The 56311-nt window shown below is 40.8% G+C and carries 51 protein-coding genes; 28 read left to right on the top strand and 23 right to left on the bottom strand.

Translation table 11 applies throughout. From position 1 onward, the window contains the following. Positions 1-339 precede the first annotated feature (339 nt). Complete coding sequence (locus BCU84_RS03245) at positions 340-1059, bottom strand: SDR family oxidoreductase (protein ID WP_102526661.1); 720 nt, start codon at positions 1057-1059, stop codon at positions 340-342. Positions 1060-1169: 110 nt separating this feature from the next. On the opposite strand from BCU84_RS03245, the gene BCU84_RS03240 reads away from it, so the two are divergent. Both BCU84_RS03240 and BCU84_RS03235 read left to right on the top strand, forming a co-directional pair. Further along, the gene (locus tag BCU84_RS03240; RefSeq protein WP_102526660.1) at positions 1170-2078 is read left to right on the top strand and encodes a LysR family transcriptional regulator; all 909 of its coding nucleotides are present in this window, start codon (positions 1170-1172) and stop codon (positions 2076-2078) included. 119 nt (positions 2079-2197) lie between these two features. Beyond that, complete coding sequence (locus BCU84_RS03235) at positions 2198-3424, top strand: conjugal transfer protein TraF (protein ID WP_102526659.1); 1227 nt, start codon at positions 2198-2200, stop codon at positions 3422-3424. A gap of 101 nt (positions 3425-3525) precedes the next feature. Here the strand turns inward: BCU84_RS03235 and BCU84_RS03230 are convergent, their stop codons facing one another. After that, a complete protein-coding gene (locus BCU84_RS03230) occupies positions 3526-4266 on the bottom strand; it encodes a sulfite exporter TauE/SafE family protein (protein WP_102526658.1) in 741 nt (246 codons plus the stop codon). A 152-nt stretch (positions 4267-4418) separates the two neighbouring features. Continuing rightward, the gene (gene metJ, locus BCU84_RS03225; RefSeq protein ID WP_102526657.1) at positions 4419-4736 is read right to left on the bottom strand and encodes a met regulon transcriptional regulator MetJ; all 318 of its coding nucleotides are present in this window, start codon (positions 4734-4736) and stop codon (positions 4419-4421) included. A gap of 223 nt (positions 4737-4959) precedes the next feature. Between metJ and metB the strand changes: the two genes are divergently transcribed. The 8 genes from metB to BCU84_RS03185 all read left to right on the top strand — a co-directional run bounded on the left by metB (position 4960) and on the right by BCU84_RS03185 (position 14693). After that, entirely contained in the window at positions 4960-6120 is a 1161-nt protein-coding gene (gene metB, locus BCU84_RS03220; RefSeq protein ID WP_102526656.1) for a cystathionine gamma-synthase, read from the top strand. Between the two features lie 98 nt (positions 6121-6218). After that, positions 6219-8612 carry a bifunctional aspartate kinase/homoserine dehydrogenase II gene (locus tag BCU84_RS03215; RefSeq protein WP_102526655.1) on the top strand — a complete coding sequence of 798 codons (2394 nt, stop codon included), beginning with the start codon at positions 6219-6221 and terminating at the stop codon, positions 8610-8612. 283 nt (positions 8613-8895) lie between these two features. Continuing rightward, positions 8896-9489, top strand: a complete 594-nt coding sequence (locus BCU84_RS03210; protein ID WP_102526671.1) for a c-type cytochrome — start codon at positions 8896-8898, stop codon at positions 9487-9489. A gap of 9 nt (positions 9490-9498) precedes the next feature. Continuing rightward, positions 9499-10554, top strand: a complete 1056-nt coding sequence (locus BCU84_RS03205; RefSeq protein ID WP_102526654.1) for a c-type cytochrome — start codon at positions 9499-9501, stop codon at positions 10552-10554. Positions 10555-10778: 224 nt separating this feature from the next. Then, positions 10779-11027, top strand: a complete 249-nt coding sequence (locus tag BCU84_RS03200) for a cysteine-rich CWC family protein (RefSeq protein ID WP_102526653.1) — start codon at positions 10779-10781, stop codon at positions 11025-11027. Positions 11028-11183: 156 nt separating this feature from the next. Next, complete coding sequence (locus BCU84_RS03195; protein ID WP_102526652.1) at positions 11184-11717, top strand: SRPBCC family protein; 534 nt, start codon at positions 11184-11186, stop codon at positions 11715-11717. Between the two features lie 1148 nt (positions 11718-12865). Next, complete coding sequence (locus BCU84_RS03190) at positions 12866-14230, top strand: sodium:alanine symporter family protein (RefSeq protein ID WP_102526651.1); 1365 nt, start codon at positions 12866-12868, stop codon at positions 14228-14230. A 70-nt stretch (positions 14231-14300) separates the two neighbouring features. Then, positions 14301-14693, top strand: a complete 393-nt coding sequence (locus tag BCU84_RS03185; RefSeq protein ID WP_102526650.1) for a hypothetical protein — start codon at positions 14301-14303, stop codon at positions 14691-14693. Between the two features lie 64 nt (positions 14694-14757). On the opposite strand, the gene BCU84_RS20790 is transcribed toward BCU84_RS03185, so the two are convergent. The 5 genes from BCU84_RS20790 to BCU84_RS03165 all read right to left on the bottom strand — a co-directional run bounded on the left by BCU84_RS20790 (position 14758) and on the right by BCU84_RS03165 (position 17982). Next, on the bottom strand, positions 14758-14931 hold the full coding sequence (locus BCU84_RS20790; RefSeq protein WP_198589520.1) for a hypothetical protein: 174 nt from the start codon (positions 14929-14931) through the stop codon (positions 14758-14760). Positions 14932-15264: 333 nt separating this feature from the next. Continuing rightward, positions 15265-15957, bottom strand: coding sequence for a TorF family putative porin (locus tag BCU84_RS03180; RefSeq protein ID WP_102526649.1), 693 nt, complete (start codon positions 15955-15957; stop codon positions 15265-15267). A gap of 304 nt (positions 15958-16261) precedes the next feature. Further along, a complete protein-coding gene (locus BCU84_RS03175) occupies positions 16262-16534 on the bottom strand; it encodes an HU family DNA-binding protein (RefSeq protein WP_102526648.1) in 273 nt (90 codons plus the stop codon). Between the two features lie 208 nt (positions 16535-16742). Further along, complete coding sequence (locus tag BCU84_RS03170) at positions 16743-17540, bottom strand: response regulator (protein ID WP_102526647.1); 798 nt, start codon at positions 17538-17540, stop codon at positions 16743-16745. Between the two features lie 88 nt (positions 17541-17628). Beyond that, positions 17629-17982 carry a hypothetical protein gene (locus BCU84_RS03165; RefSeq protein ID WP_241906346.1) on the bottom strand — a complete coding sequence of 118 codons (354 nt, stop codon included), beginning with the start codon at positions 17980-17982 and terminating at the stop codon, positions 17629-17631. Positions 17983-18141: 159 nt separating this feature from the next. Between BCU84_RS03165 and BCU84_RS03160 the strand changes: the two genes are divergently transcribed. After that, positions 18142-18651 (top strand): DUF4240 domain-containing protein, encoded by a 510-nt coding sequence (locus tag BCU84_RS03160; RefSeq protein ID WP_102526645.1) that lies wholly within the window; start codon positions 18142-18144, stop codon positions 18649-18651. 106 nt (positions 18652-18757) lie between these two features. Here BCU84_RS03160 and BCU84_RS03155 read toward each other — a convergent pair whose 3' ends face one another. Beyond that, entirely contained in the window at positions 18758-19084 is a 327-nt protein-coding gene (locus BCU84_RS03155; protein ID WP_102526644.1) for a hypothetical protein, read from the bottom strand. 324 nt (positions 19085-19408) lie between these two features. Between BCU84_RS03155 and BCU84_RS03150 the strand changes: the two genes are divergently transcribed. Next, the gene (locus BCU84_RS03150) at positions 19409-19939 is read left to right on the top strand and encodes a DUF3016 domain-containing protein (RefSeq protein ID WP_102526643.1); all 531 of its coding nucleotides are present in this window, start codon (positions 19409-19411) and stop codon (positions 19937-19939) included. A gap of 57 nt (positions 19940-19996) precedes the next feature. Here the strand turns inward: BCU84_RS03150 and BCU84_RS03145 are convergent, their stop codons facing one another. Together BCU84_RS03145 and BCU84_RS03140 are read right to left on the bottom strand one after the other, a co-directional pair. Then, on the bottom strand, positions 19997-21739 hold the full coding sequence (locus BCU84_RS03145) for a GGDEF domain-containing protein (RefSeq protein ID WP_102526642.1): 1743 nt from the start codon (positions 21737-21739) through the stop codon (positions 19997-19999). A gap of 210 nt (positions 21740-21949) precedes the next feature. Then, positions 21950-22261, bottom strand: a complete 312-nt coding sequence (locus BCU84_RS03140; protein ID WP_102526641.1) for a prephenate dehydrogenase — start codon at positions 22259-22261, stop codon at positions 21950-21952. Positions 22262-22311: 50 nt separating this feature from the next. Here BCU84_RS03140 and BCU84_RS03135 point away from each other — a divergent pair, with 50 nt between their 5' ends. Together BCU84_RS03135 and BCU84_RS03130 are read left to right on the top strand one after the other, a co-directional pair. Continuing rightward, a complete protein-coding gene (locus BCU84_RS03135) occupies positions 22312-23241 on the top strand; it encodes a TraB/GumN family protein (RefSeq protein ID WP_102526640.1) in 930 nt (309 codons plus the stop codon). Positions 23242-23404: 163 nt separating this feature from the next. After that, on the top strand, positions 23405-24277 hold the full coding sequence (locus tag BCU84_RS03130; RefSeq protein WP_241906345.1) for a MaoC/PaaZ C-terminal domain-containing protein: 873 nt from the start codon (positions 23405-23407) through the stop codon (positions 24275-24277). 103 nt (positions 24278-24380) lie between these two features. On the opposite strand, the gene BCU84_RS03125 is transcribed toward BCU84_RS03130, so the two are convergent. Then, on the bottom strand, positions 24381-26006 hold the full coding sequence (locus BCU84_RS03125) for a mechanosensitive ion channel family protein (RefSeq protein ID WP_102526638.1): 1626 nt from the start codon (positions 26004-26006) through the stop codon (positions 24381-24383). Positions 26007-26111: 105 nt separating this feature from the next. Between BCU84_RS03125 and BCU84_RS03120 the strand changes: the two genes are divergently transcribed. Then, entirely contained in the window at positions 26112-26444 is a 333-nt protein-coding gene (locus tag BCU84_RS03120; RefSeq protein ID WP_102526637.1) for a hypothetical protein, read from the top strand. Here the strand turns inward: BCU84_RS03120 and BCU84_RS21090 are convergent, their stop codons facing one another. Continuing rightward, a complete protein-coding gene (locus BCU84_RS21090) occupies positions 26445-26570 on the bottom strand; it encodes a hypothetical protein (RefSeq protein ID WP_277868754.1) in 126 nt (41 codons plus the stop codon). A 219-nt stretch (positions 26571-26789) separates the two neighbouring features. On the opposite strand from BCU84_RS21090, the gene BCU84_RS03115 reads away from it, so the two are divergent. From BCU84_RS03115 to rraB, 6 genes are all read left to right on the top strand, one after another. Next, a complete protein-coding gene (locus tag BCU84_RS03115) occupies positions 26790-27080 on the top strand; it encodes an ABC-type zinc uptake system zinc chaperone (RefSeq protein ID WP_229371293.1) in 291 nt (96 codons plus the stop codon). Between the two features lie 77 nt (positions 27081-27157). Beyond that, positions 27158-28420 carry a hypothetical protein gene (locus BCU84_RS03110; protein WP_102526636.1) on the top strand — a complete coding sequence of 421 codons (1263 nt, stop codon included), beginning with the start codon at positions 27158-27160 and terminating at the stop codon, positions 28418-28420. 13 nt (positions 28421-28433) lie between these two features. After that, the gene (locus BCU84_RS03105; RefSeq protein ID WP_102526669.1) at positions 28434-29312 is read left to right on the top strand and encodes a zinc ABC transporter substrate-binding protein; all 879 of its coding nucleotides are present in this window, start codon (positions 28434-28436) and stop codon (positions 29310-29312) included. A gap of 4 nt (positions 29313-29316) precedes the next feature. After that, positions 29317-30102 (top strand): metal ABC transporter permease, encoded by a 786-nt coding sequence (locus tag BCU84_RS03100; RefSeq protein ID WP_102526635.1) that lies wholly within the window; start codon positions 29317-29319, stop codon positions 30100-30102. 202 nt (positions 30103-30304) lie between these two features. Continuing rightward, a complete protein-coding gene (locus BCU84_RS03095; protein ID WP_102526634.1) occupies positions 30305-31036 on the top strand; it encodes a 1-acylglycerol-3-phosphate O-acyltransferase in 732 nt (243 codons plus the stop codon). A gap of 55 nt (positions 31037-31091) precedes the next feature. Next, a complete protein-coding gene (rraB, locus tag BCU84_RS03090) occupies positions 31092-31490 on the top strand; it encodes a ribonuclease E inhibitor RraB (protein ID WP_102526633.1) in 399 nt (132 codons plus the stop codon). Between the two features lie 79 nt (positions 31491-31569). Here the strand turns inward: rraB and BCU84_RS03085 are convergent, their stop codons facing one another. After that, positions 31570-32532 (bottom strand): sensor domain-containing diguanylate cyclase, encoded by a 963-nt coding sequence (locus BCU84_RS03085; RefSeq protein ID WP_102526632.1) that lies wholly within the window; start codon positions 32530-32532, stop codon positions 31570-31572. Positions 32533-32599: 67 nt separating this feature from the next. Beyond that, entirely contained in the window at positions 32600-33595 is a 996-nt protein-coding gene (locus BCU84_RS03080) for a response regulator (RefSeq protein WP_102526631.1), read from the bottom strand. Between the two features lie 371 nt (positions 33596-33966). On the opposite strand from BCU84_RS03080, the gene BCU84_RS03075 reads away from it, so the two are divergent. Beyond that, a complete protein-coding gene (locus BCU84_RS03075) occupies positions 33967-34773 on the top strand; it encodes a crotonase/enoyl-CoA hydratase family protein (RefSeq protein ID WP_102526630.1) in 807 nt (268 codons plus the stop codon). A 37-nt stretch (positions 34774-34810) separates the two neighbouring features. Here BCU84_RS03075 and BCU84_RS03070 read toward each other — a convergent pair whose 3' ends face one another. Further along, positions 34811-35743: a DUF3530 family protein gene (locus tag BCU84_RS03070; protein WP_102526629.1), complete on the bottom strand. Its 933-nt coding sequence runs from the start codon at positions 35741-35743 to the stop codon at positions 34811-34813. Positions 35744-35836: 93 nt separating this feature from the next. Then, complete coding sequence (gene rapA / locus BCU84_RS03065; RefSeq protein WP_102526628.1) at positions 35837-38743, bottom strand: RNA polymerase-associated protein RapA; 2907 nt, start codon at positions 38741-38743, stop codon at positions 35837-35839. 345 nt (positions 38744-39088) lie between these two features. On the opposite strand from rapA, the gene BCU84_RS03060 reads away from it, so the two are divergent. Then, positions 39089-40483, top strand: coding sequence for a PhoH family protein (locus BCU84_RS03060; RefSeq protein ID WP_102526627.1), 1395 nt, complete (start codon positions 39089-39091; stop codon positions 40481-40483). A 306-nt stretch (positions 40484-40789) separates the two neighbouring features. Here BCU84_RS03060 and BCU84_RS03055 read toward each other — a convergent pair whose 3' ends face one another. The 3 genes from BCU84_RS03055 to BCU84_RS03045 are packed head-to-tail and all read right to left on the bottom strand — an operon-like array spanning position 40790 to position 42757. Further along, positions 40790-41425, bottom strand: a complete 636-nt coding sequence (locus tag BCU84_RS03055) for a bifunctional 4-hydroxy-2-oxoglutarate aldolase/2-dehydro-3-deoxy-phosphogluconate aldolase (RefSeq protein ID WP_229368469.1) — start codon at positions 41423-41425, stop codon at positions 40790-40792. 40 nt (positions 41426-41465) lie between these two features. After that, positions 41466-42395 carry a sugar kinase gene (locus tag BCU84_RS03050; protein WP_102526626.1) on the bottom strand — a complete coding sequence of 310 codons (930 nt, stop codon included), beginning with the start codon at positions 42393-42395 and terminating at the stop codon, positions 41466-41468. Between the two features lie 26 nt (positions 42396-42421). Then, positions 42422-42757, bottom strand: coding sequence for a cupin domain-containing protein (locus BCU84_RS03045; protein WP_102526625.1), 336 nt, complete (start codon positions 42755-42757; stop codon positions 42422-42424). A gap of 296 nt (positions 42758-43053) precedes the next feature. Here BCU84_RS03045 and BCU84_RS03040 point away from each other — a divergent pair, with 296 nt between their 5' ends. The 3 genes from BCU84_RS03040 to BCU84_RS03030 all read left to right on the top strand — a co-directional run bounded on the left by BCU84_RS03040 (position 43054) and on the right by BCU84_RS03030 (position 48189). After that, positions 43054-45207 carry a heparinase II/III family protein gene (locus tag BCU84_RS03040; protein ID WP_102526624.1) on the top strand — a complete coding sequence of 718 codons (2154 nt, stop codon included), beginning with the start codon at positions 43054-43056 and terminating at the stop codon, positions 45205-45207. A gap of 1 nt (position 45208) precedes the next feature. Further along, on the top strand, positions 45209-47383 hold the full coding sequence (locus BCU84_RS03035) for a heparinase II/III family protein (RefSeq protein WP_102526623.1): 2175 nt from the start codon (positions 45209-45211) through the stop codon (positions 47381-47383). Positions 47384-47703: 320 nt separating this feature from the next. Beyond that, complete coding sequence (locus tag BCU84_RS03030; RefSeq protein ID WP_102526622.1) at positions 47704-48189, top strand: VOC family protein; 486 nt, start codon at positions 47704-47706, stop codon at positions 48187-48189. A 94-nt stretch (positions 48190-48283) separates the two neighbouring features. Here BCU84_RS03030 and BCU84_RS03025 read toward each other — a convergent pair whose 3' ends face one another. Continuing rightward, positions 48284-49657: an MATE family efflux transporter gene (locus BCU84_RS03025; protein ID WP_102526621.1), complete on the bottom strand. Its 1374-nt coding sequence runs from the start codon at positions 49655-49657 to the stop codon at positions 48284-48286. Between the two features lie 126 nt (positions 49658-49783). Then, positions 49784-50494, bottom strand: coding sequence for a FadR/GntR family transcriptional regulator (locus tag BCU84_RS03020; protein WP_102526620.1), 711 nt, complete (start codon positions 50492-50494; stop codon positions 49784-49786). Between the two features lie 770 nt (positions 50495-51264). Here BCU84_RS03020 and BCU84_RS03015 point away from each other — a divergent pair. Further along, entirely contained in the window at positions 51265-52077 is an 813-nt protein-coding gene (locus tag BCU84_RS03015; RefSeq protein WP_241906344.1) for a FadR/GntR family transcriptional regulator, read from the top strand. 104 nt (positions 52078-52181) lie between these two features. Here BCU84_RS03015 and BCU84_RS03010 read toward each other — a convergent pair whose 3' ends face one another. Further along, a complete protein-coding gene (locus BCU84_RS03010) occupies positions 52182-53960 on the bottom strand; it encodes a transporter (protein ID WP_102526619.1) in 1779 nt (592 codons plus the stop codon). A gap of 651 nt (positions 53961-54611) precedes the next feature. Here BCU84_RS03010 and BCU84_RS03005 point away from each other — a divergent pair. After that, the gene (locus tag BCU84_RS03005) at positions 54612-55865 is read left to right on the top strand and encodes an alginate lyase family protein (protein ID WP_102526618.1); all 1254 of its coding nucleotides are present in this window, start codon (positions 54612-54614) and stop codon (positions 55863-55865) included. The last annotated feature ends 446 nt before the right edge of the window (positions 55866-56311 follow it).

Here is a 56311-nt window from a genome sequence, read left to right as displayed (position 1 = left end):
GTTGAGGAGGATCAAGTAAATTATAAAAATCTAATTGAATAAAATATAATTGAAAAAAATCTAATGAATGTGTGAGGTTTTTCTTTAGCTGCTGATTTTTATGGTAATTAATGTTATTTCTAACTAGTAGCTATTATGTAAGGTGGTTTTTTAGTGATTTTGAAACAAGATTGAGATCACAATTTTGATATTTGACTATATCTAAAGTGATAGATGAAGGTTGCATAGGGGTAAATTGTTAGGGTGTGTTTAATATGCACTGCAGTAAATACAGTGCATATTGAGTGCGATGATGAAGTATCGCCTAAATCTAAATAACGTAGATGAGCTAATTGCCTATTATGGCTGTTGACGAGTTGGTGCTAACACAATTTCTCGCACACAAACATTTTGTGGCATTTCATAAGCAAAGACGGCTGTTTCTGCAATATGTTCAGCAGCTAATACACCGCCCATCACTTCTTTCCAATCTGCGTAGCCATCTTTAATGTCTTGGCTAGTGGTATGGCTGAGCAATTCAGTTTCGACAGCGCCTGGTGCAATCGTCACCATACGCACATCGTCCATTGCCACTTCTTCACGGATGTTTTCAGTGAGGGCATGAACAGCGAATTTAGTCGCACAATAAGCTGCGTGATTAGGGAAAGTTTTACGACCCGCAACTGAGCTAACGTTAATGATAGTGCCTGTTTTGCGTGCCTTCATATCTGCAAGGACGCAGTGGATACCATTTAAAACACCCATCACGTTAACGTTGAGCATTTGGCTCCACTCTGCTGGATTTTGCACATCGGCTTGACCTAATAACATCACGCCAGCGTTATTAATCAAGCAACCTACAGGGCCATACTGTGCTTCTGCACTAGCAATAGCAGCCTTCATTGCTGTCGCATCGGTCACATCGACACTGATGCTTAAGCTATTTTCAAGTTTAAGCGCTTCCATTTTTTCTACACGACGAGCAAGTAATAAAAGTGGGTGGCCTTTAGCGCTAAATGCTTTAGCCATCGCTGCGCCAATACCTGAAGATGCACCAGTAATTACGATAAGTTGTTTCATGATTTTGACCTCTGTTTGTAAGTTGTGAGAATTATAGAGAAAGACTTATTGGTGATATATAATCAATAAAGAACATAATTGTTTACATATGACCTCTAATGGAGAGTGAGTTGAATAGTGATATAAATTTAGTCGATATCCGCGCGTTTGTTGTTATTGCTGAGTTGGGTAACTTTACTCAAGCTGCTGAAGCCTTGGGCTGTTCTCGATCCCATATATCTAAGCAATTACTTAGTTTGGAGACGTTTTTAGGGGTGACCTTAATTGTCAGAACGACACGCACTCAACGTTTAACTGACCAAGGTGAGAGTTTTTTACTGCAATGTCAGCAAGCGTTACATCAAATAGAGCAAGCTGTCAGTATGACGGTGGATAGTGCTGAACGTCTCAAGGGGAATATTTATATTAACTGTGTTGGGGGCTTTTTAGGCGAAGAAATCGTTGTTGCATTAGTGAATGACTTTATTCAATTATATCCTGATATCACCATAGATTTAGATTTCAGCAGTCAGCGAGTCGATCTGATTGAAGATCATTTTGACGTGGTGTTTAGAATGGGGGAGTTGGCAGACTCTGGGCTTATTGCACGTAAGTTAATGGATATTAAAAACTGCACGTTAGCATCTCCAAATTATTTAGCTCAGCATGCGATACCTGCGCATCCTACCTTGCTTAATCGACATACTTGTATTGTGGGATCAATAAACCATTGGCGTTTCGCCCATAAAACCAATACTCACGAAAGTGTAGAAGTGGCGATAAAAGGAAGTTTCAGGTGTAAAAATGGTAGAGCAATGAAACTCAGTGCATTAGCTGGCAATGGCATAGTGAGGCTACCTTATTTGTATTGCGCTGAAGAAATAAGTCAGCACCAATTAGTCGAAGTATTTCAAGATTGGCATATTCCCGATACACCGTTTTATGTGCTCTATCATAAAGACAAATTTCAACCTGAGCGATTGAAAAAATTTATTCAATTCACCTTAGATAACTTTAAAAGTTATCTACCTGATTTATAGGAAAACTTAAGAATAGCATGCCAAAATAGATTAACATTTTTACATTATTTTTGATTGTTTAAACATTTATCTGCCGATTTCTACTATGTTTATTAAACAATAATAATTGGGAATGATGGATGCAAAAAAGACTAGCGCTAGCTTTCTGTTTACTTGTGTTTGCCAGCAATGTGCAAGCCAGCGGGCTTTATTTTGAAGCGCGAAGTGACAGTATGGGCGGCACTGGTATAGCTGCATCAAATCGTATTGGCGCAAGCTTTATTAATCCTGCTTTACTTTCCATTCTCACTCCCCATTCAAGTTATAGTGCTGCTGAGATAAAAAAAGCACAACAGTTCTCTTTGCTGCTTCCTGTTGTGGGGGCTGAAGGCGCCGATAGCGATAACATGATTGATAAATTCGACTCTTTGCAGGACTCTTATGATGGGCTGGAGGCGGCAATTAATTCGGGTGATAGCAGTGATGTTGAAGGTTATCGAGATGACTTAGTTATTGACTTGGAATCATTAAAAGGCAATCGCGCCGAGTTATCAGCTGGGATCGGCGCTGCGATTGTTATTCCTAATGAACGTATGCCAATGGCCGTGTTTTATAAGAGTTATCTCGATGCTGTTGGTATTGCTGATATAGCACAGTCGGATATAGATACATTAAATACATTAGATCCTCTTAACCCTCCAGCTGATATTACTGATTTAGATTCTCAAGGTGTTGTACTTGCTGGTGGGGTGACAGATTTTGGTGTGGCGTTAAGTTTTCCGTTATCGATTGTGAACATGCCAGTAAGAGTGGGGATTTCACCTAAGTTTCAACGTATCGACACTTATCATTATTCAGTGAACGCCAATAATTTCGATGCCGATGATTTTGATGATGATAAGTACCGCAATAATGAGAACGTATTTAACCTTGATATCGGGGTCGCTTTTGAGCCATTAGATGCCCTTACTATCGGTTTATCAGCACGTAATTTATTCAGTAAAACTATCAAAACAGTGGAAGCCCAAGGGCGTGAATTTCATTATCAAGTGGAGCCATTAATTACTGCTGGCGCAGCATATGATTGGACATCGATAATCTTAACCACAGATATTGATCTCGTTGAACATAGCCGATTTAAAGAGTTTGATGCCGTTCAGTATTGGCGTATGGGAGGGGAGTTTAAAGCAACAGACTGGTTGTCGCTTCGTATGGGCTACCGTCATGATTTGAAAGATAACAGTGTCGATATCTACTCATTTGGTACTGGCTTTGCCATTGGTCAAGCATTCAAGCTTGATATGAGTGGTAGCTATGGTGAAGATGACGCCATTGGGGCAGTACTGCAAACCTCTTATCACTTTTAGGCTGACTTGGTGTAGATTCGCTTCGAAGCAATCTATCCTATTTCTAGTGCATACCTAGTGCATACCTAGTGCATGCCTAATGAGTTACCTCTCAGCCACTTTTATCCTGCCGACAATTCAATTAATGACTTTATCGTCAACACTAAGGCACTTAAGCCGCACAATACCAATGTGGCTGTGCGCGTTTTTTGTTTATCCACTTTGTTGCTGAGTTTGCCCGCGACAAAACTGCCTAAAAATACTGATGGTAAGAGCATTAAAGACAACCAAACATGCTTCATTTCAACTAAGCCAACGATGAATAAAATGATCATTGCGATCATAGAGCTGAATACAAAGAAAATCGATAATGCCGCGCGAAATTGCGGTGCATCTTTTCCGGCTAATAAAATAGCCAACGGCGGGCCACCAATAGCGGCAATATTACCGAAAACCCCAGAAAGAATCCCAGCGATAAATAGCGTGAAGCGATTGACTGGTGCGGTGATTTTATAAAAACTTAGAATGACAGCACTGGCAACAATAAAGGCAATAGCCAGACCTAATATGGATTGCGGCGCAAAGACCAGTAATGCTGCGCCAAGAAAGCCGCCAGGTACACGGCCAATGAGTGCATATTGAAGTCCGTTGAATTGCAGGGATGTGCGCTCACGTAATAAAGTAAGCAAAGCGATTGAAAAACCGCAAGCAATAACAGGGGCAGGTACAAGTTGGGGATCAATAATATACAGCAATGGGCTAGCAACAACAGCTAAGCCAAAACCAATAAGCCCTTGAGTGAGTGCACCGAGAAATATAATAGCCGATGCCAGCATCAAGGTTTGCGGATCGATAAATGCCATAGTGTTCTCTTTGAGTGCAAATTTGACTCAAGTATTGTCATACTGCGAAGAGGAAGGGGAGCTTATCAATGAAGGCTTACACCGTAATGTAAGCACAAAATTGATTTATTATCACACTTGCCAGCCAGCTTGAAAGCATACTGACAATAGACTTAGTCGTCTAAGTCTTCCCACTCAATACCCATTTGATCCATTAGTGCTTTTGCTTCACTTGGAATGCTATCAGGGCCTTCTTTAGATAAGTCATCATCATTTGGTAGAGGCTGGCCAGTGTACGCATGTAAAAAGGCTTCACACAAAAGTTCACTGTTGGTTGCATGACGCAAGTTATTTACCTGACGGCGAGTACGTTCATCGGTTAGCACTTTTAGTACTTTTAAAGGAATCGATACCGTGATTTTTTTAACTTGTTCATTTTTTTTGCCATGTTCGGCATATGGGCTGATATAGTCGCCATTCCATTCAGTCATTAACTCACCTTTATACGATAGATTCGTGGCAGATTTTAACTGCTTATTTATTACAGTCAAATTATTGCTGTTATTCTATAACGAATGCAAATAGATTTCTTTATGTTTAGACGTCTAAACGTCTAATTTGTGTTGACGATCTGATTTAGCTTAGGTACATTTAGCCATCTAGACATCTCTATCGTGTATTATTCATGAGTGTGTCAATCTTCAGGAGATTATTATGACCAAACATCGCGCTGCTACACTTGCCGTTCGCCAAGGTATCGAATCCGATACTCAATATGGCGCAGTAGTCCCGCCGATTTATCTTTCGACTAACTACTCGTTTGATGGACACACAAACCCAAGAGAATTCGACTACAGCCGCTCTGGTAACCCAACCCGTTGCGTTTTAGGTGAGGCAATAGCCAAACTTGAAAATGGTGCTACAGGTGTTGTGACATGTACCGGTATGGCAGCGATTACTTTAGTGACTAGCTTGCTTGGTCCTGAAGATTTATTAGTTGTACCACATGATTGTTATGGTGGCAGTTATCGACTGTTCACTAATCTTGCCAACAAAGGTCAATTTAAATTAATCGTAGTTGATCAAACTGATGATAAAGCACTGGCAGATGCGATTGCGCAAAAGCCTAAAATGGTTTGGTTAGAAACTCCGTCTAATCCGTTATTACGTGTTGTTGATATCAAAGCGATTGTGGCTGCGAGCCATAAAGTGGATGCTTTAGTTGTTGTTGATAACACCTTTCTTTCGCCTATCTTGCAACAACCGCTAGAGCTGGGCGCTGATATTGTGATGCACTCGACCACTAAATACATCAATGGTCATAGTGATGTGGTTGGCGGCGCTGTCGTGGCTAAAGATGCTGAACTTGGTGAGCTATTACATTGGTGGTCAAACACTTTAGGTCTGACAGGTTCAGCCTTTGATAGCTACCTAACTTTGCGCGGCATTCGTACATTGGCTGTACGTATTCGTGAGCATCAAACCAATGCACAACGAGTGATTGAAGTCCTTCAAGCCAGTGATGTTGTCGAAAAAGTATATTACCCAGGGTTAAAAGACCACCCAGGTCACGATATTGCCGCTAAACAGCAAAAAGGCTTTGGCGCTATGTTAAGTTTTGAACTTAAAGGTGGCGAAGCTGAAGTCGTCGCTTTCTTAGAAGCCTTATCAATATTCAGTGTTGCTGAAAGCTTAGGCGGAGTGGAAAGCTTAGTTGCCGTACCTGCGACAATGACACACAGAGCAATGGTGCCAGAAGCCCGTTATGAAGCTGGTATTAAAGATACATTGCTGAGATTATCAGTCGGTATTGAAGATGCTGAAGATTTGATTACTGATATCCAAGCTGGTTTAGCTGCAGTTGCTGAGCTTTAAGCTAATAAATTAGATTGTCATAAGTTAAGTCAGTAAGATTTTATTGTTGCCATATTCAGTACATATGGCAGCGCAAAAAGTGGTTTAAGGAGTTACAAATGACCCGCAGTCATTTACATAAGTTTGGTGGTTCAAGTTTAGCGGATGCTGATTGCTATCGCCGCGTCGCCCATATTTTGCTTACTCATGGAAACTGTGATGATTTAGTCGTTGTGTCTGCTGCGGGTAAAAGTACTAACTTTTTGTATAAGTTATTATCGCTTCGTGAAACAGGTGAATTGTGGCAAGAAGAGCTGCAAGTACTTGTGAGTTATCAACAAAACCTCATTGAACAACTTCTTTCAAATGAACAAGCTCGTGATTTACGTGAACGATTATCTACTGATAAGTCTCAACTTATCAGCTTACTATCTCTTGAGCAGCGAAATGAGTTCCAACTTAATCATGTCCTGAGTTTTGGCGAACGTTGGTCAGCTAGACTCATGGCTGCTTTGTTACGTGAATCTGGCGTGGCGGCAATTAATGTTGATGCGTGTTCTATTCTTGTGGCAGATGAAGGCGTAGTGCCAAACATTCGCATTGAAGAGTCACGTCAAAGAGTGCAAAAACTTCTTGAAGCACACCCTGATGAGCGTTTGGTTATTACCGGATTTATTTGCGCGAATCAACATAACGAAACCTTATTACTGGGCCGTAATGGCTCTGACTACAGCGCGACGTTAATTGCCAGCTTAGCGGACATTGAACGCGTGACAATTTGGACTGATGTAGAAGGGGTGTTTAATGCCGACCCTAATAAAATCAGTGATGCAAAGTTACTTAATAGCATGTCGCTTGCTGAAGCTGACCGCCTTGCGCATTTAGGCTCCCCTGTGCTTCACAGCCGCACACTACAGCCTCTGTTTGATACAAATGTCAGCTTAGCAGTGCGCTCAAGCTATGCATCACATACCGACTTTACCTTAATCGCGCCACAAAGCTCATCGGCAAGTGCGCCAGTGGTGACTAATCTAAACGAAGTGGTGCTGTTTCGGATTAAGCAGCAGTCACCAACACAAGACCTAATTGATTTACTCGCCCAGGAGGGGATTGCTCCTCTAGCCTACTGGACATCGGCGCATCATAAGGTCGAATTAGCTTTTACGCTTGAGAATCAAAAGCAAGTACATAGTTTAATTGAGTTACATGCCGAAACGCTGGCGATCACTGATATCTGTGTGAATAACGATTTAGGCCTAGTTGCTCTAGTAAGCGCCGATGCCGAACATTACCGTCGTAGTTTTGCGCGTTTATTAAGTCGTGATGCTAAACCTTTATATCAAGATGGATTAAGTCTTGTCACTTTAGTGCCTAAACCACAAGTGAATTTATTGACCCAAAAGGTCCACCGTCGCTGCGCAGGCCCGCGCATGCGAATTGGTGTTTTACTGTTAGGTGTCGGTAATATTGGTGAAGCATGGATCGATCTATTTCAACGCTCATCAGCATCATTAAACCGTGAACTAGAAGCGACAGTGCAACTAGTTGGTTTGTTGAGCTCGAAAGAGGCATTAATTTGTCCTCAAGGTATTGATATCAATAACTGGCAAGATGACTTTGATACCACAGCTAAAAAGTGGGATTACCCAAGTTTATTCGAACAGTTAGAACAGCTTGATTGCGATGAGTTAGTTGCATTAGATATCAGTGCTAGCGCGAGTTTAACACTGCAATACCCAGAGTTATTTGCACGCGGCATTCATATGGTGAGTGCAAACAAACTCGCCGGTTCTGGACCATTGCCGTTTTACCGTGAACTGAAACAACAGCTCAGTAATCGCCGCTTATTTTGGCGTTATAACGCCAGTTGTGGCGCAGGATTACCGATTCAACATGCATTAAATGACTTGCGTAATAGTGGTGACGCGATTGAAGCGGTTGGCGGTATATTCTCGGGTACATTATGTTGGCTGTTTGAACACTATGATGGGCAAAAATCATTTTCTGAATTAGTGATTGAAGCACGTGGATTAGGGATAACAGAGCCCGATCCTCGCGATGATCTTTCAGGTCGAGATATGCAGCGCAAGTTGTTAATTCTGGCACGTGAAATTGGTTTTGAAATTGAACTTGAAGATATTGTTCTAAACTCTTTAGTGCCAGAAACGCTAGCGGATTTATCTTTGGATGATTTCTTAGCACGCATCGGTGAGTTAGACCAAAGCATGTTGCAACAATTTACAGCGGCATCAGAGCAAAACAAAGTACTTCGCTATGTGGCATCACTCGATAAAGTCGATGGCAAGATGCACGCTGAAGTGGGCATTCAATGGGTTGATTCAAATCATCCTTATGCCAACTTAACCCCAGGCGACAATGTGTTTGTTATTCGCAGTGCATTTTATCAAGGCAACCCATTGATTATTCGAGGTCCAGGCGCGGGTAGAGAGGTCACTGCGGCAGCAGTGCAGTCTGACTTAGTTCAGATCTGTAAGGACCTACTGCAAGAGTAAATCGTGCTGTAGTTTAGTTTTACATTACTTATTAAAGGCTTATTCCTAAATGGGATAAGCCTTTTTTTCTAGCTAAATATTAGGGTTAGTCTATTAATTAGCATTCAATTAATTTGTACGAAAAACATTCTATTTAAGTGTGCCATTTTTGTTTATAGTGGTATTAAGTCGGAGATGGACTTCAATAAGAGGCTGATAAATGGATACAAAAAATCGTTTAAAAGATGACTGTTTGACGAGTGTAAATTCTGCCGTGTTGAGCAGTATCTTTTTATGCAGTGTTATGAGTTTTAGTGTGATGGCTAATATTCCTGACGAATCACCAAAGGAGTTATTGCAAACAGTGCCAGCAGCAGCTCAAGTTTGTCTAAGCTGTCACGGCGTAAATGGTGAAGGGCTCGGTGTTGTAGGGCCTCGTTTAGCGGGGTTATCCAGCGAGTATATTGCCGCACAAGTGAGTCATTTTCAGACTGGTTTTCGTCAAAATCCAACAATGATGGCTATGGCGATGACAGTCCAAGGCGATAACATCAAAGTGGTATCGGACTTTTTTGCTGCTAAACCAGTGGCTGAGATCAAGCTTCAGTATCGTGGTGATAAAGTGGTCATCGACGACATTGGCGAGAAACTAGCATATCAAGGGGATTGGCAACGGGATATTCCAGCTTGTACCAGTTGTCATGGCCCGTCTGGTATTGGCGCGGGTCAGTTTCCTCGTCTTGCCGGACAAGAACCTAATTACCTTAAGAATCAATTGTTGGCATGGCAGTCAGGAACCCGTAAAGGTGATGTTGACAATATGATGGGCAGCATAGCTAAAAAGCTCACCGCTGCAGAAATTGATGCGTTAACTCAATATTTTTCGGCTCAGAAATAAGGACATACGATGAAGCGATATTATTTTTCAGCGGCGGGTGTGTTATTTAGCATGAGCATATCGGCAGCAGAGTTACCTGATAGACAAGCACAACTTCCCTCAGTGGCGAAAGAGGCAAATGCGCAATACCTTATGCCAAGTCCATTATCCAGTATCCCTAAAGGCGAGTTCGGCGATAAAGTCAGAAAAGGCTATCAGTTATTTGTTAATAGTCAGCAAATGCGAGATACCTACGTTGGTAACGAACTAAACTGCGTGAATTGCCACATGAATGCGGGGAATAAAGCCAATGCATCACCATTGTGGGGTGCTTATATGGCGTATCCAGCTTATCGTAAGAAAAACGATAAAGTGAATAGCTTTGAAGAGCGAATTCAGGGCTGTTTTACCTATTCAATGAACGGTAAAGCGCCTGAATCTGGGAGTGAGCCTTTGGTGGCGATTTCAGCTTATTCATATTGGTTAGTGATGAGTGGATTGATGAATCAATTTGGCATTACTGGACCTGTGCCAGAAATGACTGATATTGAGTTGCTCAAAGGCGGAAATAGAGAGGATTTCCCTTTACCTGAAACTGTCACTTCAAAGCTCGATCAAAAGGAGCTGACTATGCTCCCTGGGCGTGGCTTTCCAAAGCTCGCAGCACCAGAGTTAGCCTATTCAGCTGAGCGAGGTGAAGCTGTTTACCAAGCTCATTGTCAGACTTGTCATGCTGATGATGGTCAAGGTTACAAAATGGCAAACGTGAGTGCTTTGCCACCGTTATGGGGGCCTCAGAGCTATAATTGGGGGGCAGGCATGCATCGAGTCAATACCGCAGCTAATTTCATTTATGAAAATATGCCATTAGGTAAAAGTATTCAGCTAACGGTTCAACAAGCTTGGGATGTAGCTGCATTTGTTAATGCCCATGAGCGTCCTCAAGATCCGAGATATAAAGGTAATGTCGCTGAGACTCAGGCAAAATATCATCAGCATGAAGGTTTTTATGGAAAACCCAGTGCAGTAGATCCCTCAGTGATATTAGGTTCTAAATCTTATCCTATCTTTCCTGCGTCTAAATAAGAAACATGGGTAATGAAACATGAGTAGGGAAACATATAATAAAGCCTGAATAAGGAAACATCCTTTAAAACTTCAATCATCTACGGTGCTTCGGCACCGATTTTTTGTTTTATACTGTGCAGCTACTGGCAGAAAACGAAACAGTTAGCTTTTAAACTTAACCCGTGAAAAATTAACTGAAGTCATATTCACGTGAAGTTAGGGTAACAAGGTATTTATAAGAGATGACAAAGAAAGAAGTTGTGCAGGTATATCGCCATCTTGAGTCTGACAAAAAACAACAAGTGGCTGAGCCATTAACGTGCCCAATATGCCTTAAAGAAAATAAGTGTGCTGTGACAGCGGGTTTATCAATAGAAAGTTGTTGGTGCTTAACTCAATCTGGCAAAGCAAAAATAGATCCTGAGTTATTAGCGGGACTATCTGGTAAAGCCTGTATCTGCCAAAGCTGTTATCAAAAGTTAACCCAATAACTAAATGAGATCTTATTTAAGTTGTGAGGCGAATTAGCATTGTTGAGTGCGAGCTTTACGCTGCGTTAATAATGATTGTTGATTTATTGTTAAATTCGCATGGTGATGTTGAAAGTGGTTGATATACTTAATTATCATCACATTAGGATCAACATCATGATAAAAAAAATACTCCTAGTTCTTGCTGTCATTATTGCTATTCCCTTCATTACCGCACTTTTCGTGAAACAAGACTACTTTGTCGAGCGCAGTATAGTGATTAATCAAGCTAATGAAACCGTATATGACTACGTTAAATACCTAAAAAATCAGAATGATTTTAGTAAGTGGGCACAGATGGACCCTAATATGGAAAAAACCTACAAGGGTAATGATGGCAGTGTAGGATTTGTGTCAGCGTGGGCCAGCAAAAACCCAGACGTGGGTGTTGGCGAGCAAGAAATTATTAAGATAATTCCCAATCAACGTATCGATTATGAGCTGCGATTTTTAAGTCCTTTCGAAGCCACATCGCCTGCATACATTAGCTTTAAACCCATTGATAGTAATCAAACTCAAGTTAATTGGGGGTTTAGTGGACATATGAATTACCCAATGAATTTAATGATGCTATTTATGGATTTTGAAACTGTGATTGGTAATGACTTACAACAAGGTTTGGATAATCTGAAAGTCATACTCGAAAACTAGTTAGATATTCTACTTCCCTCAAAGAACATGAGAAGGGAAATTATGTTATGACCCCCTAAAGGTGTAACACTCATTATAATGGTAAATATCTATGAATATGTGGGTGAACTGAATGAAAGCATAGTTCTTATAGGAACTGTCTTTTCTTTGCTGATTAAGATCGGGTAGGGGCGATATTGGTAAACTCATTTCTGCCCCAAGATTTGTTAGCAGCTTTAGTCAGCTAATGATTTCTAGGTTTGAATAAACATCTAAATCAAAGTCTAAATCAACGTCGTGGCGCTTCGCCCACACCAGAGCAAGAAGGGTGAAACTGCTCACCCCTCTTGCATCTCCCCAGCAGCCCCGGCGAAATTTTCTGAAAAGCGAAAGATTTCCAACGGGGGGATTGATCCAGCTTTAAACTTCGTTTGTTGATAGCTTCGGTCTTATTCGAAAATGCTAATGCTTCCGATGGTGCATCCCTGCACCGCGAAAGCTAGCCTGACGTCCTGTCAGGCTCACGCTATTTTCTCTGCGTTCTCAATTCAAATGGAGTCTTTTAAATGCAAGATCTACTAGCTTTAGCTCTTTACATTATCACCAATATAGTCAAATCGAAGAGACAATAAACCCAGTGTAGATGCGTTCAAGACCTTCGAAAACATGGATGTTTTCGCAGAGCCCACAGGGATGTGTTTACGGCGTGTCTTGGATGTATCTGCACATAAGCCTGCGGCAGGCAATGGATTAGATTGAAGTAATGGTCTTGAGTAACTAGCCCAATTTATATGAGGTATAAAATTGTTGCTCTTAAAACGTTTCTGTCCAGAAACGTGTTACATACCCATGTACGCATAAAAATCCTTTATAAATACCTCGTTACATGTCACGAGGTATTTATAAAATTATGAAGGCACTACAATATTAGTAGTGCCTTTTTTAGTATTTTAATCTAATCAATATGCTGATTTTATACAGTTAACGGCATATTTTTAGATGATTATCGTGTTGGTGTTTCCAATTTATGTGTAATGAAGGTAATCTGAATCCTCTTCTATTTGTGTCATGCCAATAGAAGCAATAGTTGCTGATAAACGCTTATGTGATGACAACAACTAAAAATAATGAAAATAACAATAAATACTTAACTCATTATGAGGTTTTCGATGGAACAAGTGACAGCGATTGTAAATACGATAAACGGCATAGTATGGGGCGTTCCCATGCTGGTGATGATTTTAGGAGTGGGATTATTTTTATCCATTGGATTGAAATTAATGCCAATCCTAAAATTAGGCACAGGCTTTAAATTATTATGGTCAGGACGTGATTCTTCTGATGATAAACATAAAGGTGAGATCAGCCCTTTTAATGCGTTAATGACCTCTCTTTCTGCCACAATTGGTACTGGTAATATTGCGGGTGTTGCGACCGCTATTTTCCTAGGTGGCCCAGGGGCACTGTTTTGGATGTGGTGTACTGCTTTAGTTGGGATGGCAACTAAGTTTGCTGAAGCTGTATTAGCGGTTAAGTTTCGCGAAAAAGACGGTAATGGTAATCATGTCGGTGGCCCGATGTATTACATTAAAAATGGTCTAGGCAGTAAGTGGGCTTGGTTAGGCACAGCATTCGCAGTATTAGGTTCTCTAGCAGGTTTTGGTATTGGTAATACAGTGCAGACCAACTCTGTTGCTGATGCTATGAGCAGTAACTTTGGCGTTCCTAATTGGGTTACTGGCGTAGTATTAATGGTATTAGTAGGTGCTGTATTGATGGGCGGTATTAAGCGTATTGCTGATGTTGCTGGCAAGCTGGTGCCGTTAATGACCTTATTTTATATCACTGCGGGTTTAGCTGTATTGGTGGTTTATGCTGACCAAGTTCCTGCGGCATTTCAATTAATTATCCACAGTGCATTTAACCCTGTTGCTGCGCAAGGTGGCTTTGCAGGTGCTGCAGTATGGGCTGCCATTCGTTTTGGTGTGGCGCGTGGTGTGTTTTCAAATGAAGCGGGTTTAGGTAGTGCGCCGATAGCCCATGCGGCTGCGCAAACTAATGAGCCTGTAAAACAAGGCTTAGTGGCGATGTTAGGTACATTCATTGATACCATCATTGTGTGTTCAATTACTGGATTAGCAATTATTGTCTCTGGCGCTTGGACGTCAGGTGAAACGGGCGCTGCACTAACATCATTTGCTTTTTCACATGCGCTGCCAATGGGTAACTATATTGTCGCTGTTGCACTTGCGGTATTCGCATTTACCACCATTTTAGGTTGGAGTTTTTACAGTGAAAAATGCATGCAGTATTTATTTGGTGACAAAGTGGTTAAGCCATTTAGATTAGTTTGGACTTTGGTTGTACCAATCGGCGCGGTCAGTTCACTTGAGTTTATCTGGCTACTTGCTGATACATTAAATGCAATGATGGCAATTCCAAACTTGATTGCACTGGCTCTATTAAGTCCTGTGGTATTTGCATTAACCCGAGAGTACTTCGCGAAACAAAAGGCTAAGGCTTTAGAAAGCTAATTAGCGATTAGAATTATTCAACACGGCATACACAGGGAGTGTATGCCTCTACAGACAAGGAAAACAAACAATGAAAATCTCAACCAAAATACTTCCTTTGAGTGTATTACTTACTGTTTCAATTGTTTTAGGTGGCTGTAACGGTATTTCGTTCAGAACCAATGCTGATGAATATATTACTTATCAAGGTGTTGCATCTACTGTGGACATTTATCAACCTAGTGAGCTGTATAATCATGATAATGAACCTCTTGGTGAAGTGATGACGACTTTTTGCGCTAATACTCAAGAGGCAATCGAATTTGGTGCTCCTAGTATCAATACACTACACAAAGAATTAAAAGTACAAACAAGAGAAAGAGGCGGAAATGCGCTCATCATTACTGACTGTGGCAAAGTGATTTATCCGGCTTGCTCTATTTATCTAGAGTGCAGTGGTCTTGCATACTTCTTAAAGTCTTAATATTAGGTTGGAGCCGAAGCCTGAAAAGAATTAGCGCTGATAGCGCTGCAATAGTTTATTCAGGCTAGAATAATTCATCATCTAGATTTTTACGTAATTCTGCTTGTTCTAAATAATCATCTAAACGACGTTTCACTTGTCTTTTCCGTTCAATAATCTCAGCTGAACGCTTATTTCTAGGCGTGACCATTGCTTCAATTTCTGTGTCATTGGGAATGGTTTCTGTAATATTGGCCATCGTTCTACCCTCTATATCATTCTTGACTAACGGTTTAGCGTGAGTCGTAACACCAGTGCTAAATGTAAAGGTAAACCTGCCCTGATTGTTCACAGGTTAGTTTGTGCCGGTAACGTCAATGTTGAATGGAACTGAAAATAGGACGGAAGAATGTCTGCGCTTACACCTCATCAGTCATATATTTTGAATGTAGCAGGTATTTAAATTTTTGCTTAATTGTAGAATCGAAAATTTTATTATTGCCATTAAAAACGCCACTCTGAATGAGTGGCGCTTTTAGTGCTTAACATGCTGTAATCATACGTCCTCAATTGAGAAAGTAATGTTTAAGCCTTATAAACCGAAGCTATATGAGTAACCTAAAACAATTTTAGCGTCATCTTCATCTAAGTCAGTATCTGATGCAGTGAATGACACTGTACCGTAATCTGTATCAGCGCTCAGTGACACATTATATTCAGAGTAGCTATCAGTATCGAACCAGCTCATGATGACATCACCATCAGAGTAGCCGTAATGAACGCCCAGAGACAATTTTTCAGTCAATGGGAACGTTAAGTTAGCTTGTGCATACATCATGTCCGCAGAGTCTAATGGCTCAGCAGCGATATCATCACCACCATTGACAGTGTGGGAGTATGAAACATCTAACCATTTCCATGCTAGACCAACTGTCACTTCACCAAAATCAACACTCCCTGGTGAATCTGGGTAAGCGTAGTAAAGGTAGTTGATATCATAGCTTAAGTCTTCAGTAATGTTACCACCGTAACCCGCATAGATATCTAGCTCGTAACTTGTGCCATCACCAAAATCGACATTTGAAGCCCAACCGCCAACATAAAAGCCAGAATCAGCAGCGTAATCAATGCCACCTTGCACAGCTGCGCCGTTATCAGTTTGGCTTACACCACGCCAAAGGTAATTTGATGTCGCTCCGATGTTACCTGTTACTTCTGCTAAAGCAGAACCACTGAGTAATAAACCTGTTGATAGCGCAATAGCTTTATATATCGATGTTTTCATTTTCATTCCCTCAAGTTTTTCTTATCACTGAACTTGTTGCTTAGTAATCGGGCAGCAATGTTCAATGTTGATTTTATCTGTATGAGGTATTGCTAATGGTGTGCCATGTTTGAAATTGCTACATTTTCAGATGTTTAGCTGTTTCTGCACCGACTTGTAGCAAAAATGTTGCATGGATATGAAGCAGGGTTGCACTTTTAGTGTGCAAGATTTGTGCGCTATTCCTGTACTTTAAACCTAGTTCTGTAGAAAAAAGGCATAAAAAAACCTCCCATGGGGAGGTTTTATAATTCAAGCTGTTAATTTAATTAACGCTATCTTTCAGTGTTTTACCAGCTTTGAATTTTGGTACAGTCGCTTCAGCAATTTGGATTTCTTTGCCGGTTTGTGGGTTACGGCCAGTACGTGCTGCACGAACTGAGGTTTCAAAAGAACCAAAACCTACGATAGAAATCTTGTCACCACTTTTCATGGCTTCAGTAACAGCTTCTTCAAAAGACTTTAGTGCGCGACCAGCTTCAGCTTTAGTCAGCTCAGCATTTTCTGCAATTTTTGCAATTAATTCACTTTTGTTCATGTTGTATTCTCTGCTTTCCATAGATGTGTTTATTTAAAACTAGATTAACATGCCATAAGCCATGGGGGTTTAAAAGCCTTTTATCTGATTAATGTGTAGCGATAAGGCATTTTGGCGACATTTAAGGCGTAAAATAGCCAATTGGGCTATTTCATCAGTGAAAATGACTAGTGACGAAGAGCCAAAAGTCATTTACTTTTTGAGCAGGCTATTCTTCTAATAGTTGGTAAAGCAGTTGTTTGACGAGTTTTGGTTCGAAAGGTTTGTCACATAAGGCGTTAACACCGGCACTGGAAACGTTACTTAAATGAGTGTCGTTTGCTTCGGAGGAGACCATTAAAATCGGAATATGTGATTGCTGGCTTTGATTACGAATGTATTGAGTTAATGCTAATCCATCAACACTAGGCATATTGTAATCAGTGATGACCAAATCAAACATTTGTTGTTGCATAAGCTCAATGGCTTTAGCTCCATCTTCGGCTTCACTGATAATTCTTATCCCTAAATTACCTATAGTGCGTTTAATGACGTTACGTGCCATTCGGCTATCATCGACAACTAAAGTTCGGATATCTTGGACATCGAAATGACTCAAATCTAATTCATCATTACTAATGAGGTCGATGGTTGAATTTAGCGCTGTAGCCAAATGATCGGCATCAAATGGTTTAGGTAAAATTGCCACGACACCAGATTGTCTGAATATTTCTAATTGCTCACGACGACATTCGCTAGAAACCAGCATGAATTGAATATCTTGATAGGCTGATTTTTGTTTAATAAAACTTAAGAGTTCTGTGGCCTCACCATCTTCAAAATGTAATGCACTAACAATTAAATCAGGTGTATGGCGGGCAATGATGTCTTTAGCTTCAGTAAGATTAGATGCTGTTTGAATGCTATCAACACCTTCTTGGTGTAATTTAGCAATGATGATTTTTCGTTGAACCTCTGAAGGCTCCAACAGCAAAATCGACAATTCACTGGGTGATAAATGGCTCATGCTACTTCTTCTTTTTTTTGTAATTGAGTCTTATGCTGTGCATTTTAACCTAAGGTTAGCTTTGAATATACTTATAACACCCGAATGGTTAACAAGTTCGCTGCAAGTACTCTTTGGTTTTTTGACTAAATGCGACCCAATATTGAAAGCTGAGAATGAGCAGTACGGTTAAGGCGATTGCTGGAATGGGAAGCTCAGTACCTTGAAACTCTACTTTTACATCTTCAGGGGTGATTTGATAGGCAATGATGGCGGTCGTGGTCAGTGCTAACGCGGCTAATGTTTGAATACCTAAGTAAATTTTAAATACCATGCTAGCCCAATGGGTTCGCTTTATAAGGCCGAAAAGTACCGGGATCACGCCAATAGTAAACAAGTCTATCCCTTGGATGGAGTATGAACGCAATAATGCAAGAATGGATAACAAAACATAAAATGTCATCAGAATAATGAGTCTGCGTGGTGGTTTGGTGCTGATAGGACTGAGTTTATTCATAGCGATTAGATATAGGCTGTAAGGTTTTAGATTTTATGTGGTGTAGAATACCGCGAGTAGAATCAATTTTGTGAGTTGTTTGCAAAAGAATTTAGGAAAAGTGAAATGACAGAAGCTGACTTTTGGTCACTGGTAACCCGAACTGAGCCGCAGCAATCTGAGCAGCAATGCCATGACGCATTAAAAGATAAACTGACGCCACTAGATGATGGATCATTAGCTGCATTCGATAAAATATTCGGTCAACAAATGCGACGCAGTTATAACTGGGATATTTGGGGCGCTGCTTACATCATCACTGGATGTGATTCAGATTATGCCTTTGCTGAATTTAGAGGCTTTATTTTGTCATTAGGTGAGCAGTGGTATAACAAGGTGATTGCTGACCCTGACTGCCTAGGTGATATTGAGTTTTGGCCCACAAAAGACGATTCGGCTTACCCGTTTATTGAAGATTATGATTTAATTGCTGGTCAACTGTATGAAGATAGAACGGGTGATGAGTTACCCTTTATTCCTTCAGGTCAACATACACCACAAGGTAAAAAGTTCAGCACCAAGAAGAAAGACTTAAGAAAGAATTATCCTAAGTTGAGTGCTCGTTTTCCGTTTTAAACTTACCTGTATTATAAAGCTGGACTCTTTTCAAATTCTTGAAGAAAAAATGCAGCCACTGCTTAATCAGTGACTGCATTTTTATTTGTATACGGTAGATGGCTAATTATCCATCACATACTTCTGAGCGTGTATCGAAATCTAAACCACGTTGTTCGCACTTTTGGTCTAAAAACTTACTTTCAGCGGTCTTCATTTGCTTGTCGAAGTCTTGATTTAGCTCGGCTGAGTACTCTTGCTCTGCAGAAGCCATATGTTGAACCATTAATTGACGATGTTCTTTAATCGCTTGCTCTCCTTGAGCATCAACATCAAATTGATAAGCGAAACTAGAAGATGAAACGACTAAAGCAATAAAGAAAGTTGCGGCTAAAGATAGTTTTTTAGTCATACCAGTCGTTGAGAAAGTCGTTTGAGTTGAGATGTTGTTCATATTATTACTCCAGTCATACACGTAGGTTTGTATTGGCGCTAATTCCTTGAGCGATAATTGCAGTGACGCTAACAGAGTTTTGTTTAACAGCTACCTTGTATTGGTACTGTGCGTTTGCTTGGGATGTATATTAGCGAAGTCTTGCTGAATGCAAACTGAACAGTGTTTGATGTATTTTTGAGCGTTTAGTTGATTATCTTGTGTCTATATAGGCATATTTCCTACAGCAAAGTTAACTGCTTTACGTTAAGCTGATATACAGGTTAAGTTTTTATACTAGTGGCATAGATTAGGTTTTAGATAGATATAGCCAGGAGACGACAAATGAAAGTTAAACATCTACTTATTGCAGGCGCATTAATGTGTAATGTTGCTATTGCAGATGAAGAAGTGATTGCGAACCCAATGACAGAAGAAGGGGTTGTAAAAGTCGAATGGCAAGAGCCTAAGAAATATCGCGACTTAAAAACGGCTACTGAAGTCAAATCCCGTTTTCAACAACGCTTTTTCGATACGATTACCGAAAATTTGAACAAAGAAGCTGAGAAAGTGCTTAAACCAAATCAAAAGCTTGAAATGCAAGTTTCAGATGTGGATTTAGCGGGGGATTTACGTCCTACATTTGGCGCAACAACTGCCAATGAGCTTCGTATCGTGAAGGATTTATATCCGCCAAGAATGACTTTTACTTACAGCATCACTGAAGGTGATAAAGTGATTATGGCAGGTGACGAGAAACTTATTGATATGAACTTTATGTATGGCACTCATTCAACTCGCAATCAAAAGCCGTTTCAGTATGAATCCACCATGTTAAAAGACTGGCTTAATAAAACGGTTGCACCAAAGCTTTAGGGCTAACATTTAACCCATAGCCAAGTATGCAAACACACTACAAACAGCTTAATTGAATTAAGCTGTTTTTTGTTGGTTATGATTTGAGAAATAAAAGCCATTCTTGGCAAATTTAGCCTGCTTTTTAGCTTCTGCACTGAGCATAGATAATTCATGATCACTGGTTTGTATCGTCAAATTCGGTGATAACACCCCTACGCATAATGAGATCAACGGATGAAGTACTTTTTTATCCTGACGATCATTGGCGTATACGGTTTGCGCTTGCCAGTGTTCATTTGAGTAATAGGTCCGTTTACTTTTTTCAAATTGCGCAACGATCATTTGAAAGTGAGTAATAGCCTCAGAGCAAGTGCTGATCATCACAAAATCATCGCCGCCAATATGGCCGACAAAGCTATGTTCGTTCTGGTAATGAGTGAGCAGATTAGCAACTTCCATAATGACTTCATCGCCACGTGAAAATCCATAGATATCGTTATAAGGTTTAAAGTGACATAAGTCGAAATAGGCCAAGTAGAAGGCTTTCTTTTGGGAACGTAATCGTTTCAACTCTTCTTGTATGGGTACATTTCCCGGCAAATTGCTCAAGGGATTAGCGTGTCTTGCGACTTTTATTCGGTATTCTGTTATGCGTTGCAATAAATCTTTAGTGTGGCCAATACCGATAAGTTTACCCTGTCGAAGAATGATAAATTGCTGCGCTACTGTGGTGGAGTGCTCAGAAGTGAGTAATTGGCTGACCGTTGACAGTGGCTCGCTGGCATCGATTTGAAAGACTTGCTTATCCATTACCGCACTTGCAGGGTGATTTTCATGTAAAGCTCTGCCATAGGGTGTGCTAAACAACTCTAAAATATGATTACGGCTAACAATACCTTTGGCTTGTCCATTATCTGCGATAACAATCGCTTGAAGTGCAGGCTGGTTGATGAATTGCTCGCTGAGTTGTTTGAGTTTAGTCTCTGGAGTCGCGATATTAGCAGGTGCACATAGGCTTTCAGCTGTTTCGCAATAGCGATTTTGCGGCGCTAATGGTGCTGATACTAATTCCGAACTCATGAATGTATTGGGTTTGATATTAGGGCGCCCTAACAAATACCCCTGACAATATGTGACTCCCAGTTGTTTCAGCATGGTGAGCTCAGCAGGTGTTTCTATGCCTTCAGCAATCACTTTACAGGTTAGGTTTTGGCATAGTTCCACAATGGAGCGAACGAATTCTTGCTTAACTGGTGTGCTATCTATCTGATGAATAAAATGACGGTCAATTTTGACGTAGTCAGGGGCTAATTCTGACCATAAACGTAATCCAGAATATCCAGCGCCCAAATCATCAATTGCGGTTAAGAAACCTTGGTTACGATAGTGGTTCAAGCAGTCTTTGAGTAAATCGATATCATCAGCGGGATACTGCTCTGACAGTTCAATAACAACATCTTCAGGGCGCAGTCCCATTTGTTTAATGAGTTGTAAGGTTAAGCCTTTGGGATGATCAGGGTCGAGAAGGGCTTTAGGTGAGATATTGATGAATAACTTGCCTTTCAACTCGCAGGTTTTAAATGCATTAATTGAGATGCTGCGACATAAGGTTTCTAACTCGCTGAGTTTATCCATATGCTCAGCCGTTTTGAATAAGGGCACTGGTGAAAAAAGAGGGCTGTGCTCTGGACCGCGGCTTAAAGCTTCAAAACCATGCACTTTCTGGTTAGTGATATTAAAAATTGGCTGAAAAATGGCATTGATAGATTGTTTAGCAATTATCTTATTCAGTTCTTTTTCTAAATCTATAACGCTCATCTAATCAATTCCATAGCAAATTAATTCATCAGTCTATGGCAGGAAAATGACAGAAATATGTCGTTAACAGTGAAATAGAGTTTAAAACCAAAGTATTAAAAGTTATGTCATATATCGCTACTTTTGCATTGGTAGGTTGAGGAAGGGGCATGTAGAACAAATAAAAAAGCAGCCTAATGGCTGCTTTTTTATTTGGGGCTTAAACAACACTTATTTAGTGTTTTGTTTAAATAAATGCAGCGTTTTCAATAACGCTGCAATTTTTTGTACGTGAGCTTCAAGTGCTTCTGGTGGAATATGACTAAGGCCTTGTAGCTCTTCTAACTCATTTGCAAGTTCCTGAACATACGGCAAAAAACGATTACTTCTTTGCGTAAAACCTTGTTCTTCAGTAAAGATTGCCACAAACTTACCATGGCCAGCTTGACGTAATTCGTCGAGTCTTTTATCGGCATCAATGGCTTGACGGTATCCTGTTTGCAGACTTTCTTTTAATTGCTGGATAACTTGGGTATACGGCATGATAGCCTCATTCAACATCATAATATTAAGCTAAATTATAAGGGGCTGGCATGTTACTAACAAGTCAAACGAAGGGAAAAGTGCCAATGATGCAACGCTTTGGAGAAAATAAAAGGCTTAGCGGCATTATGATGCTGGTTTTCCTTTGCCTATCAAGCTTGGTTATCGCTGCAACAGCTTTTGCTGCTGAGTCAGATAAACCGCCATTTTTTAAGGCTACATATCAAGGTAAAACAGTATACGTATTAGGCTCTATCCACATTGGCAAGGCTGACTTTTATCCTTTACCGCTGCAAATTGAACAAGCATTCGTCGATTCAGATGCGCTTGTCATTGAAGCGGATGTGACTAAAGCCAATGTGCAGCAATTATTACAACAATATGGTTTTGCTACTGCGAATAAACAAAGTGATTTAAACCAACGTTATCCTATGTTTTGTGCCAAAAACCAAACCATGTGTGATGGTCTTAAGCCTTTGGCTACCTGGCTTCAAGCAAACCAAATTGGAGTCGCTCGGTTTGCATCATTGGGTTTTAGCCCGGAAGCTGGTGTTGATGTCACGTTTGTTGCGAGAGATCTGAGTAAACCGCTACTTGAGCTTGAAAGTGTACAGTTTCAATTTGATTTGATTTCATCATTTTCTGATAAGACCCAACAACAGTTACTCGATGAAGCGATTAATGCGACTGACGAGGATATGTTGGCGTTGATTAATGCATGGCGCAGTGGCGATCATAAAGCGATAGCCGACATAATGGAGGATCAAGCGGAAGACTCGGATGAATTGCTCGATAAGTTGCTGTGGCAAAGAAACCACACTATGAGTAAACGTATTTTCGACATTCTCGCTGAATCCGATTACCAAACCTTATTCGTTGTGGTGGGCGCAGGTCATGTTGTTGGTCAGCAAACCGTTCCACAATTACTGCAACAAGCGGGTGCAACCGTTATCGATTGCTGGGATAAACAGTGTGACTAGAGTGTAAATAAAAAATATTTTATATGTTGGAATAACAGCCTAAAACGTATTTTTTTTACTGATGTATTACAAGTCGATGTATAATATCGATATTGAAACAATTGTGACGCAGTATTTAGTCAGTCTAAATACTGCGTTTCACTTAATACAGAAAGGGTGCTCTTTGAGTCACGATTACTCTATAGAACTAGCTTCGATGCCATCGTTGTTGTCACTATATCGAAAGATATTACTCACGCGTAAACCGGGTTGGGATCAGCAACCTTTGCCGAATGTTTATGTTCAGGCTAAAGGTATTAATGTTGCTGACAAAAAAGTCCGTCAATATGCAGATGTCTGTGAGTTCGATTTTGATGGCAAGGTATTACCGCCAACGTTCTTGTACGTACTTGCCTTTAGATTGCATGCAACTGTTTTTACTCATAAAGCGATTACCTTCCCGCTTTTAGGGATGATCCACTTAAAAAATAGCATTAGCTTGTATCGTCCAATTAATGCAGATGAAACCTTTGATGTTCAGTGTGAGCTCACCTCAAGCAAAACCACTGACACAGGGCTAGAGTTTGAATTAGCCTCTAAAATTTATGTGGGCGAAGAGTTAGTGTGGGAAGCATTATCAACTTATCTTTATCGTATTGAGTCAAAAGGGCGCAGAGCAAGACCACCACGTGGTTCAGATATGGTTTGGGAAGATGCACTCACTTGGAAATTACCTGAAGACTTAGGCCGACAGTATGCCAAAGCATCAGGGGATTATAATCTGATTCATTTGCACCCCATTGTGTCCAAACGATTTGGTTTTGAAAGAGTGCTGGCACACGGAATGTGGTCTAAAGCGCGTTCTTTAGCGGCGTTAATGCAGTTTATTGGCGAGCGTCCATTTAAAGTCGATGTGGAATTTAAGTTACCCGTGTTTATGCCATCTGAAGTGACATTTGCATTTGAAAGTATGGAAAACGGTAAGCGTTTTGAAATGCGAGATATTAAAGGTCGCCGTCCACACTTATTAGGCACGATGACCTACTTAGATAAATAGTTTGAGTAACTTGTTTAGACGAGTAAGTTTACGCTTGCAGTTAATCATTAAAAAGCCCGAGCAGATAGCTCGGGCTTTTTGTATTGTTAGATAAGCTGCAGGCTTAATCTGCAGATTTTTCGTGGTAAATATGCACATCGCGTTGTGGGAAAGGAATACTGACTCCTTGTGCATCAAATTGCATTTTCACTTCGCGAGTAATGTCCCAATATACATCCCAGTAATCGAGGGGGGCAGCCCATGGGCGAACAATGAAATCCACTGATGACTCGCCAAGTGTATGTAGCTTAATCATAGGCTCAGGGAACTGTTTAACCTTAGGATGAGCCATCACGATATCTGTTAATATCTTTTCTGCTTTAGGGATGTCATCCCCATAACCGATACCAAATGTCATATCAACACGGCGCTCTTGCTCTACAGTGATGTTATTAATGGTGTCGCCCCAAATTTTATTATTTGGAATGATCAGTCTTTGGTTATCTAAGGTTTTCACCGTGGTCGATACAAGGCTCATATGGCTGACGCGACCCGTTACACCTGCTGCGTTAATTAGGTCACCGACATCATAGGGACGATAAATTAGAATCATCATGCCCGAAGCAAAGTTTGATAATGTATCTTGCAATGCAAAACCAATAATTACACCCGCGATACCAAAACCTGCGAGCAATGGTGCTAATTCAAACCCAAGCTGAGATAAGGCAATCAATAGACCTAAAGCATAAATCACATTGCCTGAAATCGAAGTAAAGAAGTCTTGCAGCAAAATGCTAAATTGCAACTTAGATGAGTTGACGGCTTTACGAACCACCTTTCTCACTAGCTTGGCAACCAAGCTGGTAAGGAAAATAATGATCAAGAAGATGATGATTTTAAACGTCATCCCTGCGCCATTTTCCAAGGCTTGATTTTTAGCGATGGTCATCCATTCTTCGATAAGACTTGAGGCGACATCAAAGTTAAGTACGTCTTGAGTAATATCACCAGATACACTGAATAATGTTTGCTTGATTTGAGTCGTGTCTTGACCAAGAGCTTCGAGCATTTCGACCGCAACATTCAAGCTTGAGGTGTGCATAGCTAAGCGATCTTTGAGTAATGAAACCTTACTTTTCTGTTCAGTACTGACATCTGCTCCAGCATTAGATGCATCGGCTACCGCTTTTTTTAGCTGTGCTTGGGTGTAAGTGACTAAGCTTTCAAAGTAATCTGCTCTCAGCAACACTTCTGCTGTTAAAGCTGCTTCAGCATTATCAACACTGATATTCAGTAGTTTGCCCCAAGCGATAGTTTCGAGTTCAGCTTGTAGATAATGATCTCGGTCTTCTTCACGTTTGATAATTTGTTGCATAATGACTGCGTCATTATCTCCACCAAGCTCCAATTGGAGTTCAGTGGTTCTTTCATCGATGTATTGGCCGACTTTATCAAGAAATATTAATTGCTTATTCACTTGCGGAACTAAGTAAGCTAAATCGGGTTCTGGCTGATTAACTAGCGTAGCGAGCTCTTGGCGTAATAAATTGGTTTTATGACGAATGCGATATTCACTGACATCTTTAAGCTCACCTTTAGCTGTTTTAAGCCAAGCGACATCAGTATCAATGGTGTTTTGTAATTGTTGAATTTTTTTGCTTGTTGCTGGTTCAACTTCAGCAGCAAAGCTATTACCAGAAAAGCTAATTAAGCTGATGAGACAGCAAATAACAAACAGAATTCTTGGCATGATTAACGTCCTGTAGAATGGTAGAACGCTAATGATAAGTTATTGGATGAAGTTTGACGATAATTTGCTAAACTTACGCACTTTTTATTTTTAGATAGGCTATCTATGGCTGCCTTACAGTGTGCACATTGCCACAAACCTATTTCGGTCAGTAAAGTTACTGGAACACGCGGCAAAGGGTTTTCGGCGCAAATACAATGTTATCATTGTCAGGCGTGGTTAGGACGTCATGGTATGCTAACGATACTAAAAGTGATTGGTTTTTATACTGCAGTAATCGCTGGTGTGACGGGGTATTTTGTCGAAGGATTAGCCAATATTATCACCCCCGTTATTATGCTATCGCTAATACTGACGGGGGTAACGCATTTGATGGACCACCTGCTGGTTATTGAAGCGCCTGAAGAAGACGGTAAACCAACAGATGAAATCAAATAATTAGTCTACAACTTGAACTTGGATTTCTAGTGCTGCTTCAACATAATAAATACCACCAAGCACAACAACGCCAATGATGACCATTGTTAAAATAATACCGATGTTGTCTTTGAGTAAATTCATCATAGTTAAATCCTCTGTCTTGGCTGGCTAAGCTGCTATATATGGCTAATATTTTAGCGTTTTCAGCTTAAGCTAATCTTAAAATAGCATAACGATGAATGGCATAAGTTGCTATGGTGCGTCACGTTTTTTTATTTAAAGTGATTTGTAACACTCTATTGGTTGCTTTTTTTTGTAATCTTTTTAAGATAGCACTGATTTTTTAATCCAAGGATGAGTTTGGTGCATAGATTTAGACCAATAAAGCGCAGTGTTGTGGTATGGCTTTCAGCCATGCTAGTACTACTGTCGTTTGCGGCTTCTGCACATAACGTGATCCATGACCATGATTCATTAAGTACTAGCTGTACTTTATGTGTCCATCAGCATCAGTTTAATGCTGCACTTCCCTCAACCGAATTAAGCATCGCCATTGTTCGTCAGCACTTCGAGACTGTCACATACAACTGTCGAACTTATAGCAGTGTTCACCAATCGCTTTACCATAGCCGCGCGCCCCCTTTTTTCTCTTAATCTAACAACGTTAACCTTAATTTTTTATTCGACTATCACAGATGATGGACGAAGACTTGTTGTATTTTGGAGATAAAATGTCTTATTTAAACAAACGCCTTTCTTTAGTTGCAGTTGCCTGCGCATTCGCTTCAACTCATGCTTTTGCTGAAGATTCTAGCTTAACAAACCCTAACATTAGTGCGGTTCTTGATGGTTTTTATCAGACTGGAGATCGTGGTTTAGGTGGGCGTGAAGAAGGCTTCGGTTTGGGCGAAACAGAGCTGGCGATTAGTGCAAACATTGATGACATGTTTTACGGAAAAGTGACCGCGATTTTAGAGTCGCACGACGGTGAAACTGAAATTGAATTAGAAGAAGCGTTTATTCAAACTATGGGGCTTCCTGCTGGTTTAGGTATTCGTGCTGGTCGCTTCCTATCTGATGTTGGTTACTTAAATAATCAGCATTTACATACTGATTCATTTGTTGACCGTCCAGGTGCTTATCGTGCGTTCATGGGTAATCATTATTTTGATGATGGTGTGCGTCTAACTTATGTTGCTCCGACTGATCTATATTGGACTATGGGTGTTGAAGTCTTTAAAGGCGACAAAATGCGCGCTGCTGATATGTATGAAGAGCATGAAGAAGAAGGGCATGACGAGGAAGAACATGAAGAGCATGGACCACGAGAGTATGACACTGTAGGTGTGTATTCTGCTTTTACTAAATTCGGTGGTGACATTGGTCATTCAAGCTCTTGGCAGGTTGGCTTAAGCTACTTATATAATGCCAATGGTAAGGTAATGGTCGTAGATGGTGAAGAGGAAGAAGGTCATGCTGATGAAGAACATGATCATGAAGGCCACACTCATAGCGCATCTTACACGGGTGAAAATACTTACATCGCAGATTTTGTTTATAAATGGGCGCCAAACGGTAACTACAAATACCAACATTTAACAGTGAGTGGTGAATACTTCCGAGTGACGGATACTTTTTCGTTTGAAGAAGGCGACCATGGCCATGAAGAGGAAGATCATGATCATGAAGAGTCTCATGGCGATGATTATTTTGAAGGTTGGTACTTAAGTGGTGTTTATCAGTTCTCTCCTCATTGGTCTGCAGGTGTTCGTTACGGTGAAGTTGATACCTATGAACTTCATGGCGACCATTTAGATCCGCAAAAACTGAAAGAAACTGAATTAAGTTTAGCTTGGCATCACAGTCATTTCTCTACTGTCCGTCTACAATATACTAATCAAAAAGGTACAAACTTTGATGGTTTTGAAGACGACAACATTGTCTCACTTCAGTATGTTATGACATTAGGAGCTCACGGTGCGCATCAATTCTAAAAAACTCATTGTGATGGGGGCGCTTTGTAGTGCCTTTTTGACAAGCGCGGCGAATGCCCAGTTAAATGTGTTTGCTTGTGAGCCTGAATATGCAGCCTTAGCGCAAGAGATTGCGCCAGAAGCTAAAATTTATTCAGCGACAAGTGCAATGCAAGATCCGCATTTGGTTCAGGCAAGACCTAGTTTGATCGCTAAGATGCGTCAAGCGGATCTTGTTGTATGTGCGGGAGCTGACCTTGAAATTGGTTGGTTACCTATGCTGCAAATGAAAGCATCGAATAATAAAGTGCGTTCAACCGATAACGGTTTATTCTACGCAGCTGAGCATATTGATACCTTAGATAAACTTGAACATGTTGATCGTTCTATGGGTGATGTTCACGCAAAGGGTAATCCACATCTGCACTTTGATCCTCGTAGAATGTTACAGGTGGCTAATGCATTGTCAGAAAAAATGGCGGCATTAGACCCTGAAGGTGCAGCAGGTTATCAGGCAAAACTTACCGATTTCACTGACCGATGGCAGCAAGCTATCCCTAAATGGGAAGAGCAAGCGGCGGGTTTGAAAGGTAAAAAGGTGATTGCGTACCATTCAAGCTTTCGTTACCTGTTTAACTGGCTAGGCATCGAACAAGTGGCAGACTTAGAACCTAAACCTGGCATTCCACCTAGTAGTAGCCATTTAGCAAAATTGGTTAATCGTAGCCAAGAAGGCGATGTGATGGCGATATTAGTGACATCTTATCAAGATGAACGCGGTGCTAATTGGCTGGGTGAACGCACGGACTTACCTGTGCTAATTCTGCCTATGTCAGTGGGTGGCAACAGTGATAGCACAGATTTGTTTAGCCTTTATGATAGCGTTATAACAATGCTTACAGAGGTTCAATAAACTTATGCTAGATCTCGATTTGCTACCTATTTTAATTCCTGCATTTGTTGCTGGCTTACTAGTACTGTCTACTCATGTTGTATTAGGTCGCCAAGTATTAAAACGTGGGATTATCTTTATTGATTTGGCCATTGCTCAAGTGGCTGCTTTAGGTGCAATCGTATCGCATATGGACCACAGTATTGAGGAACTCCCTTTTTCTCATGTGTGGATGCCTGCGTTATTTGCATTGGTGGGTGCAGGTTTTATTGCTTGGTTATCTAAAAGATTTGCTGATGAACTTGAAGCGATTATTGGTTGTTTTTATGTGCTGAGTGCGGTGGCAGCCATGTTGCTGCTATCGAATGACCCTCATGGTGCTGAGCTATTAAAACAGCTAATGTCGGGGCAAATATTATGGGTTAACTGGTCTCAGCTCGTCCTGCCAGCCATTGTTTCTGCCGCTATATTGGCGTTAATCGTGATGAAACCACAAGTGTTAGACGGTGCAGGTTTTTACTTCCTGTTTGCCATTGTCATAACACTTTCGGTTGAATTGATTGGCGTCTACTTGGTCTTTAGTACCTTAATCCTTCCAGCCTTGGCACTGAATAAGTACCAAGGAAAAGGATTATTGGCACTTGCCTATGTGGTTGGATTTGTTGGATACATTGCAGGGCTTATACTTTCGGCCACTTATGATTTACCGAGTGGCGCCGCGATTGTAGCTGCGTTAGCTATGAGTGCGATTCTAATGCGAGTATTCCTGTCGATGAAGGCGTCAAAAACGGCTTCATCCCTAAGCAATTAAATACTCAAATCAGCAACACACTCAATAAAATCCGAGTCAAACTGTATAATTAATGATGCGTTAATGTTTAACGCATCATTAATTCATCTTGGCTGGTGTATAATCATTTAAGCTTACAATTGTAAACTGAAATCAAACAAATCATTGAGTCCAGCATCCGTGCTGGCTATACTGTCGCCACTTTCTTCGCAGGAGCCTGCTTGTGCTGTTAATTGCTCGTTCAATTATTCTTGCAGTGTTATTAACACTGGCGTTTTTTTTCGCAATCATCCTTTGTATTGTCAGACCAATGCATCGTGATAATGTCCATGTTATCGCTCGCATTTTTTCATCCGTTGCCCCAATCCTTGGCATTAAAGTCATTACTCGTCATGCAACAGAAGAAGACCCGAAAGAACCTAAAATCTATTTAGCGAATCATCAGAATAACTTTGATTTATTTACTCATACTTCAGCTGTTCCAAAAGCGACAGTGAGTTTAGGTAAGAAAAGTTTGGCGTGGATGCCGCTATTTGGGCAAATTTACTGGTTGTCAGGTAATATTCTGATTGACCGTAAAAATCGTCATAGTGCCTTTGATACCATGGCTAAAACAGTCGAGAAAATGAAAAACAAACTATTATCAGTTTGGATTTTCCCTGAAGGAACCCGTTCACGAGGGCGTGGTTTATTGCCATTTAAAGTAGGTGCATTCCACACCGCTATCGCAGCTAAAGCATCAATAGTCCCAGTACTGGCGTCATGTCAAAACCACATTAAATTGAACCGTTGGAATAACGGTGTGGTGATTGTGGAAATGATGGCACCGATGTCGACTGCAAATGTGGATAAAAGTGATGTTAAAAAGCTTTGTGCTAAGGTGCATGAGGCAATGTCAAAGCGTTTAGCTGAATTAAATCAAGAAGCATCGGCATTAATGGCTAAACCTCAGTAGATTTATCACGTATAATTAGCGATTAGCCGCATTATTTTGTTAACGGAGTTACTCCATGTCTATTGAAGGTCTTTTAAAAGAGCAGTTTGCTGAGAACCGTGAAATTATCCAAGCTTTGCTTGCTGATGGTTCGCAAGCCGATGCCGAATACACGATTGAGCATCACTTTTCATCGACTAATTTTGACCGTTTAGAAAAAGCGGCGGTTGATGCATTTAAACTTGGTTTTGAAGTGAATGATGCAGAAGAGATGGAGCTAGAAGATGGCTCAATCATTTTCTGTTTTGATGCAATTGCTAATCATGCACTTGAAGCTGACTTGCTAGATAAAGCTTGTGAGCAACTGATGCTTTTAGCGCAAAAGCAAAAAGTAGATTATGACGGTTGGGGAACCTTCTTTGTCGGTGACGAAGATGAGCTTGATGAAGAACAAGATGAAGAAGATGAGTTTTAATTAACTTGTTTCTGAAAAATCATAAAAAGCCCACTCAAATGAGTGGGCTTTTTATTGATAACTATGGAGATATTCGCTTCTACTTGGTTTTATAAACCGAAGTTTGGTTACGGCCATTTTCCTTTGAAAGGTATAAGGCCTTGTCTGCTCCTGATAACCAACTAGCACTATTTTTGGTGTCTTCTGACAAGGAATTGACCCCAATACTGATGGTGACTTTGATGATTTGGTTCTTATAAACCACTTGTGATGATTCGACTTTTTTACGCAAGCGTTCAGTGAAGTATTTCGACTCGTCAGCACTGGTATTCGTTAGCACCACTGCAAACTCTTCACCACCATAACGTCCTGCAAAGTCAGTTTCACGTAAAGATTGTTTTAAGATATGGGCTATATTCTGAATGACTTTATCACCAGCAGGGTGACCATACTTATCGTTAATTTGTTTGAAATTATCGATATCAATCATAATCATGCTGCCGTTTTCACCATAGCGGGCAAAGCGTTCATATTCTTTTTCAAAACACTCTTGCCAGTGACGACGGTTAAATAGTTGGGTTAAGCTGTCAGTCTGGCTGAGTTTTTCTAATTGCTCATTGGCCGCTTTGAGTTGTAGTTTATTAATCGCCACATCAGTCACGTCATAAACAATGATACTGATATGGGTTATGTTGCCGGTGAGCGAAGCCAAGGGCAGCAGGGTGATATTCTGATACATGTGATCAGCACGACCTGTGATTGGGCGATAGTTTTTAAACTCAAAGACGTATGGGCGTTGTTCCCAGCTAATAAACGAGCGGTTTTTAAGTAAAAAAACCGATTCCATTTTTTGAGTTAGCCACTCATTAGGCAAATCTGGAAAAGTTTCAAATAGGTTTTTGCCTTTAATGGCATTAGGCGATACGCCACTATGGTTTTCCATAAACCCATTCCACAACTGGATGTTGTAATTACGATCTAATACGACCAAGCCAACCTCTATGGTTTGCACCATATCAATAAGCCAGTGAAGTTCGTTCATTGCATTTTGATCAGTAGACATGAGTTAACATCCAACTTTCTTTATTATTTTAATTATTTGCGAATGTGTTATTCGCTAAATAGGTTGATTAATCGAGCAAATAACCCAGCTTAAAGTTAAGCGTTGGGATGGAGTCTTCGGTAAATAGCAGTAATAAATCGCACTGGACATTGTGATCTTCAATTTGGTAATTGATTTCCATTGCTAAGGTGCGTTGCCACTTTTCTGAATTGTCGTGGATTAGCTCATTCACCGTGCAGTGACGTCCTAAAACAACAGGATGTCCTTGGCTAAACTTCATATCTAATTGCTCAGAGATACCGTTAAGGAATGCACCAATAAGCACATTACCAGTGTCGATTAACACTTCGATCTCATTTGCAGTATCTTGTGGGTTTTTATGACCCATTAACTTGGCCATGTCTTCAAAGCTTGAATCATGAAATAACAGCAGAGCTTCACCAGCCACGCCTGCGCCAATAAAGCCTTGGCACAATGCTGATACTTTTGAACTTTCTTCAGTGGCTTTTAGTGCCATGGTCAGTTCACTGACTTCAAGGACATTTACGTTGGGGATAGGCAACATGACAAACACATCTAATAGGGTTGCCAATAAGTCTGCTGCGCGCCCCATAGCAACGTTGGCTATTTCTTGGCAAGCATCGCGTAAATCCACTTCAAACATCGGCGTGTCATTACCTGCATCTTTTAATGCTAAGGTCAGAATGCCGTACTCTTCGAGGATATTACTGATGGATTCGGCGCTGACAGGCTTTTGAATAAAATCCAATGCGCCTAACGCTTTGACTCTTTCGTGAGCTTTGATTTGAATATCACCTGACACCACGATGACCAATGCAGGCAAATCTTCTTTTTGAATGGCTTCTAATACTTCATATCCATCCATTACAGGCATATTGAGATCGAGAAATACGATCTCACCTTTGCCTGCACGGATAACCTCGAGTCCTTCAGCACCATTAGTGGCATAACTGATATCAACGTCCCATTCCTTGGGCAAGGTTCGCGCCATTTGCTTTCTGGCTAATCCTGAGTCATCGCATATCAAAATAGGAATAGTCATAGAGACAGATGATCCTTTAACGGGTTTTATTATTATTGAGTGTAGTTGATGATTTAACGCTTTGGTTAATTGCATTAAGCAACAGTAAGTTAGCTGCTGAAAAGTCTAAAACGTTACACCCTACATTTATTAAACATTATTTTACAACTTATTGCTGATGATTAGCATTAAAATTCGACAGTTTTTTGGCACTTATCGCAAAATTGTATCTTATATGACGCTTTTTTATGTTGGATTTGATGCTTGCGTATTCATTTGGTGTTTTTTGTGGGGTATTTCTGTTACTGCCTGTGTGTCTATTTGGTTAACTACTCGACAAGTGGAGGATTTATGTTAACTTGCAATCTGGACTGACCAGTAAAGGATGAACCATGGATAATAAACTCGTTGAGTTAAGGGTAGAAAATGGCGTTGCCCATGTCACACTCAATAGGCCTGATAAATACAACGCACTCAACATCGAGCTATTTCAAGCTATTGATAAAACCATAAAAAAATTACACAAAAATAAAGCGGTTAGAGTGGTTATTTTATCGGGTGCAGAAGGAAACTTTAGTTCTGGTTTAGACGTGAAAAGTGTGTCGAAATCTGTGATGCCTGCGCTGAAATTATTATTCAAGTGGCTACCTGGTAATGCTAATTTGGCACAGAGAGTCTCCCTTGGCTGGCAACAGTTACCCATTCCTGTTATCGCTGTTATTGAAGGTTTTTGTTATGGCGGTGGCGTGCAGATAGCGTTAGGCGCTGATTTTAGGTTTGCGAGTAAAGATGCGCAACTGTCGATAATGGAATCTAAATGGGGATTATTACCTGATATGGCAGGTCTTGCGGGCTTAAGACAAATAATGCCAAAAGATAAAGCGCTACAACTGACGTATACCGCTGACATTATCACTGCAGATAAAGCACTCGAGTACGGATTAGTCACTGAAGTGTATGACGACCCACATCAACAAGCGCAATTGTTCGCTGACAAGTTAATGCAACGCTCGCCAGATACGAATGCTGCAGTCAAATTGAGTATTAACAAAAACTGGTCTGGTACATTACGTAGTTTGCTAAGCCGAGAGTCTTTAAGCCAAATCCGTTTATTGGTCGGCAAAAACCGTAGTATTGCAGGCCATCGAGAAATTAAAAAATCAGCAAAACCTTATCAGGACCGTCAATCCGGTTGGTAAGCGAGCTGACTCATTATCGTAAAATGGGTTGGTAGGTTTACCGACCAACCATTTTTCGAGCAAACCCTTCAATATGTTCTAACGCTTCATCCCACCCACCTTGATTGTTGAGGTCAAGCTGCAATAAGTACTGACGATATCGATGACTTGTTTTCATTTGATTGGACTGTTTGCGTGCTTGTGTTTCAGCGATAGACTCGATGTTGCCATTCTCTGATTGTAAATCAAGAATTGGAAAATCCAGTTCAGCTAATTGTAACGGTATAGATAAATCACGGCTTTGCTCATCGATTAATTGTTCAAATTCTCGGTAAGGATTAATCACAACCAGTAAGTCTGGTTGCTGCAGTTTGTCTTGATGGAGCAAATTAATCACCATCCCAGCACTGTCATCAGCGGCAATGATAATTCGCTTTCCTGGAAATTGTTCTCCAATTGCCTCAAGTTGAGCCAAACATTCATTGATAACATTCTGTTGGAAATTTCTAAGTTCTAATAATTGGCTGGAGCTGTACTTTGGTGTTATTTGATAGGCATTAAGTTCAAGCTGTTTCTCACCCGCTTTGGTGACTTGGTCAGCTGAAGTGGCAAAATTAGGGCGATACAGGCCTTCAGTGGGTTTAATACTGATACTTGCCCAGCCTTTTGATGGAATTTGTTGGCGTAAATAACGAATAATGCCACGTCCGCTGGCGTGAGTGTCGGTTGGCCCCACAAGAAAAACAGCACCGTGCTGTTTCTTACCTTGCCATGGCTTAACCAATACTTCGATTGTTTGATCTTGAACGGTAATCTGTTGCTTTTCGGCGTCACTAATCGGTATGAATACGCTGTCAGATAACAAACTCGCACTTAACAGTGTGCTATTAAAAAGGTCGTTACTGAGCGCATTAAATGAAAACAAGCTCGTTAGCGCGAGTAAACTTGAGAAAAATATTGTGCGGTAGTGAGCGCGTCGGATTAATTTCATTACGATTACTTATACAGTTTTTTGAAAGGCATATACAAAAAAGCCCCGTACTAATAAGAAGTTCAGGGCTTTTAGCGTTATGTTAGCAGTGTATTATACGTGGCTAACTAATACCATTCTAATAGCATCTAGCTGGAATTGACTGTCATCAATGTAGCTATTGAGCTCAGCCATTTGATTACGGATATAGTCTAACTCAGAATCACGAATGTTAGGGTTAACCGCTTTAAGTGCTTCTAAACGTGTTAATTCACCGTTTAATTGCAGCGTCATCTTGTCACGAGCTTGTTCAACTAATTCAGCTAAAGCCGCTTGAGCTTGCTCTTCACCTTTGGCCAGTAATGGATGCAAAATTGGTTGAGATGCATTGACAAGTTTACTGGCAATATGACGATTAACTGCACTAAGCTGCTTATCAAAGCTTGCATAATCCACTTTATCAGACAGGTTAAGACCATTTTTATCCAGCAACACGCGGATTGGTGTTGGCGGCATATAACGGTATAACTGCGATGATTTAGGGGCACTGACATCAGCCATGTAAATCAATTCTAAGAACAAGGTGCCAGCAGGTAAGGCTTTGTTTTTAAGCACTGCCACACTGGTGGTACCGGTTTCAGAGTCTGTGATTAAATCTAATGCCGTTTGTACTAGCGGATGCTCTTGCGAGATAAACGCAATATCATCACGAGACAATGCTGTTTCACGGTCAAACGTGACAGACACACCATCTTCAGGTAAGCCTGGGTAAGATGGGAACAGCATGTGTTCACTTGGGCGCAGTACGATAGAGTTCTCGCCGCGATCTTCTTGATCGACACCGATAATGTCCCATAAACGGATCACAGAGCCGATTAAATGAGTATCAGAGTCGCGTTCAGCTAAACGTTCAACGAGTTTCTTTGACTGCTCACCACCATGAGAGTTAATTTCTAATAACTTATCACGGCCTTGTTCCATCGCTTGCTTAAGCTCTTGGTAACGAGTTTGTGTGTGATTCAGTAATTGAGTCATTAACTCTGGGTCGGCATCGTTCAGCACCGCTGTTAATTCGTCAGCGAATTCAGAGTAAAGAATGTGGCCACTAGGGCAGGTTAACTCGAACGAGTTAAGCCCTTGATGGTACCAATTCATTAAGCGCTCTTGCGCGGTATCTTGTAGGTACGGCAAGTGAATTTGAATATCGTTTTGTTGGCCAATACGATCTAATCGACCAATACGCTGTTCAAGTAAGTCAGGGTTTAGCGGCAAGTCAAACAACACAAGGTGACTTGCGAACTGGAAGTTACGTCCTTCTGAGCCAATTTCAGAACAAATCAGTGCCTGCGCACCGCCTTCTTCTTGAGCAAAGTAGGCGCCAGCTTTATCGCGCTCGATGATCGACATACCTTCATGGAATACCGTTGCTTGAATACCTTCGCGGGTACGTAATGCTTCTTCAAGGCTTAAAGCGGTTTCTGCTTGGCTCGCAATAATCAATACTTTTTTACTGCGGTGCTCTTTTAAAAAGTCGATTAACCAATCCACGCGGGGATCAAATTTCCACCAACTGGCACTTTCACTTTCAAAAGCTTGGTAAAGCTTTTCTGGGCTTAGGGACTGCTTGGCTTGATCTTGCGGTGATTTTTTAGAACCCATCATCGCATTCACACGCTCAGCAGTAACATATTCTTGCGGCATGGCTAATGGATGTGGATTAAAGAATCGTTTAGGGAAACCACTGACTGATGCACGGCTATTACGATAAAGAATTCGGCCAGTACCATGGCGATCAAGTAGCTCTTGCAATAACTCATCACGAGCAGCTTGTTTAACATCATCAGCCACATCTTCAGCCTGAATAACATTAATGCTAGGCATAATGTCTTTTTCGCTCAGCAGCTCAGTTAAGCTGTTAATGGCGCTGTCTGCAAGCTTGGTGTTGGCAGTGAGAGCTTCGGCGGCTTCTGCCACACTTTGGTAGCTTTTTTCTTCTTCAAGAAAGGCTTCATAATCGTAGAAACGATCAGGGTCGAGTAAACGTAGACGCGCAAAATGGCTCTGATGACCTAGTTGATCAGGAGTTGCGGTAAGCAATAACACGCCTGGGACTTCTTCACTTAATGCTTCAACAATTTGATATGCACGGCTCGGCGCTGTTTCGCTCCACTCAAGGTGATGCGCTTCATCAACGACCATTAAATCCCAATCAGCATCAATAGCTTGTTCTAAGCGGCGTTTTTTACGCAATAGCTCAAGCGAACAAATGACTAATTGTTCAGTATAAAATGGATTGTCGTTATCAGCATAAGCCTCTACACAACGGTCTTCGTCGAAAATTGAGAACTTCAAATTAAAGCGACGCAGCATTTCGACTAACCACTGATGACGTAAAGTATCAGGTACGATAACCAAGATACGTTCAGCACGGCCAGTGAGCAGCTGTTGATGAATGATTAAACCTGCTTCAATGGTTTTACCTAAACCGACTTCATCAGCCAGTAATACGCGCGGCGCATAACGACGACCCACTTCATGGGCAATCCACTGTTGGTGTGGAATTAAACCTACACGTGGACCTTGCTGGCCAAGTAAGTCAGAGGTAGCCAATTTATGACGCAATAGCTGACTTTGGTAACGAATACCAAAACGCTCTAAACGGTCAATTTGACCTGCAAATAAACGATCTTGAGGTTTGTTAAAACGAATATTGTGGTTCAGCAGAGTTTCACGTAAACGAACACTTTCATTCGTTTCACTGTGAATGCCGATGTAGGTCACTAAACCATCTTTTTCTTCGACTTCATTGACGGTAAGTTTCCAGCCTTCATGGCTTTCAATTGAGTCACCTGGATTAAAAATTACACGAGTTAATGGGGCTTCATCGCGTGAAAACAGACGGTTTTCATCGGCGGCAGCAAACAGTACAGTGACCATGCGTCCTTCGACGGCGACAACAGTACCTAAACCAAGTTCTGACTCGGTATCACTAATCCAGCGTTGACCTAAAGCAAACGGCATTTTTTACTCTCATTCGGGGCTGATTAAAACAAAGGGCGCGTATGTTATAACAAACGCTGCTAGATTTAAATTCTAGCAGCGATTTAAATATTCATGATCGACAATTTTATTTAGCTAAGTCTGAATTTGCCACATTATTGTCATCTAAATGACATCTTTATTCCCCTAAACTGACCTAGTAAACATCCGATTAACTATTGAGAGTTAATAGATTTGCTGGCATAGTTTAATTGTGCACTGATAGAGATTATCTATCGCTGTAAGTTTATTATATTTTTAATATCAGGAGTTTAAATTGGATTAATCCCTTAGTTACCCCTTTGCATTGAGCACTCTGGAGGCGCCATGGAACATAACGACAGAAAGTTGTTTGTACTGGATACCAATGTGTTACTGCATGAACCTTTAGCGATATATTCGTTTAAGGAACATGATGTAATCATCCCAATGACAGTGTTAGAAGAGTTAGACAATATTAAGGACAGAAAGCACGACATCAGTCGTGATGCGCGAGTCGCCATTAGGGCATTAGAGGATATCCTCGGAGGAAAGACCTCACCAGAACAAATCCTTAACGGTGTATCACTCCCTGCTCGCGAAGGTCATTTAGACGTTTCAGGCAGTTTATCCATATTCCCAGACCATCAAATCGATTTTACAGCAGGCGATCTGCCCGGTGATAACAACGATAACCGCATCATTAATACCGCTCTGCATCTGCAAAAAACTCATTCACCCCGTCAAGTCGTGTTAGTCACCAAAGACATCAACATGCGCCTAAAAGCCAAGGGTGCGGGCATTGAAAGGGTTGAAGATTATCGAACCGATCAATTAATTGACGACATTCGCTTTCTTGCCAAAGGGTTTTATCAATTTGAAGGTGATTTCTGGGGCAATGTTGACAAGGTTTCTACAGATCGCGTCGCCGGAAAAACCGTTCACCAAGTGAATATTTCAGAAGTGGGTAACGAACCATTTTATAAAAACCAATATTTAATTGATGAAGCCACTGAATTTTGCGGCAAGGTCGCAAGTCGCACCGAAACCCACCTTAATATTATTGATTATGGTCGTGACCGACTTGAGCATTTGCAGGCGTGGGGGATTAAACCAAAGAATATTTATCAAGGTATGGCGCTTAATGCCTTACTCGATCCTGAAATTGATTTAGTTATTCTTACAGGGCCCGCAGGTTGCGGTAAAACCTTAATTGCCATGGCTGCAGCACTTGAGTTAGTGGTTGAGAAAAAACAATACGAGAAGGTTATTGTCACTCGTAACACGCCTGAAATTGCCGAGTCTATTGGTTTTTTACCTGGCACAGAAGAAGAGAAAATGGCGCCGTGGCTGGCAGCGATTACCGATACTCTCGAAGTACTGCACAAAAATGATGTTAACCCGACTGGCAGCATGAACTACATTATGGAAAAGGCCAACGTGCAGTTTAAGTCGATTAACTTTATGCGGGGCCGCTCGATTCAGGACTCAGTGGTCATTTTAGATGAATGTCAGAACCTGACGGCATCACAAATTAAAACCATGATCACCCGAATGGGCGAGGGCACTAAGTTGGTGTGCTGTGGTAATTTATCGCAAATTGACTCAACCTATTTGACTGCGGTGACTTCAGGGCTAACCTACATTGTGGAACGCTTTAAAGACTTTGATGGTAGTGCCAATATTTACCTAAATGGCGTGGTGCGCTCACGCTTGGCTGAATTTGCTGAAGAGCATTTATAGCAAGTAGCAAGTAGCAAGTAGCATGTAGTAAGTGTGAATTGATGATAAAGGCATCAACTCACAAATCATTAAGCCATCGGTTTTCATCGATGGCTTTTTTGAACATTCGATTAGCACCAATTGATTTGTATTAACTGACTTGTATTAACTGACTTGTATCAACTGACTTGTGAGCTAATTTACAGGCATAAAAAAACACTGATGTTCTAACATGCAAGTAGAACAATCAGTGTTGAGTTGTCTGCTGATGAATCAGACTAGCGCTGAGGGAAACAGCATTGTTTTTATTGTTAATTTTTACTCATATTAGGCTACGTGAGCCACTGCTTCTTTAACTAAACGACCAATTTCTTCCCATTGACCTGCAGCAATCATTTTCGGCGGTAACATCCAAGTACCACCACAAGCTAGTACCGCTGGAATCGCTAAATATTGATCGACATTCGATAAACTTACGCCACCAGTAGGCATGAATGACACTGGGTAAACAGCCGTTAATGCTTTAAGCATTGGGATCCCGCCAGATGGTTCTGCTGGGAAGAACTTAACAGTCTTAAGGCCCATTTCCATTGCTTGTTCAACCAAACTTGGACTATTCACACCAGGAATGATGGGAATGTTTTTATCTAAGCAGTACTGCACGACTTTTGGATTAAAACCAGGACTAACGATGAAGTCCACACCTGAATCGATAGCATCATCAACTTGCTCAGGGGTTAAGATAGTTCCTGCACCAATCAACATATCTGGAAAAGCTTCACGCATATTACGGATAGCTTGTGATGCACAAGCAGTTCTGTAAGTCACTTCGGCACAGTTCATGCCGTTTTCGACCAGCGCTTTTCCGAGTGGTACAGCGTCATCAGCATTTTCAATTGCGATAACAGGGATAACTTTTAATTGTGATAGTTGTTCGTTTAATGTCGGCACAGTATTTCTCACTTCTTACTCATTATTTAATAGGCTTAAATCAGGCTCAAATTTAGCCTAAACTAGGCATAGCATCTGGATGTATAATCGCACCTGCATGTTGGATGACAGTGCCAGCAAGTAAGTGACCTGCTTTGGCTGCTTGTTCTGTCGTGCCACCGGTTAATCTTTTCGCAAGGTATCCTGCGCTAAAAGAGTCGCCAGCTGCAGTAGTATCAACTACGTTTTCTACAAACGTCGCCGCAACACTGATCCTTGAATCTGGGGTGATCACCAAGCAAGGCTCACTGCCAAGTTTGACAACGATTTCAGATACGCCAAGGTTTGAGGTGCGCTCAATACATTGTTCAACATCAGTGTCACCATATAGCGCTTGTTCATCTTCAAAGGTTAAACAAGCAATGTCAGTGAATGACAACATTGTTTTGTAACTTGCTATAGCTTGAGCTTTATCTTGCCAAAGCTGTGGACGGTAATTATTGTCAAAAATAACCTTGCCGCCTGCTTCTTTAAATTGCTCAAGCACACTGAATAAAGTTTTACGGCTTTCACTGGTTAAAATAGCCAGTGAAATACCACTTAAATACAGATAATCAAAATCGATCAAAGACGCTGCCAGCTTTTTGCTGCCAGCTTGCTCAAATAAGTACTTCGCAGCGGCATCATTACGCCAGTAATAAAAAGAGCGTTCGCCGCAATCATCAGTTTCAATGTAATAAAGACCTGGCTGCTTGTTTTCAACATGCAATACATAATCAGTATTGATGCCTTCAGCCTGCCAAGTGTCTTTCATGGAAGTACTAAAAGGGTCATGACCTAACGCAGTAACATAATGGGTCGCTAAATTGGCACCTTGGGTAAGGCGCGCTAAATACAAAGCGGTATTTAACGTGTCTCCACCAAAGTTTTGCGCCAGCAATTCGCCTGATGGCCTTAGCTCAACCATGCATTCGCCAATAATCGCAATTTTTTGATTTTTCATATTCCAGTGCCTATTTAGAGGTTAAGTTACTTAAGGAAGTCTTCTCTTGAAGGCGAGAAAACATCGACCAGAATACTGTCTTCTTCTAGTGCTACTACGCCGTGCTCAAAATGTTTACGCGCAATAAATGCATCACCCGCATTAAGAATTTTTTTCTCACCATTAATTTGAGCTTCAAAGCTACCTTTCACTACATAACCAATTTGATCATGAATTTCGTGAGTGTGCGGGGTACCAATAGCACCTTTTCCAAAGCAAAGGTGAACCACCATTAAATCATCCGTGAAGCCTACAATTTTACGCTTAATCCCTTCACCGACTTCTTCCCATGGATGCTCATCTGCTTTAAAAAATATATTCATTGTGTTTCTCCGAAGCGTTTTAAATATTGCTAATCATCAATATTTAGTTATCATAATGCTTACTTTTGATTTGTAATACAATATGTTTTTATTTGTGTGAGCTAAATCAACTATTCTTTATTGGGCGAATTATAAGATATTTATCCGTAAAACGCTGTATAGCTTGAATATGGCCATTTGATTGCGAATGTGATCAAGTTCATTTTTCTGATAGGATTAGATATATCTATGACGCATATTGTATTACTTTATGTGCAGCTCTTAAATTTCATGACTGTAAAAAGGTGACAAAACCTATGGCAACGCAACCAATATTGCTTACTGAAGCCGAGATTTCGCTGTTAAGTAAAGAAGTAGGTCGTTCAAGCTTGATGGGAAAGACCATCGCGGCTAACCAGAAAGACGTCGATGCATTTATGCAACTGCCTATAGATATTCCTGGGCATGGTGAAGCAGGTGGCTATGAGCACAACCGTCATAAGCAGAACTACACTTACATGAATTTGGCCGGTCGTTTATTTTTGATCACTAAACAGCAAAAGTACGCTGATTTTGTTATTGAAGTTTTAGAGCAATACGCAGATAAATACCTTACTTTTGATTTTCATGTTCAAAAGAATACCAATCCAACAGGTCGTTTATTTCATCAAATTCTTAACGAGCATTGCTGGTTGTTCTACACCAGTATTGCTTATTCTTGTGTCGTTTCAGAAATGACTCAAGCTCAACAAGAACGTATCAAAGAACGCATTTTTGAACCTATGCTAGATATGTTCACTGTAAAATATGCCCATGATTTTGACCGCATTCATAATCATGGCATATGGGCTGTAGCCGCAGTGGGGATATGTGGCTTAGCCATTGGTAAGCGTGAATACCTTGAGCACGCTGTATATGGTTTAGACCGTGATGACACCGGTGGATTCTTAGCGCAAATATCACAATTGTTTGCGCCATCGGGCTACTACATGGAAGGCCCTTACTACCATCGCTACGCTATTCGCCCAACTTGTGTGTTTGCTGAAGTATTACATCGTCATATGCCAGAAGTGGATATTTACAGCTACAAAGACGGCGTGATTGGCAACACAGTGCAGGCGTTATTATCAACGGCTTATCCTAATGGTGAATTTCCAGCATTGAATGATGCTTCTCGTACCATGGGGATTACCGATATGGGCGTTCAAGTGGCAGTCAGTGTTTATAGCAAACATTACGGGCTTGATGACAACTTATTAGGCATGGCGAAAATTCAAGATGCTGTGTGGATGCACCCATGTGGCTTAGCATTATCGCAAGCATTTGAACAAGCGACCCAAGAACGTGAAATTGGCATGCCATTCTGGCCGAGTGTAGAGCTTAACGAAGGCCCTGAAGGCCAAAGTGGCGCACAAGGTTTTATCCGTATGCAGGATAAAAAACAAGATGTATTCCAGTTGGTAATGAATTACGGCCAACACGGTATGGGTCATGGCAACTTCGATACTTTAGGTATTACTTACTTTAACCGTGGCCAAGAAGTATTACGTGAATACGGTTTTGGTCGCTGGGTTAACGTTGAGCCTAAATTTGGTGGCCGTTACTTAGACGAGAACAAATCTTATGCTCGCCAAACGATAGCCCATAACCTGGTCACGATTGACGAAACTTGCCAAAACTACTTTGACGTTAAGCGCGCAGATGGGGTTCATGGTATCCCTCACTTCTTCGCTATCGACAGCGACAACATTAAAGGCATGAGCGCATTTGCCAATGACCATTACGATGGTTTCGACATGCAGCGCAGCGTATTTATGTTGAACATTGAAGAACTTGAAGCCCCGCTTTTATTAGATCTTTATCGCTTAACGGGTGAAGGTGAACATCAGTATGATTACTCACATCAATATGATGGCCAGATTATCCGTACTAACTTTGATTACACCACTCATCAAGAACTCGACACCCTTGGTGATAAAGATGGTTACCAGCATTTATGGCACGTTGCAGATGGCAAAGTAAATGACACTGCATTGGTTAGCTGGTTGCAAAACCATAATTATTACACTTGGTTAGGCACAAGCTCTAACGACAATGATCAAGTCATCTTTACCCGCACAGGGGCAAATGACCCAAGCTTTAATTTACGCAGCGAGCCAGCATTTACGCTACGCAGCAAAGGTGGCAACACGTTATTTGCTTCGGTATTAGAAACTCACGGTTATTTCAACGAAGAGTTTGAGCAATCAGTTAGTGCTCGTGGCCAAGTGAAAAATATTAAAGTTGTTGGCCACAATGAAGTGGGATCAGTCGTAGAGATTGAAACCGCTAGCAGTGTCGTTACAGTGATGATCAGCAACCAAGCTGATGCGACTAAAACCACTGAGCATCATCTAGATATCAACGGTCAAACTTATACTTGGACAGGGTTTTACGCTGTATCAAGCCAAGCGACAGTGCAGGAGAAGTAACATGAGTTATCAACCATTATTAATCAGCTTTGATGAAGCAATTGAGCTACGTAAAGAGCTGGGTCAAGATACGCTTCTTGGCAATGCATTGAGCCGTGATATTAAACAAACAGACAGCTATATGGCCGAAGTGGGCATTGAAGTGCCTGGCCATGGTGAAGGTGGTGGTTATGAGCATAACCGTCATAAGCAAAACTATATCCATATGGATCTTGCTGGCCGTTTGTTCTTAATCACTGAAGACACTAAATACCGTGATTACATTGTTGATATGCTCACAGCATACGCGACCGTGTACCCAACACTTGAAAGCAACGTCAGTAAAGACTCTAACCCACCGGGTAAGCTGTTCCACCAGACGTTAAACGAAAATATGTGGATGCTTTACGCATCTTGCGCGTATAGCTGTATTTACCACACATTAACTGACGATCAAAAACGCTTAATTGAAGATGATCTTTTGAAGCAAATGATCGAAATGTTTGTGGTGACTTACGCTCATGACTTCGACATCGTTCATAATCATGGCCTATGGGCTGTGGCTGCTGTAGGTATTTGTGGTTATGCCATTAATGACCAAGAATCAGTGGATAAAGCACTATATGGCTTAAAGCTTGATAAAGTTAGCGGTGGTTTCTTAGCGCAATTAGACCAATTGTTCTCGCCTGATGGCTATTACATGGAAGGGCCTTATTATCACCGCTTCTCACTGCGTCCAATTTACTTGTTTGCAGAAGCGATTGAACGTCGTCAGCCTGATATTGGCATTTACCAGTTCAATGACTCAGTGATTAAAACCACGTCTTATGCAGTATTTAAAACCGCATTCCCAGACGGTTCTTTACCTGCATTAAACGATTCATCGAAAACGATTTCGATTAACGATGAAGGCGTGATCATGGCAACATCTGTATGTTTCCATCGTTACGAGCAAACTGAAACCTTACTCGGTATGGCGAATCATCAGCAAGATGTGTGGGTTCACTCTTCAGGACAAACCTTGTCTACGGCAGTGGCTAACGCTGACGATATCAAGCCGTTTAACTGGGGCAGTTTATTCGTTACTGATGGCCCAGAAGGCGAAAAAGGTGGCGTGAGTATTTTACGTCATCGTGATGCGAAAGATGATGACACTATGGCACTGATTTGGTTTGGCCAGCACGGCAGTGATCATCAATATCACTCGGCGCTGGATCATGGCCATTATGACGGTTTACATTTAAGTGTATTTAATCGCGGTCATGAAGTGTTAAACGACTACGGCTTTGGCCGTTGGGTTAACGTTGAGCCAAAATTTGGCGGCCGTTATATCCCAGAGAACAAATCATATTGTAAGCAGACCGTTGCGCACAACACAGTGACAGTTGACCAGAAAACCCAAAACAACTTTGATACTGCCACAGCTGAATCTAAGTTTGGCCAAAAGCACTTCTTTGTTGCGGATAACCCAGCATTGCAAGGCATGAGTGGCGTTATCAGCGATTATTACGACGGCATTACCATGCAACGTAGTGTGATATTGGCTGAGCTCGAAGAGTTTGAAAAACCATTAGTCATTGATGTTTACTTGATTGAAGCTGATGCTGAGCACCAATACGATTTGCCGGTTCATTATAGTGGTCAAATCATTAGAACTGACTTTGACTACGACGTGGAAAGCAAACTACGTCCATTAGGCAAAGACAATGGTTATGAGCACTTGTGGAATGTCGGTTCAGGTAAAGTTGAAGCAAGCGCATTAGTGACCTGGTTACATGACAGCAGCTACTACAGTTTAGTTACTAGCGCAGTTGAGCACAGTGAGGTGATTTTTGCGCGCACAGGTGCCAATGATCCTGACTTTAATATGCGTAGCGAGCCTGCGTTAATTATGCGTCAATCGGGCAAAAACCATGTGTTTGCCTCGGTACTTGAAACCCACGGTTACTTTAACGAGTCAACTGAAGCATCATTGAATGCGCGTGGCGAAGTAAAGTCAGTTAACGTGATGGGCCATGACGACATTGGTACTGTCATTCGTATTGAAACGATTAAAGGTAATGACTACTACTTTGCAATTTCAAACGAAGAAGAAGCCAAGCATGCTGAAACCCGCACCGTGAAGTTTGATTCTCACTACTACACTTGGGCAGGGGCATTTGCTCAAGTCGAGCCTACAGATGTAGAACCAGCGTAAACGGCTGTTATTTGATAGCTTTAAAGCAGCTTAAGTCACAGCTTAAAAAACAGTTTATTTAAGCAAGTTTATCTTAATTATAAATGGGAAGCAGTTGCTTCCCATTTTTATTGGGCGTATTTCAGGGTATCTAAGGTCATCATTAGGGTGCTGAGTTAAAGCGGCGGAATGGAACTATAAAAGTTGTGATAAACGCAACTTGTGATAAATAAAAATAATGATTTTAATAAAATCTAATAATTTTTATTTATTAATGGTTGAGCTTAATATTACCTCATCGAAACAGAACATGGTTTCACTAATAAAATTTGAGGTAAGTTATGAAAATGAATCACGTCGGTATTATGGTCGGTGACATGGACCAAGCGGTTGAGTTTTACACTAAAGCTTTAGATATGAAGGTTGTCATGGGCAACACTAAAGTGAAAGAAGAACGTGAAACGGCTATCGGTAGAATGTGTATCGCGGTATTTGGTGAAGGTTTTAAAGGTTTTAACATTGCTCACTTACTTACATCAGATGGCATTGGTTTTGAGCTTTTTGAAATGAAAGAGCGTCAAGAGCGTCACGAAGTAGACTTCTCACGCATTGGTATTTTCCATTTTTGTTTGCAAACTGATGATTTTCACGGTGTTATCAAACGCACTAAAGCGCTTGGCGGTAAAGTCCGTATGGACATTATGCGTTACCATCCAGAAAGTGATAACAACACTGCACAAATGGTTTATCTAGAAGACCCATTTGGAAACTTATTCGAATTATACTCGCACACGTATGAAGAAACATACGCAGCTGATTACGAGTAATACTTATACTGTAAAAAAGGGCTAACTGAGAAGTTAGCCCTTTTGTTTTATCTGTTTGTCCCGTACAGAGGTAAGCTTAAACCTAGAATTCAGATTAATAACTGAGCTTTTCAGCATCGTGATGACTAAACTCTTTGACCGCTTTTCTGGCTAAAAATCGAAATGGAAACGCTTTAATGATTTCTTCAAAAGGTTGAATTGCAAATGCCCAAAATATTGATGCATCAAAGTACAAGATAAGCAGGGCGCATAAAGGGATTGATATGAGCCACTGACCCGTAAAGTTAATCTTAAATACCGCAGTAGTATGCCCCATTGCTCTGAGCACATGCCCATGTACTGTGTTGTATCCGCGAACCAAAGGCAAAATAATATAAATTGGCGCAATAATGGCTAACGCCTGATAGGTTTCGTCTGCCATATCAGGGTATATATCGGCAATCCAAAAACTTAAAATGAAGAAAAAGCCCATGGTCATCAGTGAAATTGCCACAGCAAGATTAATGCTGATATTCACATTATCTTCTAAATCATGCAGCTTCTTTGAACCAATGGCTTGGCTGATTGAAATGGCAGAAGAGTGGGCCCAGGCTGTAATAAATTGCCCACCTGCTCGCATCCAAGGCAAGACTAAGGTGATGGCTACGTAAGCGTTAATTGATAGCTGCGAGTAAAGTAACTGATAAACACTGACACCAATAGACAGCATGGTGACATTGGCTGCAACAGGAAAAATTTCCATAAAATGTTTGCGCGCATTGATCAGTGCTTCATGAATATTCAATGCAAGCTTTAACGAGATATTATCTAACGTGGAAACGCACAGAGCGAGGTAAATAAAGCGCACGAAAATAGCCACTAAACTCCCCACAGCAGCGCCGACAACGCCAAGCTCTGGGGTGAATGCTGTGCCGTATATGAAAGCGTATGACAAAACTGCGTTAATAGGGAGTTCAATCAAATAGCCTTTAAACGCGATTTTTGTTTTGCCCAAGCTATTAAAGAGGGCAATACAAACTTGGGTTACAGCGTTAAAGAGCACCACATACTTGGCAACACTTAAGTAGCGCAGTACTTCAGCCTGTAAGGCGACATCTTGGGTAATTAGCGCGACTATAGATTCTTCAAATAACAGAAGTACAGACCAAAACAGTAATGCGACAGAGAAATTGATACTCATGCCAGACCAGCATGATTTAGTCAGTGCAAGGGCGTTTTTAGAACCAACGGCACGGCTCATAACCAGTTGCGATCCATTGGCCAATGCCATTTGAATGCCCATGATAAACGCCACAATGGTGGTGGCTATTCCCATTGCTGCCAACGGGATTTCACCCAGTGGTGATACTAATAGGGTGTCTATCATCAGCATTGACTGCATCAACAGGGCGTTTAATGCTAAAGGCCAAGCTAAGGCAATGTTATTGCGAACATATTGGTTATGAATATAGCGATTAATGAACTGCATGTTCACCTTTCATTATTATCGAGTTTGTCATTCATTCTTCCTTGAACTAGGGCTTCTGTACTTGGTACTTCAGTTTGCAGTTAACTGATAGCAACCTCACTTTTTAAGCAGAAGCCTTAGTAAATATTAAGCAGTAGGGACCTCAGAGAACCTTTGATTGTCATCGCGTAATAATTCCTGACAATAGCTGCGTGCTTGGTCGGCATCACCAGACATAATCGAGTCATAAATGCCTTTGTGTTCGTTAATACAAAAGCGGCCACCTTCAGCTGAGTGATCGATAAACAACTTAAAGATGGTGGTTAATATATTGCCGAAAGGAATATAAAACTGATTATCTGTCGATAAGTAGATCGTTTGGTGGAACAAGTGATCGTTAATGGTCCATTGCTCATAATCAAATTCTTCAGCAGCTTTAATCATATTTTGCATTAATACCGACATCTGCTTACGTTGTTCAATTGTGGCGTAGCTGGCTGCCAGTGCACAGGCTTCGGGCTCAATGGCTTTACGTAATCCTAAAAACTTACTTAAGAACACTTCAGTATTTTCAAGCCCTTGAATCCAGTCTAATAACTGTGGGTCAAGAAAATGCCAATTTGCACGCGCTCTTACCGTCGTACCCACTTTAGGACGTGACTCAATCAAGCCTTTGGCCGATAGCAATTTAGTTGATTCACGTAATGCTGTGCGGCTAACGCCGAACATTTCACATAAATCCATTTCACAAGGAAGTCTCTGCAAAGGCTCAATCTCGCCTGACAAAATTTTACGCGCAATTTGTCTAGCAACTTGCACATGGACTCGTCTGCTTGAATCTTCTACTTGTATGAACATGATCTTGCGATCCTTTTTAAAATGAAAATTGGCTCAAAATATCGATGAGATCAGAACACTTCTAAGCCACATGAGTTGTAGTGCAGTGGGTTTAATGCTCATCATAGATAGTTATAAAATGGTATTACGTATCAGCGACATTTGCCTGTTGGCTCATGGCTAAAAAGGCTGTTATGGAACGGGGTATTCGCAGAACTTGATCAGCATCAAATCATGTATATACCTTTACAATTGAATGAGTGTTTACAGTCGGAATCGCAGATTATTTGCTTATCATGTAAGCAAATAAAGGTATGCGTTTCACTCATTCTGAGACTCCTTACACTCACCATTTCCTGTTGTATTATACTACAATATACCGTGTTTTTATAAAACCTGTTTATGTTACCAATGGGTGTTAAAAGCTGTTTAGACTCACATATATGAATAAAAGATTAATTTTTATTTATTATCTTTAGCTTGTTTAAAGCTGACTAAGTTGGATGATTTCTGCTTTATATTGTCGTACAAATATTCAGAGTAAGTACTTCTAAAGACTGAATAAGCTCTAAGTTATTCAGTTAAAACAAGTTTACTTAGTTTGCCATGGTAAGAGTCAAAATATGTACAATCGAGTAAACTCAGTAACGATATGATAGTTATAAAAAAGATAAATATTTTGTCTTTTCTTTAGATGGTTTTTCACATGTTAAATTGTCATATGGGTTTGAAGACCGAATGAACTTGATTTTATTTGTATGATTTATCAAAGGCAGGCAACATGAAACTTGTTGAAAATCAGTGTTAAAGTACAGTTTTCAAGCATTCTCGTCTCATATTTATCATGTTATATTGGCGCAATTATCCCAATAACAGCGTTGTATAAGCAAATGGCGAATAGCTTCAATTCAATTTCAGGGGCTAAACGTAGTTTACATTTACACGTTGCCCGCGAAATCGCTCGTGCGATCCTTTCAGGTGAACTTGCTCAAGGCAGTATCATTCCAAGTGAAATGGTATTGTGCGAACAATTTGGTATTAGTCGAACAGCGTTAAGAGAAGCAGTGAAATTACTGACTTCAAAAGGCTTGCTACAGTCACGTCCCAAAATCGGTACACGAGTGGTTGAGAAGATTAATTGGAACTTTTTAGATCCACAATTAATTGAGTGGATGGAAGGGCTGACTGACATTAATGACTTCTGTAACCAATTTTTAGGCTTTCGCCGTGCAATTGAACCAGAAGCTTGTGCATTAGCGGCGCAAAATGCCACTGTCGAGCAGCGTAAAGAGTTGTCTTCAGTGTTTCAGAAAATGAGTGAGTTGAATTCAGCACCTGAGTTAGACATCGAAGCATGGATTGACATTGATATTCAATTCCATCGGATTATTTTCTTCTCTACTGGTAATGACTTTTACCTGCCTTTTGGCAATATTCTCACCACCATGTTTGAGCACTTTATTGCTTATTCATCTGAAGAAGGTGGCACCTGTTTTAATGAGCATAGGTTGATTTATGAAGCCATTATGATTGGTGATTCAACCAAAGCTCGCGAAACATCTCGAGAGCATTTACAGTCAATCAATCACCGAATTAAAGAGTAAGTTAGCTCGTTAATCGGACATAAAAAAACGCAGACCTAGGTCTGCGTTTTTTGTTGGGTTAGACAACAGGTTATTAGTCTATTGTCTTAATGCCATTATTGGTTTTACTTAGCTTCTGCTTCTTCCGCAGCGGCCGCATCTTCAATGCTGCTATCAACGGCATTAACTAGCAGTAAACCAACCGAGAGGACAATCACACCACATAATACAAATATCATGCGAGACCAGAAAGGATTCGGTAGAAGGAACATTGCCATGACAAAGATACCTGCTACAGCGATTAATGTACCTAACATGCGACGTTGCTTGTTATCCAGTTGCTTTTGAGCGTTGCCTTCAGAAACCAGTGGTGTAGCAAGGTTTTCAAAGAACTTATCAACATTCTTTTGACGTTCTTCTGTCAAAGGTTTGTAGAATAAAGTTGAAGCGACAAAGAAACCAGCGGTGAAGACCACGTGTGCCATCAGACCAATCGCAACCGTAATTTCAGACCATTCACGTCCAGTTAACGCTTGTTCTAGACCTAAAGCGTTCTCAACCATTTCAGCAGTAATCACAAAGCCAACAATATAAGAAACAAAGCCACCGACCACTAAGGTTCCCCATGCAGCCCAGTCAGGCGTCTTCTTAATGAAGAATCCACAGAATGCTGGAATAGTCATTGGGAAGCCAATTAAGGCACCAACGTACATCATGGTATCGAATAAGCTCAACCCTTTAAGTGAGTTAATAAATAACGATACTAAGATAATGGCAATACCGAAGAAGGTTGAAGTCAGTTTAGACACTAACATCAATTCTTTTTCGCTAGCATGTGGACGAACGACTGGCTCGTAGAAGTTCTTAACGAAAATACCAGAGTTACGGTTCAGACCTGAATCCATAGAGGACATAGTTGCGGCAAACATTGCGGCAATCAATAGTCCAACCATGCCCACAGGCATATATTCCTGTACGAAGTATAGGTATGCAAAGTCAGCCGCTTTACTACCCGCCTCAGGGTAAATCGCTGCTAAATCAACACCAGAACCCGCTAAGTACCAGCTAGGTAGGAACCAAATAACAGGGCCAATACTCATTAATACACAGGCCAGTAATGCGGCTTTACGTGCATTCTTTGAATCTTTAGCTGCTAAGTAACGGTAAGAGTTCAACATGTTGTTGGTAATACTGAACTGCTTTAAGAAAATGAATACTGCCCATACTGCGAAGATACTTAAGTAGTTAAGATCGCCACCAGCAATAAATGAATCCGTTGGGAAGTTTTCAATAATGTTAGTGATACCACCGCCGTGTACGTAAGCCATTACCGCACAGGTAATCGTTACAGCCATGATAATAACCATTTGCATAAAGTCAGATGCAATAACCGCCCATGAACCACCGGTAACTGACATAACCAATACAACAAGACCAGTCAAAATAATGGTTGTGGTCATGTCAAAGCCGAAGATACCTGATGCAATAATGGCGAGACCATTTAACCAGATACCCGCAGTGATTACGCTGTTTGGCATACCAGTCCAGGTAAATACTTGCTCATTGGCGTTACCAAAGCGCATACGGATTGCTTCAATTACCGTGACAACACGTAGTTGACGGAATTTAGGCGCGAAGTAGACGTAATTCATTAAATAACCAAAGGCGTTGGCTAAGAAAAGAATGGCGACACTAAAGCCGTCTGTGTATGCCTTACCAGCGGCGCCAGTAAAGGTCCATGCGCTGAATTGGGTCATAAAGGCAGTCGCCCCAACCATCCACCACAACATACTTCCGCCCCCACGGAAATAGTCACTTGTATTACTTGTAAATGTTCGGAACATCCAGCCTATTGCAATTAAGAATAGAAAATAGATGCCTACAATGAGTGTATTTAGCTCCATTTTTATAACCTTTTCTAAGAGTAAATCTATGGGAACCAACATCAGCAATAATGCTGAAAAAAAGCCTTAATTACTCAGTAATCAGACTGACCTTATTAAAAGTGCAAACTTTAAAACTTCAAACATTCTTATTTCATCAACAATTTAGCATCCTGAGTAGTGGATGCATTTGCTAAAGCACATATCGTAGCTGCAATAACCTAAAATCTATTTGTCACACTGACTTATTAAAATGGGTCGCTAACCTCGTTGTTACCTTGACCGCAGTTATTCTTTTTAGGGTGGTAACTTCATTGCGGGTCGAAGACTGCACGCCCCAAATATTCTTAGGTGCTGGCTTTTCGAACTCGCTGTATGAAAACGATAAATGGGAGTGTATTAACCTTTGCCTCTTAGACAAAGTCGATACAGTGAAACCATTTCCCAATAAATCAATAAAATGATACTAACATAATACAATATCAATTGTGAGACGCACATCAAATTTCGTTATAGAAATTATTGCCAATAATTAATTGTGTTTTTAAGTTGTTGTTTTTGCTGTGGTATATTTATTTGGTTACATAAAGATAGTAATTTTACATGACCTGTATCACTGAATAACTTTTGTCTTATGCTATATTTGTATTACTTAATAGCTGGAGGAAGTAAATGAAAGTCCCAAAATCTTTGTGCGCAGCCGCTTTAATGAGTGTATTTGTAACGAGTCCTGTATTGGCGGCAAATTTTGTTTTTTTAGATGAAGCCACATTGGCAGCTAATCGTGCTTTGTTACATTCAGAAAATGCACCTAAATCAATGCAGCGCAGTTACCAGCAACTACTTGAAGAAGCAGATATCGGCAAAAAGGCAGGTATTTTCAGTGTAGCCCATAAAGGCTTCACACCTCCTAGTGGCGATAAAAATGATTATATGAGCATTAGTCCTTATTGGTGGCCAGATGAATCTAAAGCTGACGGCCTACCTTGGATACGCTTTGATGGGAAAACTAATCCAGCGTCTAAATCTGATGAAACGGACTCAGTAAGAATTGGCACTTTTACTCGTACAGTGCGGGCATTAGCATTAGGTTATTACTTTAGTGAAGATGAAGCCTACGCCAATAAAGCGATTGAATTAGTTCGTGCTTGGTATATAGATGAAGACACACGTATGAATCCCAATGTGAATTTTGGTCAAGGTGTACCAGGAGTGGCAGACGGACGTCGCAGTGGTTTGATCGATACTCGTACCTTGGTTGAACGTAATTTAGATGCGATAGCTATTTTATCTCAGTCACCCTCGTGGACAGATAAAGACGAGCAGGGGATAGAGCAATGGTACAGCGATTACCTTGATTGGTTAATAGAAGACGATTTAAGTGGTGGCCCTAAAGGCGAGGCTTACGCACCTAATAACCACGGCACTTGGTATGATTATCAAATGGCTGGCATTGCATACTTCTTAGGTAATACACATTTAACTAAGCAAATGGTTCAAAAAGGTAAAGTTCGTGTTGATACCCAGTTTGCTGAAGATGGCTCGCAGCCACATGAAGCGCAAAGAACTCGTTCTTATCATTACCATTACTTCAGCTTAGATCCGTTAGTAGGCATTGCTCAACTTGGTGATAAGGTTGATGTTGACTTGTGGCACTATGAAAATGATCAAGGCGTGTCTTTATCAAAAGGCATCGAGTTTATGGTGAATTACAATGATCCTAAAGCCAGTTGGCCTTTTCCTGAAAAAGACAGCCGCAGAATTGCCCGTATGTCACCTATTTACCTAAAAGCAGGTCAAGCGTTGAATAACGAGCAATGGATTAACTTGGCGAAAGACACTGACTTTAGTAATTACAGCGTGAGTAAAAACTTAGCTGAGGTATGGGCACAGCGTGAGATTGAACTGCTGTATCGTTCAAACTAACTGATTCTGACTGCTTAAAATGAAAAGCGAATACTGATATAGGTATTCGCTTTTTAGTTTCAGGGGCTTTTTATTACAAGAATTGATCGCACAGAGTTGATTATAAAGAATTGTTAACCCATTAATGAATTATTGTGGGTTCATATTAACGTGTGATAAATCACAATAAAGTCTGATCATTTTTAATATAGATTTATATTTGTGGCATTTTTGCAGGCAGAACCTGGGGAGGAGTAATACATTTCTGTCCTAAGATTTGTTAGCAGCTTTCGTTAGCTAATGATTTATTTATTTGGATAAAAATCTAAATCAAAGTCGTGGCGCTTCGCCCACACCAGACTAAAAAGGAGTGAACTGCGACTCCCTCTTAGAACACCCCGCAGCTCCGGCGAAATTTAAACAGCAAAATTTCCAACGGAGAATCACCCAGCTTTAAACTTCATTTT

Source organism: Shewanella sp. 10N.286.51.B7, from assembly GCF_002873615.1.
Taxonomy (GTDB): Bacteria; Pseudomonadota; Gammaproteobacteria; order Enterobacterales; family Shewanellaceae; genus Shewanella; species Shewanella electrodiphila.
Note: the sequence above shows the minus strand (reverse complement) of the source record. Positions and strands in the feature narration are given on the sequence as shown.

What these genes read in the sequence shown, in the direction of transcription:
- BCU84_RS03245 (WP_102526661.1), bottom strand. Translation starts at nt 1,059, where the DNA reads ATGAAACAACTTATCGTAATTACTGGTGCATCTTCAGGTATTGGCGCA.
- BCU84_RS03235 (WP_102526659.1), top strand. Translation starts at nt 2,198, where the DNA reads ATGCAAAAAAGACTAGCGCTAGCTTTCTGTTTACTTGTGTTTGCCAGC.
- BCU84_RS03230 (WP_102526658.1), bottom strand. Translation starts at nt 4,266, where the DNA reads ATGGCATTTATCGATCCGCAAACCTTGATGCTGGCATCGGCTATTATA.
- metJ (WP_102526657.1), bottom strand. Translation starts at nt 4,736, where the DNA reads ATGACTGAATGGAATGGCGACTATATCAGCCCATATGCCGAACATGGC.
- metB (WP_102526656.1), top strand. Translation starts at nt 4,960, where the DNA reads ATGACCAAACATCGCGCTGCTACACTTGCCGTTCGCCAAGGTATCGAA.
- BCU84_RS03215 (WP_102526655.1), top strand. Translation starts at nt 6,219, where the DNA reads ATGACCCGCAGTCATTTACATAAGTTTGGTGGTTCAAGTTTAGCGGAT.
- BCU84_RS03210 (WP_102526671.1), top strand. Translation starts at nt 8,896, where the DNA reads ATGAGTTTTAGTGTGATGGCTAATATTCCTGACGAATCACCAAAGGAG.
- BCU84_RS03205 (WP_102526654.1), top strand. Translation starts at nt 9,499, where the DNA reads ATGAAGCGATATTATTTTTCAGCGGCGGGTGTGTTATTTAGCATGAGC.
- BCU84_RS03200 (WP_102526653.1), top strand. Translation starts at nt 10,779, where the DNA reads ATGACAAAGAAAGAAGTTGTGCAGGTATATCGCCATCTTGAGTCTGAC.
- BCU84_RS03195 (WP_102526652.1), top strand. Translation starts at nt 11,184, where the DNA reads ATGATAAAAAAAATACTCCTAGTTCTTGCTGTCATTATTGCTATTCCC.
- BCU84_RS03190 (WP_102526651.1), top strand. Translation starts at nt 12,866, where the DNA reads ATGGAACAAGTGACAGCGATTGTAAATACGATAAACGGCATAGTATGG.
- BCU84_RS03185 (WP_102526650.1), top strand. Translation starts at nt 14,301, where the DNA reads ATGAAAATCTCAACCAAAATACTTCCTTTGAGTGTATTACTTACTGTT.
- BCU84_RS20790 (WP_198589520.1), bottom strand. Translation starts at nt 14,931, where the DNA reads ATGGCCAATATTACAGAAACCATTCCCAATGACACAGAAATTGAAGCA.
- BCU84_RS03180 (WP_102526649.1), bottom strand. Translation starts at nt 15,957, where the DNA reads ATGAAAACATCGATATATAAAGCTATTGCGCTATCAACAGGTTTATTA.
- BCU84_RS03175 (WP_102526648.1), bottom strand. Translation starts at nt 16,534, where the DNA reads ATGAACAAAAGTGAATTAATTGCAAAAATTGCAGAAAATGCTGAGCTG.
- BCU84_RS03170 (WP_102526647.1), bottom strand. Translation starts at nt 17,540, where the DNA reads ATGAGCCATTTATCACCCAGTGAATTGTCGATTTTGCTGTTGGAGCCT.
- BCU84_RS03165 (WP_241906346.1), bottom strand. Translation starts at nt 17,982, where the DNA reads ATGACATTTTATGTTTTGTTATCCATTCTTGCATTATTGCGTTCATAC.
- BCU84_RS03160 (WP_102526645.1), top strand. Translation starts at nt 18,142, where the DNA reads ATGACAGAAGCTGACTTTTGGTCACTGGTAACCCGAACTGAGCCGCAG.
- BCU84_RS03155 (WP_102526644.1), bottom strand. Translation starts at nt 19,084, where the DNA reads ATGAACAACATCTCAACTCAAACGACTTTCTCAACGACTGGTATGACT.
- BCU84_RS03150 (WP_102526643.1), top strand. Translation starts at nt 19,409, where the DNA reads ATGAAAGTTAAACATCTACTTATTGCAGGCGCATTAATGTGTAATGTT.
- BCU84_RS03145 (WP_102526642.1), bottom strand. Translation starts at nt 21,739, where the DNA reads ATGAGCGTTATAGATTTAGAAAAAGAACTGAATAAGATAATTGCTAAA.
- BCU84_RS03140 (WP_102526641.1), bottom strand. Translation starts at nt 22,261, where the DNA reads ATGCCGTATACCCAAGTTATCCAGCAATTAAAAGAAAGTCTGCAAACA.
- BCU84_RS03135 (WP_102526640.1), top strand. Translation starts at nt 22,312, where the DNA reads ATGTTACTAACAAGTCAAACGAAGGGAAAAGTGCCAATGATGCAACGC.
- BCU84_RS03125 (WP_102526638.1), bottom strand. Translation starts at nt 26,006, where the DNA reads ATGCCAAGAATTCTGTTTGTTATTTGCTGTCTCATCAGCTTAATTAGC.
- BCU84_RS03120 (WP_102526637.1), top strand. Translation starts at nt 26,112, where the DNA reads ATGGCTGCCTTACAGTGTGCACATTGCCACAAACCTATTTCGGTCAGT.
- BCU84_RS21090 (WP_277868754.1), bottom strand. Translation starts at nt 26,570, where the DNA reads ATGATGAATTTACTCAAAGACAACATCGGTATTATTTTAACAATGGTC.
- BCU84_RS03110 (WP_102526636.1), top strand. Translation starts at nt 27,158, where the DNA reads ATGTCTTATTTAAACAAACGCCTTTCTTTAGTTGCAGTTGCCTGCGCA.
- BCU84_RS03105 (WP_102526669.1), top strand. Translation starts at nt 28,434, where the DNA reads ATGGGGGCGCTTTGTAGTGCCTTTTTGACAAGCGCGGCGAATGCCCAG.
- BCU84_RS03100 (WP_102526635.1), top strand. Translation starts at nt 29,317, where the DNA reads ATGCTAGATCTCGATTTGCTACCTATTTTAATTCCTGCATTTGTTGCT.
- rraB (WP_102526633.1), top strand. Translation starts at nt 31,092, where the DNA reads ATGTCTATTGAAGGTCTTTTAAAAGAGCAGTTTGCTGAGAACCGTGAA.
- BCU84_RS03085 (WP_102526632.1), bottom strand. Translation starts at nt 32,532, where the DNA reads ATGTCTACTGATCAAAATGCAATGAACGAACTTCACTGGCTTATTGAT.
- BCU84_RS03080 (WP_102526631.1), bottom strand. Translation starts at nt 33,595, where the DNA reads ATGACTATTCCTATTTTGATATGCGATGACTCAGGATTAGCCAGAAAG.
- BCU84_RS03075 (WP_102526630.1), top strand. Translation starts at nt 33,967, where the DNA reads ATGGATAATAAACTCGTTGAGTTAAGGGTAGAAAATGGCGTTGCCCAT.
- BCU84_RS03070 (WP_102526629.1), bottom strand. Translation starts at nt 35,743, where the DNA reads ATGAAATTAATCCGACGCGCTCACTACCGCACAATATTTTTCTCAAGT.
- rapA (WP_102526628.1), bottom strand. Translation starts at nt 38,743, where the DNA reads ATGCCGTTTGCTTTAGGTCAACGCTGGATTAGTGATACCGAGTCAGAA.
- BCU84_RS03060 (WP_102526627.1), top strand. Translation starts at nt 39,089, where the DNA reads ATGGAACATAACGACAGAAAGTTGTTTGTACTGGATACCAATGTGTTA.
- BCU84_RS03050 (WP_102526626.1), bottom strand. Translation starts at nt 42,395, where the DNA reads ATGAAAAATCAAAAAATTGCGATTATTGGCGAATGCATGGTTGAGCTA.
- BCU84_RS03045 (WP_102526625.1), bottom strand. Translation starts at nt 42,757, where the DNA reads ATGAATATATTTTTTAAAGCAGATGAGCATCCATGGGAAGAAGTCGGT.
- BCU84_RS03040 (WP_102526624.1), top strand. Translation starts at nt 43,054, where the DNA reads ATGGCAACGCAACCAATATTGCTTACTGAAGCCGAGATTTCGCTGTTA.
- BCU84_RS03035 (WP_102526623.1), top strand. Translation starts at nt 45,209, where the DNA reads ATGAGTTATCAACCATTATTAATCAGCTTTGATGAAGCAATTGAGCTA.
- BCU84_RS03030 (WP_102526622.1), top strand. Translation starts at nt 47,704, where the DNA reads ATGAAAATGAATCACGTCGGTATTATGGTCGGTGACATGGACCAAGCG.
- BCU84_RS03025 (WP_102526621.1), bottom strand. Translation starts at nt 49,657, where the DNA reads ATGCAGTTCATTAATCGCTATATTCATAACCAATATGTTCGCAATAAC.
- BCU84_RS03020 (WP_102526620.1), bottom strand. Translation starts at nt 50,494, where the DNA reads ATGTTCATACAAGTAGAAGATTCAAGCAGACGAGTCCATGTGCAAGTT.
- BCU84_RS03010 (WP_102526619.1), bottom strand. Translation starts at nt 53,960, where the DNA reads ATGGAGCTAAATACACTCATTGTAGGCATCTATTTTCTATTCTTAATT.
- BCU84_RS03005 (WP_102526618.1), top strand. Translation starts at nt 54,612, where the DNA reads ATGAAAGTCCCAAAATCTTTGTGCGCAGCCGCTTTAATGAGTGTATTT.